This window comes from Caldicoprobacter algeriensis (assembly GCF_023838525.1).
Classification (GTDB): domain Bacteria; phylum Bacillota; class Clostridia; order Caldicoprobacterales; family Caldicoprobacteraceae; genus Caldicoprobacter; species Caldicoprobacter algeriensis.
Window position 1 is genome coordinate 115344 of the sequence record NZ_JAHUQD010000003.1, and the last position, 57671, is coordinate 173014.

General features: G+C 46.7%; 47 protein-coding genes and 1 riboswitch (1 of these 48 only partly in view). Of the genes, 34 read left to right on the plus strand and 13 right to left on the minus strand.

The window, feature by feature from the left end; all coding sequences use genetic code 11:
• Positions 1-145 precede the first annotated feature (145 nt).
• The 4 genes from nifS (at position 146) to KVG29_RS02815 (ending at position 4018) form a co-directional block, all read left to right on the plus strand.
• Positions 146-1333 (plus strand): cysteine desulfurase NifS, encoded by a 1188-nt coding sequence (gene nifS / locus KVG29_RS02800; protein WP_252226339.1) that lies wholly within the window; start codon positions 146-148, stop codon positions 1331-1333.
• Positions 1326-1712 (plus strand): Fe-S cluster assembly scaffold protein NifU, encoded by a 387-nt coding sequence (gene nifU / locus KVG29_RS02805; RefSeq protein ID WP_204487736.1) that lies wholly within the window; start codon positions 1326-1328, stop codon positions 1710-1712. Before nifS ends, nifU begins: the two co-directional genes overlap by 8 nt.
• Positions 1709-2806, plus strand: coding sequence for a tRNA 2-thiouridine(34) synthase MnmA (gene mnmA / locus KVG29_RS02810; protein WP_252226340.1), 1098 nt, complete (start codon positions 1709-1711; stop codon positions 2804-2806). Before nifU ends, mnmA begins: the two co-directional genes overlap by 4 nt.
• 255 nt (positions 2807-3061) lie before the next feature.
• Positions 3062-4018: a carbohydrate kinase family protein gene (locus KVG29_RS02815; protein ID WP_252226341.1), complete on the plus strand. Its 957-nt coding sequence runs from the start codon at positions 3062-3064 to the stop codon at positions 4016-4018.
• Between the two features lie 152 nt (positions 4019-4170).
• On the opposite strand, the gene queF is transcribed toward KVG29_RS02815, so the two are convergent.
• Both queF and KVG29_RS02825 read right to left on the minus strand, forming a co-directional pair.
• On the minus strand, positions 4171-4584 hold the full coding sequence (queF, locus tag KVG29_RS02820) for a preQ(1) synthase (protein WP_252226342.1): 414 nt from the start codon (positions 4582-4584) through the stop codon (positions 4171-4173).
• Between the two features lie 128 nt (positions 4585-4712).
• Positions 4713-5207: a QueT transporter family protein gene (locus KVG29_RS02825; protein WP_252226343.1), complete on the minus strand. Its 495-nt coding sequence runs from the start codon at positions 5205-5207 to the stop codon at positions 4713-4715.
• A 208-nt stretch (positions 5208-5415) separates the two neighbouring features.
• Between KVG29_RS02825 and KVG29_RS02830 the strand changes: the two genes are divergently transcribed.
• The 11 genes from KVG29_RS02830 (at position 5416) to KVG29_RS02880 (ending at position 19736) form a co-directional block, all read left to right on the plus strand.
• Positions 5416-6810 carry a Mur ligase family protein gene (locus KVG29_RS02830; RefSeq protein WP_252226345.1) on the plus strand — a complete coding sequence of 465 codons (1395 nt, stop codon included), beginning with the start codon at positions 5416-5418 and terminating at the stop codon, positions 6808-6810.
• Between the two features lie 30 nt (positions 6811-6840).
• Positions 6841-7893 carry a M42 family metallopeptidase gene (locus KVG29_RS02835; protein WP_252226346.1) on the plus strand — a complete coding sequence of 351 codons (1053 nt, stop codon included), beginning with the start codon at positions 6841-6843 and terminating at the stop codon, positions 7891-7893.
• Entirely contained in the window at positions 7878-8900 is a 1023-nt protein-coding gene (locus tag KVG29_RS02840; RefSeq protein WP_252226348.1) for a M42 family metallopeptidase, read from the plus strand. Before KVG29_RS02835 ends, KVG29_RS02840 begins: the two co-directional genes overlap by 16 nt.
• On the plus strand, positions 8900-9892 hold the full coding sequence (locus KVG29_RS02845) for a M42 family metallopeptidase (RefSeq protein WP_252226350.1): 993 nt from the start codon (positions 8900-8902) through the stop codon (positions 9890-9892). The genes KVG29_RS02840 and KVG29_RS02845 overlap by 1 nt, the downstream gene beginning before the upstream one ends.
• 3 nt (positions 9893-9895) lie before the next feature.
• Positions 9896-13000: a DEAD/DEAH box helicase gene (locus KVG29_RS02850; protein ID WP_252226351.1), complete on the plus strand. Its 3105-nt coding sequence runs from the start codon at positions 9896-9898 to the stop codon at positions 12998-13000.
• A gap of 12 nt (positions 13001-13012) precedes the next feature.
• Positions 13013-13834, plus strand: coding sequence for an SWIM zinc finger family protein (locus tag KVG29_RS02855; protein WP_252226353.1), 822 nt, complete (start codon positions 13013-13015; stop codon positions 13832-13834).
• 128 nt (positions 13835-13962) lie between these two features.
• The gene (locus KVG29_RS02860) at positions 13963-14976 is read left to right on the plus strand and encodes a LacI family DNA-binding transcriptional regulator (RefSeq protein ID WP_252226355.1); all 1014 of its coding nucleotides are present in this window, start codon (positions 13963-13965) and stop codon (positions 14974-14976) included.
• Between the two features lie 274 nt (positions 14977-15250).
• Positions 15251-16189, plus strand: coding sequence for a peptidoglycan-binding protein (locus KVG29_RS02865; protein WP_252226357.1), 939 nt, complete (start codon positions 15251-15253; stop codon positions 16187-16189).
• 274 nt (positions 16190-16463) lie between these two features.
• The gene (locus KVG29_RS02870) at positions 16464-16997 is read left to right on the plus strand and encodes a tryptophan transporter (RefSeq protein WP_252226359.1); all 534 of its coding nucleotides are present in this window, start codon (positions 16464-16466) and stop codon (positions 16995-16997) included.
• A gap of 152 nt (positions 16998-17149) precedes the next feature.
• Positions 17150-18307, plus strand: coding sequence for an N-acetylglucosamine-6-phosphate deacetylase (nagA, locus tag KVG29_RS02875; RefSeq protein ID WP_252226360.1), 1158 nt, complete (start codon positions 17150-17152; stop codon positions 18305-18307).
• A 43-nt stretch (positions 18308-18350) separates the two neighbouring features.
• Entirely contained in the window at positions 18351-19736 is a 1386-nt protein-coding gene (locus KVG29_RS02880; protein ID WP_252226362.1) for an MFS transporter, read from the plus strand.
• A 15-nt stretch (positions 19737-19751) separates the two neighbouring features.
• Here the strand turns inward: KVG29_RS02880 and KVG29_RS02885 are convergent, their stop codons facing one another.
• From KVG29_RS02885 to KVG29_RS02895, 3 genes are read right to left on the minus strand one after another with little or no spacing between them, the layout of a single operon-like run.
• Positions 19752-22115 carry a transglutaminase TgpA family protein gene (locus tag KVG29_RS02885; protein ID WP_252226364.1) on the minus strand — a complete coding sequence of 788 codons (2364 nt, stop codon included), beginning with the start codon at positions 22113-22115 and terminating at the stop codon, positions 19752-19754.
• A complete protein-coding gene (locus KVG29_RS02890; RefSeq protein ID WP_252226365.1) occupies positions 22112-23323 on the minus strand; it encodes a DUF58 domain-containing protein in 1212 nt (403 codons plus the stop codon). The genes KVG29_RS02885 and KVG29_RS02890 overlap by 4 nt, the downstream gene beginning before the upstream one ends.
• Complete coding sequence (locus KVG29_RS02895) at positions 23320-24264, minus strand: AAA family ATPase (protein WP_252226366.1); 945 nt, start codon at positions 24262-24264, stop codon at positions 23320-23322. The genes KVG29_RS02890 and KVG29_RS02895 overlap by 4 nt, the downstream gene beginning before the upstream one ends.
• Before the next feature lie 444 nt (positions 24265-24708).
• On the opposite strand from KVG29_RS02895, the gene KVG29_RS02900 reads away from it, so the two are divergent.
• The 8 genes from KVG29_RS02900 to KVG29_RS02930 all read left to right on the plus strand — a co-directional run bounded on the left by KVG29_RS02900 (position 24709) and on the right by KVG29_RS02930 (position 33881).
• On the plus strand, positions 24709-25698 hold the full coding sequence (locus KVG29_RS02900) for a biotin--[acetyl-CoA-carboxylase] ligase (protein ID WP_252226368.1): 990 nt from the start codon (positions 24709-24711) through the stop codon (positions 25696-25698).
• Entirely contained in the window at positions 25691-26614 is a 924-nt protein-coding gene (locus KVG29_RS02905) for a P1 family peptidase (RefSeq protein WP_252226369.1), read from the plus strand. Before KVG29_RS02900 ends, KVG29_RS02905 begins: the two co-directional genes overlap by 8 nt.
• A gap of 342 nt (positions 26615-26956) precedes the next feature.
• On the plus strand, positions 26957-28708 hold the full coding sequence (locus tag KVG29_RS02910; RefSeq protein WP_252226370.1) for an ABC transporter ATP-binding protein: 1752 nt from the start codon (positions 26957-26959) through the stop codon (positions 28706-28708).
• Between the two features lie 2 nt (positions 28709-28710).
• Complete coding sequence (locus KVG29_RS02915) at positions 28711-30495, plus strand: ABC transporter ATP-binding protein (RefSeq protein ID WP_252226476.1); 1785 nt, start codon at positions 28711-28713, stop codon at positions 30493-30495.
• 703 nt (positions 30496-31198) lie between these two features.
• Positions 31199-31543 (plus strand): VanZ family protein, encoded by a 345-nt coding sequence (locus tag KVG29_RS12580; protein WP_476727266.1) that lies wholly within the window; start codon positions 31199-31201, stop codon positions 31541-31543.
• 340 nt (positions 31544-31883) lie between these two features.
• Positions 31884-32156 carry a putative Se/S carrier protein gene (locus KVG29_RS02920; protein ID WP_252226371.1) on the plus strand — a complete coding sequence of 91 codons (273 nt, stop codon included), beginning with the start codon at positions 31884-31886 and terminating at the stop codon, positions 32154-32156.
• Between the two features lie 155 nt (positions 32157-32311).
• A complete protein-coding gene (locus KVG29_RS02925; protein WP_252226372.1) occupies positions 32312-32908 on the plus strand; it encodes an ECF transporter S component in 597 nt (198 codons plus the stop codon).
• Between the two features lie 205 nt (positions 32909-33113).
• Complete coding sequence (locus KVG29_RS02930) at positions 33114-33881, plus strand: type III pantothenate kinase (RefSeq protein ID WP_252226478.1); 768 nt, start codon at positions 33114-33116, stop codon at positions 33879-33881.
• A 92-nt stretch (positions 33882-33973) separates the two neighbouring features.
• On the opposite strand, the gene thiC is transcribed toward KVG29_RS02930, so the two are convergent.
• The 7 genes from thiC to KVG29_RS02965 all read right to left on the minus strand — a co-directional run bounded on the left by thiC (position 33974) and on the right by KVG29_RS02965 (position 41060).
• Complete coding sequence (gene thiC / locus KVG29_RS02935) at positions 33974-35275, minus strand: phosphomethylpyrimidine synthase ThiC (protein ID WP_252226373.1); 1302 nt, start codon at positions 35273-35275, stop codon at positions 33974-33976.
• A 317-nt stretch (positions 35276-35592) separates the two neighbouring features.
• On the minus strand, positions 35593-36639 hold the full coding sequence (locus KVG29_RS02940; RefSeq protein WP_252226374.1) for a thiamine phosphate synthase: 1047 nt from the start codon (positions 36637-36639) through the stop codon (positions 35593-35595).
• Positions 36636-37253, minus strand: a complete 618-nt coding sequence (gene thiF, locus KVG29_RS02945; protein WP_252226375.1) for a sulfur carrier protein ThiS adenylyltransferase ThiF — start codon at positions 37251-37253, stop codon at positions 36636-36638. Before thiF ends, KVG29_RS02940 begins: the two co-directional genes overlap by 4 nt.
• A 173-nt stretch (positions 37254-37426) precedes the next feature.
• Positions 37427-38530, minus strand: coding sequence for a 2-iminoacetate synthase ThiH (gene thiH, locus KVG29_RS02950; RefSeq protein ID WP_252226377.1), 1104 nt, complete (start codon positions 38528-38530; stop codon positions 37427-37429).
• Positions 38531-38573: 43 nt separating this feature from the next.
• Positions 38574-39341, minus strand: a complete 768-nt coding sequence (locus KVG29_RS02955) for a thiazole synthase (protein ID WP_252226379.1) — start codon at positions 39339-39341, stop codon at positions 38574-38576.
• A gap of 6 nt (positions 39342-39347) precedes the next feature.
• On the minus strand, positions 39348-39548 hold the full coding sequence (gene thiS, locus KVG29_RS02960; protein ID WP_252226380.1) for a sulfur carrier protein ThiS: 201 nt from the start codon (positions 39546-39548) through the stop codon (positions 39348-39350).
• Positions 39549-39861: 313 nt separating this feature from the next.
• Positions 39862-39974: riboswitch (TPP riboswitch) on the minus strand.
• A 438-nt stretch (positions 39975-40412) separates the two neighbouring features.
• The gene (locus tag KVG29_RS02965; protein WP_252226382.1) at positions 40413-41060 is read right to left on the minus strand and encodes a hypothetical protein; all 648 of its coding nucleotides are present in this window, start codon (positions 41058-41060) and stop codon (positions 40413-40415) included.
• A gap of 550 nt (positions 41061-41610) precedes the next feature.
• Here KVG29_RS02965 and KVG29_RS02970 point away from each other — a divergent pair.
• The 8 genes from KVG29_RS02970 (at position 41611) to KVG29_RS03005 (ending at position 52233) form a co-directional block, all read left to right on the plus strand.
• The gene (locus KVG29_RS02970; RefSeq protein WP_252226383.1) at positions 41611-42939 is read left to right on the plus strand and encodes an efflux RND transporter periplasmic adaptor subunit; all 1329 of its coding nucleotides are present in this window, start codon (positions 41611-41613) and stop codon (positions 42937-42939) included.
• Positions 42940-43083: 144 nt separating this feature from the next.
• A complete protein-coding gene (locus KVG29_RS02975; RefSeq protein ID WP_252226385.1) occupies positions 43084-46152 on the plus strand; it encodes an efflux RND transporter permease subunit in 3069 nt (1022 codons plus the stop codon).
• 133 nt (positions 46153-46285) lie between these two features.
• On the plus strand, positions 46286-46786 hold the full coding sequence (locus KVG29_RS02980; RefSeq protein ID WP_252226387.1) for a hypothetical protein: 501 nt from the start codon (positions 46286-46288) through the stop codon (positions 46784-46786).
• Between the two features lie 35 nt (positions 46787-46821).
• Complete coding sequence (locus KVG29_RS02985) at positions 46822-47763, plus strand: AEC family transporter (RefSeq protein ID WP_252226389.1); 942 nt, start codon at positions 46822-46824, stop codon at positions 47761-47763.
• A 106-nt stretch (positions 47764-47869) separates the two neighbouring features.
• Positions 47870-49093, plus strand: coding sequence for a Gfo/Idh/MocA family protein (locus tag KVG29_RS02990; protein WP_252226391.1), 1224 nt, complete (start codon positions 47870-47872; stop codon positions 49091-49093).
• Positions 49090-50079 (plus strand): Gfo/Idh/MocA family protein, encoded by a 990-nt coding sequence (locus KVG29_RS02995; protein ID WP_252226393.1) that lies wholly within the window; start codon positions 49090-49092, stop codon positions 50077-50079. Before KVG29_RS02990 ends, KVG29_RS02995 begins: the two co-directional genes overlap by 4 nt.
• A gap of 254 nt (positions 50080-50333) precedes the next feature.
• Complete coding sequence (locus KVG29_RS03000) at positions 50334-51080, plus strand: acyltransferase (RefSeq protein WP_252226395.1); 747 nt, start codon at positions 50334-50336, stop codon at positions 51078-51080.
• Positions 51081-51306: 226 nt separating this feature from the next.
• Complete coding sequence (locus KVG29_RS03005) at positions 51307-52233, plus strand: AEC family transporter (RefSeq protein WP_252226397.1); 927 nt, start codon at positions 51307-51309, stop codon at positions 52231-52233.
• Positions 52234-52237: 4 nt separating this feature from the next.
• On the opposite strand, the gene KVG29_RS03010 is transcribed toward KVG29_RS03005, so the two are convergent.
• Positions 52238-53065, minus strand: a complete 828-nt coding sequence (locus KVG29_RS03010) for an AraC family transcriptional regulator (RefSeq protein WP_252226399.1) — start codon at positions 53063-53065, stop codon at positions 52238-52240.
• 357 nt (positions 53066-53422) lie between these two features.
• Here KVG29_RS03010 and KVG29_RS03015 point away from each other — a divergent pair, with 357 nt between their 5' ends.
• From KVG29_RS03015 to KVG29_RS03025, 3 genes are all read left to right on the plus strand, one after another.
• Positions 53423-55495, plus strand: a complete 2073-nt coding sequence (locus KVG29_RS03015) for a beta-galactosidase (protein ID WP_420840518.1) — start codon at positions 53423-53425, stop codon at positions 55493-55495.
• A 459-nt stretch (positions 55496-55954) separates the two neighbouring features.
• Complete coding sequence (locus tag KVG29_RS03020; protein WP_276576363.1) at positions 55955-56446, plus strand: DUF6431 domain-containing protein; 492 nt, start codon at positions 55955-55957, stop codon at positions 56444-56446.
• A gap of 154 nt (positions 56447-56600) precedes the next feature.
• On the plus strand, positions 56601-57671 hold the 5' portion of the coding sequence (locus KVG29_RS03025; protein WP_252226405.1) for a DDE-type integrase/transposase/recombinase. It continues 300 nt past the right edge of the window; 1071 of the gene's 1371 nt are visible here — the first part of the coding sequence; the start codon lies at positions 56601-56603; its stop codon lies off the right edge, out of view.

Sequence of the window (57671 nt, forward strand, 5' to 3'; positions counted from 1 at the left end):
TCAAATCATGATGGTAAGGCTTAGTGTTATTATAGGTGAGAGAAATGCATTTTCAAATCAGTTTATTTCTGAATCAATGACGGTTAGTGTATGCAAAAACAAAAAATGCCAATATTAATATATTACCGAAAGGAAGTGCTTGAGTATGCAGAGAAGAGTGTACATGGACCATGCTGCTACGACCTATACCAAGCAAGAAGTGCTTGACGAGATGTTGCCCTATTTTAAGGAGATATATGGCAATCCTTCAAGCGTTCACGGCTTTGGTAGGGAAGCCAGGAAGGCTGTGGACCTCGCCAGAGAAAGGACGGCCGCTGCCCTCAATGTTTCTCCCGAGGAGATATACTTCACCAGCGGAGGTACAGAGGCCGATAACTGGGCTATCAAGGGTGTGGCGTGGGCCAACAAAGAGCGAGGAAACCACATAATCACCACCTCCATTGAACACCATGCCGTGCTTCACACCTGCCAATATTTGGAGAAGATGGGCTTTGAGGTAACCTATCTGCCGGTTGACAGTTACGGCCTGGTCTATCCCGAACAGGTAAAGGAGGCCATTACCGATAAGACCATACTCATAAGCGTGATGTTTGCAAATAACGAGATAGGTACCATTGAGCCCATCAAGGAGATCGGCCAGATAGCCCGGGAGCGGGGCATATACTTCCATACCGATGCGGTGCAAGCGGTGGGCCATATACCGGTTGACGTAAAGGATATGAACATAGACCTTTTGTCTTTATCGGCTCACAAGTTTTACGGTCCCAAGGGTGTGGGGGCGCTTTATATCAGAAAAGGCGTAAAGCTCCATCCGTTTATCCACGGGGGAGCTCAGGAGCGCAACAGAAGAGCCGGTACCGAGAATCTGCCCGGCATTGTGGGTTTGGGCAAGGCGATAGAACTGGCCGTTTCCAACCTCGAGGAGAACAGCAAAAGGCTGACGGCCATGCGAGACCGGCTGATATCCGGCGTATTAAACAGTATAGAAAACGTACGCCTGAATGGCCATCCCACCAAGCGTTTGCCGGGCAATGCCAACTTCAGCTTTGAATTCATTGAAGGGGAATCTCTGCTGCTCAGCCTTGACATGAAAGGCATTGCGGCATCTAGCGGTTCGGCCTGTACATCGGGGTCGCTGGACCCTTCCCATGTGTTGCTGGCCATAGGGCTACCGCATGAGATTGCACATGGGTCGCTCAGATTGACGCTGGGCGATGACAATACCGATGAGGATATAGACTATGTGCTGGAGGTGCTGCCTGGTATTGTAAAGAGGCTGAGGGAGATGTCTCCACTATTTGCACAGCATAAAGGGGGTAAACACTATGTATAGCGAAAAGGTAATGGACCATTTCATGAATCCCAGGAACGTGGGAGAAATAGAAGATGCTGATGGTGTTGGTGAGGTAGGCAATGCCAAGTGTGGCGATATCATGAAGATATACTTAAAGATAAGGGATAATAGAATAGTGGATGTAAAGTTTAAGACCTTTGGTTGCGGTGCTGCCATTGCCAGCAGCAGCATGGCCACCGAACTTATAAAGGGCAAGACCATTGAGGAGGCCCTGGAGCTTACGAACAAAGCCGTGGCCGAGGCCCTTGATGGTCTGCCGCCTATAAAGATGCACTGTTCGGTACTTGCCGAACAGGCCATAAAGGCCGCTATTGAGGATTACAGAAGAAGACAGCAGGAGAAGCAGGTGAATTCATGAACAAGAATCGTGTGGTTGTGGGGATGAGCGGCGGAGTGGACAGCTCTGTAGCCGCTTATCTCTTAAAACAACAGGGCTATGAGGTTATAGGGGTGACCATGCAGATATGGCCCAGCGATGACCCGGAGATGGTTGAAAAGGAGGGAGGATGCTGCTCGCTTTCTGCCGTTGAGGACGCAAGGCGGGTTGCCAATCAGCTGGGCATCCCATTTTATGTGATGAACTTCCAGCAGGTGTTTGACGAGGAGGTCATATGCTATTTTGTGGATGAATACTTGAAGGGCCGCACGCCAAATCCCTGTATAATGTGCAACCGGCGTATCAAATTCGAAGAGCTGCTCAGGCGAGCGATGGCCCTTGATGCCTATTACGTTGCCACCGGACATTACGCGCGCATAGAATACGACCAGGAAAAGGGCCGTTATCTGCTTAAGAAATCGGTCGCCGAGGCAAAGGACCAGACCTATGCCCTGTATACCATGACCCAGTATCAGCTTGAGCACACCCTCATGCCTATTGGAAATTATACCAAGGAGCAGGTAAGGCAGATAGCGCGAGAGCTGGGCTTAAGGACGGCCAATAAGCCTGACAGCCAGGAGATATGCTTTGTAAAGGACAACGATTATGCCCGGTTTGTGAAGGAAAGGGCTTCAAAGCCCATTGCGCCGGGATATTTTGTGGATACCCAGGGAAATATATTGGGCAGGCATAAAGGCATAATCCATTATACCATTGGCCAGAGGCGAGGTTTGGGCATAGCGCTAGGAGAGCCCATGTATGTCGTGGCAATAGACCCGGAAACCAACACGGTGGTCCTGGGCAGGCATGATGAGGTTTTCTCCAGGGCCATGATCGTTGAGGATGTAAACCTGATCTCGGTGCCCACCATTGATGAGCCAATCAGGGCCAACGTCAAGATTAGATACACGGCAAAGGAGGCGCCAGCCACGCTTTATCCGGAGGAGGACGGCAAACTTAAGGTGGTGTTTGATGAGCCGCAAAGGGCTGTAACCCCCGGACAGGCCGCCGTGTTCTATCAGGATGACATAGTGGTGGGAGGAGGAACCATAGCCCAGGTTTTGAAGGAAAATTAAAACTTATTATAAAAAGCTCTTTACGAGCCTTTTATTTTTGTACTTTTATATCCTTTATCAAGATTGAACAATAAGATTTTAGTTTTCTACAATATGGAAGCAAATTGCTCAAAATGTGATAAATATGATAAAATATTTCTTGGAAAGCAGTTGAAATATGAGATTTAAAATAGTGGCACTAACATGTAATTTAGACACTTCAAAAATTCGATGCTCACTTGGTTTTGATTTTTACAAAAGTTAGGAGGAATTATAATGTACGATTATGATGTAGTCGCTTTAGGGGAGCTATTGATAGACTTTACTCCAGCTGGTATTTCTGATAATGGGAATCCGCTTTTTGAGATGAACCCTGGAGGTGCTCCTGCGAATGTACTGGTTGCGGTTGCGAGACTTGGTGGTAGCTGTGCATTTATTGGCAAGGTGGGAGATGACCATTTTGGTCATTTTCTAAAGCAGACGCTTGAGAACAACAATGTAGATACTCAAGGTTTGAAATATACAGGACAGACAAACACCACACTTGCTTTTGTACACCTCGATGAAAGAGGAGAGAGAAGCTTTACGTTTTTGCGTAATCCCGGAGCCGATACTCTGCTGGAGGAGCATGAAATTGAGACAGGCATAATAGACAAAGGAAAAATATTTCATTTTGGATCATTATCCATGACACATCAGCCTGCTGAAAGAGCTACACTGAAGGCGGTCGAGTATGCAAAGCAGAACGGGAAGATCATCTCCTACAACCCAAACTGGAGGCCCTCGCTGTGGAAGGATGTCGATACCGCAAAGCAGAAGATGATATTGGGTTTAAGATATGCTGATATAGTAAAATTATCGGAGGAAGAGCTGAGGCTTTTAACGGGGGAGTCGGATATCGAACGAGCTGCCCAAATCGTATTTGACATGGGTGTCAAGCTTGTTTTGGTGACGCTGGGAGGACAAGGCTGTTATTACATGTACTCAAGCGGACGGGGGCATGTTCACGCCTATCAGGTAAAGGTGGTGGATACCACAGGAGCGGGAGATGCTTTTCTAGGAGGGATGCTTTACAATATCTCGAGAATAGACTGTCCTATAGAAAAGATGGATTGCTACCAGCTAGAAGAGATTATCCGATTTGCCAATGCCACTGCTGCTTTATGCATAACAAAGAGAGGTGGCATACCCGCTATGCCATCCATCGATGAAGTGGAGGAATTGTTGAAATAGAGAATTTGGCTGGGACTTTATTGAACGAAGCCGACTTGGGCTGTGAAATCTTACAAACAAGCTTGCATGTCGTCAATAGCGTAGATGGCAACATACTGCCGGAACAGATATAGGTTCTATTGTTAAAACAAATACAAAGGCTGGAAAGGGGCTTAATTAAGATCAAGCCCCTCTTTCCCATCATATTTGGCCGTTACCCTTGTGGATATGCCTCCCCTTGCCACAAATTCGCCTATCACTTCCATATATTTTGGTTTCAGCAGATTTACCAAGTCATCCAGTATCCTGTTTACCGCATGTTCTTGTAGTATTCCCACATTACGATAGGACGTGAGATAGTACTTCAACGATTTCAATTCCACCAGCTTATTAGAAGGGATATATTTAATAGTCAATTTAGCGTTATCCGGCAGGCCGGTCCAGGGGCATACAGATGAAAATTCCTCAGTATAATACTCCACAAGGGTATCCCTGGCGGGATATTCGTAATCCATTGCTTCTAATACCTCAGTGTCGATTTTGTCATATCCATAAACATCAAATCTTTTATTGCTGTATTTATCCATCTATTTTAAAACCCCCTTTTTTAAAGATTGTACGCTCTCGAAAAGTCTGAGAGCTTTATTTTAGCTTGTTTGCAGGTTCGGTCTGGGGACTTCACCCCATAATTATTCTGCAAGGTTGCCCTACAAAATCAATCGTTGTGCCTATGTTGCTCAGCTACTTTTCGAGAGTGTTCAAAGATTGTCAAAACAATGAAATAACCTATTGCCATTAAAATAGTTTCGGCGATTAAAACGCTGACAAACGTCTGGAAAAATGGGAAGTTTGCCGCAACTTTCAACGTGAGAGCCACACTGGCGGATATATATATTCCAATGAATATTGAGCCCACGAATTTGTTTGTGTATCTACCGACATAATAACCCAATAGACACCCTATGAGGTTGCTTACGGGCATAAAGATGAGTTCCATTGGACCTGCAAAAGGGCTGAAGAGATTTGAGAGAAAGTTTCCAATCATCATGGATACTGCAAACTTTTTGCGGAAAGTTGAAATGGGTTTTACAAGTTCGCCCATTCTAAATTGTGTGGGGAGGTAAGAGATTGAAGAGAAGGCTACTGTGATAACGGCATAAAGGCAGGCAACCAAGGAAACCTCTGTGATATCTTTTGCTTTTTTGAACATATAAAAAACCTCCTTGTTTTTTTAACCGGGGTAGCTGCGACCCGGGCAAGCTTTTGTCCGCTTGCTTTTATACATTATAATACTTTTTCGTGGTGATGGGAAGCCTTTTATTTTGAGTATGCACTTGAGGGAAGATTACAAAATAGTAGTCTTTGAAAAAAAACTATGTTATAATGAATTAATAAAAATATTGAAAAGGTGGAGTTGTATGCTTTTAAAGGAACTTCTGGCGAGTACACCTGTTTATGAACTGATAGGTTTTCGGAAAATTGATATAACAGGGATTACTGTTGATCCTGAAGAAGTAAAAAAAGGCTATCTATTCATCTATGATCCCGAGATGACCCAGTTTCCCTATGAGGAGGCAGTGAAGTGCGCTGTCGAAAGAGGGGCTGTAGCCATATGTATCGGGCAGGATCAGGAGATAATTCCTTTAAACGCAACTTTTATCAAAACTTACCACATCAATCGATTTATATCGGCGGTTGCCAGAAATTTTTATCATAATCCTTCTCAAATCCTAGAGCTTGTGGGTATTACGGGTTCTCATGGCAAAAGCACTGTCGGCTGGATGATCAAGTCGGTGCTGGATGCATCAAAACAGGATGGCGTGATCATCGGCAACACCTATTGCCAGATGGGCGATCAACCTTGCAGGCTCTTTAAGAATGCCATCTTCCCTCTGACATTGAATCCTTTATTGCATGAAGCCATTGAAAAGGGCATTCGCATCGGTGTGGTAGAATGCTCATATACCGCTATTGTTAAGGACTTGCTGAGGCATATATGGTTTGACAGCATAATCTATACCGACCTTTACACATATTTTCAGAATCACAGGGCTGACAGCCATTATCTGGAGATAAGGAAAACTTTGATAGATCACCTGAAGGGCGTAAACTCGCCCATAATTCTGAATGTGGATGATTATTATGCCAATCAGCTTAAAGGGCGTACAGTAGTAGGGTACGGCATTTGCCATAAAAGCTATGTCTATGCGCAGAATATACATTTAACGCCGCATGGCAGCCGTTTTACCGTAAAAACTTCACAGGGTAGCTGGGATATCGTACTCAATGTGCCCGGGATACACAACGTGTATAATGCCTTGGCAACCATTGCCTGGTGCTTAAAGAAAGGCATGGATGTGGAGCTTGTGCGACGGGGGCTTGAGAATTTCGAGAGTGGAGTGCCTGTTGAGATAGGAAATGACGATTACAGGAATGTAGATATATACGTAAGGGATATGGTGGATGTGAATGAGCTTAATGCTTTGTATTCGGAGTTGAAGGCCGAAACGAAAGGCAAAATGGTGACGCTTTTTCCTGTGGGCGGGCGCATTGATGTATCGAAATACAGGGAGATAGGACAAGTAGTCAATCGCCATAGTAATCACTGTATACTGGTGACCGATTATGCTTCCCATAGCTCCATGGACAAGGCTTTTAATATAGCGCAGCAAATGGGAAATACAGTTATAGGACATGAGATGGATTGTTACAAGGCCATTCAAAAGGCTGTGGAGGTAGCTGGGGAAAACGGCTGTGTACTGGTGTTATCTCCACCCGATTTTAACGAGAGATTCAGCACCGTAATTTCTTAAGGCTTGACGCAATTAGTAAGGAGGATAGATATGGAAATCAAGGATTTTCTGGCCAAGCTGGTGGCCGTGCCGGGGATATCGGGCAACGAAGAGGTGGCTGCACAGCTCATATCCCAGGCGTTTGAGCCATACTGCCAGGAGGTCAGGATAGATCGCTTTTATAATGTGTACGGCCGTAAGACCGACGTCATAAGAGATGATATGCCCAAGGTCATGATTACTGCCCACATGGACGAGATAGGCCTTATGGTGACCGATATTGACGAAAGGGGTTTTATAAGGTTCACCACCGTGGGCGGGGTGGATCCACGCATACTGCTGGCTCAGGAAGTGGAGGTCCATGGAAGGCAAAAGCTGTTTGGCGTCATTGGAGCCAGGCCCCCTCATATCCAGCAAAGGGAAGACGCCAAGAAAGCCATAAAGATAAAGGATATGGCCATAGATGTAGGGTTACCTTATGAAAAGGTGAAGGAACTTGTCAACATAGGCGATGCCATCACCTTTGTAAGCCCGTTGACTGATTTGAGGGGACAGATGGTCAGCGGAAAGTCACTGGATGACAGAGCGGGAGTGGCAGTGCTCCTTCAGACCATGAAGGAGCTGGATGCCCTGCGCTTTGCTGCCGATGTGTTCTTTGTAGCCACCGTTCAAGAAGAGGTGGGCGTGCGGGGAGCTACCATAAGCGCATACAAGGTTGAGCCCGATATAGGGATTGCGGTAGATGTCACCCATGGCGATATGCCGGATGCGCCCAGGGACGAGACCTTTTCCTTGAATAAGGGGCCGGTCATTGCGGTAGGGCCAAACATGCACCCCAAGCTGACGCAAAAGCTGATGGACGTGGCCAAGGAATACGGGATGGATTACATGGTAGAGGTGGAACCAAGGCCCACCGGTACCGATGCTCGGGCCATTCAGATATCCCGTCGGGGGGTTCCGACCGTTCTCATCGAGATACCTTTGAGGTACATGCACACGACTGTGGAGACTTTGAATTTGAGCAACATCAAGCAGGCGGCGAGATTGCTGGCGCGTTTTATCGCTTCGCTGAAGGAGGATTGGAAAGAATGGCTGGGTTACTGAAAATGCTAACTGAGGTCGGGGGCGTATCTGGGGATGAAGGCCGGGTTCGCCAGCTTATAAGGCAGGAAGCATCACCTTTTGTCGATGACATATACACTGACAGGATGGGCAACCTTATCGCCTATAAGAAGGGCACAAACAGCGACAAAAAGGTCATGCTGTGCGCTCACATGGATGAAGTGGGGTTTATAATAACCGGAATAGGCGAGGATGGCATGTTGAAGTTCAAGATGGTAGGGGGAATAGACCCTCGCGTTCTGGTGTCCAAAAGGGTGCTGGTGGGCGAAAAAGGATATACTGGGGTGCTGGGGATCAAGGCCATTCACCTTCAAGAGCCCGAGGAACGTGAGCACGCCGTTAAAGTGAAGCAGATGTACATAGACATAGGCGCTACCTCAAAGGAGGATGCCTCTCAGGTAGTAAAGCCGGGAGATTATGCGGTGTTTGACAGCCGATATGTGGAGTTTGGTGACAACAAGGTTAAGGCCAAGGCGCTGGACGATAGAGCAGGCTGTGCAGTGCTCATCGAGCTTATAAAGCAAAAGCAAAGGTATGATTTTGACTTATATGCCTGCTTCAGCGTTCAGGAAGAGGTGGGCTTAAGGGGAGCCGAGGTTTTGGGATACAGCATAAACCCCGATATAGCCATAGTGGTTGAGGCTACCACCTGCTCCGATGTTCCCGGTGTAGAGGAACACCTCTATACTACTTTAATGGGGAAAGGTCCTGCCATCACCATCATGGACAGTGCCTCTTATGCAAACAAGGAATTGGTGGAAATGCTTATAAATACAGCCCAAAAGAAAGGGATACCCTTTCAGCTAAAAAAGGGGGCATCGGGCGGCAATGATGCCGGCAGGATCCATTTGGCCAGGGAAGGCGTAAAGACGGTAACGGTATCCATACCCTGTCGCTACATACACAGTCCATCTTCAGTTATGGATTTAACTGATTACAAGAATACAATACGCTTGATATCAGCTTTTCTGAAAGGATGTGAATTGTAATGAAGGAGCTTCTGAAAAAACTGACAGAGACATACGGCCCTTCAGGCAATGAGGAGATTATTAGGGACGTTATCCGTCAGGAGATTGAGAATTTTGTGGACGAGATAAGGGTAGATGCGCTGGGTAACCTGATAGCGGTCAGAAAGGGCAGCGGCAAAAAGGTCATGCTGGCCGCTCACATGGATCAGATAGGGTTTATGGTAACCCATATCGATGATAAAGGATTTTTGAGGTTTACAAGGGTTGGCGGAGTCTCGGTCAGGGACAGCATACACCGCAGGGTGATTTTCAAAAATGGGGTCACCGGCGTGATAAGCTATGAAGAGGAGATTGACGATATAAGAGACATCAAATTTGAGAGGATGTACATCGATATCGGGGCTTCCAGCCGTGAACAGGCGGAAAGCATGGTATCCATAGGGGATGTGGCGGTCTATCACTCGGCCTTTTCGGAAAATTGCGGCAGATATATCGGAAAGGCCATGGACGACAGGGCGGGATGTGCGCTGCTCATAGAGGCTGCAAAGCGGCTTCAGGCTTCGCCCCATGAGATATACTTCGTGTTTACAGTGCAGGAGGAGCTGGGGGTCAGGGGTGCAAAGACCTCCGCATATGCGTTGAACCCCGATATCGGGATTGCGGTGGATGTCACGCTGACAGGGGATACGCCAAAATCCAGGCCCATGGCTGTAAAGCTGGGGGGTGGGCCTGCTATTAAAATAAAGGATGCTTTGGTGCTGGCACATCCCAGGGTCAGAAGTTTGATGGTGAGCAGGGCACAGGAAGCCGGAATACCTTATCAGATGGAGATACTGGATGCCGGCGGTACCGATGCCGGGGCCATTCACCTTACCAGAGAAGGTATTCCTTCGGGAGTCCTTTCCATACCGTGCCGGCATGTCCACAGTGACAGCGAGATGGTGGATGCATCTGATATGGAAAACGGTGTAAAGCTTATGCTGCATATATTGGAGGGTGAAATAGAAGTTTAAGTTATGATTGTACTTCATGTAGCTTGGACGGGCAGGAGTTTCTTTATATGGGCTGAACAGGAGCCCGATCGTTGTATCCAAAAAAGGAGGGGAAGGCCGCCGAAAAATCCAGGGGGCATGCCTCACACCTTCCAAGCTCCTGTAAGCAAAATCGTTTCATTGCTTTCTCTTTTATACCCCGGTGTCGATTGGGGCAAAGTAGCCAAAGAGGACAAAATATGGATCTTGTTGCCTACCGGAAAGCGTATGCCGCTGCCTTCACCGGGGTTATCTGCGGAATCCGAAAATGGGGAATACAAGTTGGCCGGTTGGGAGATAACCGGCTTGTCTGTTCCTATATCCGCTTTCATTGAAGGTATAGTGGCGTCTAACTACGACGAGCAGTACGGCGATGAGAAAGATAGCGGCGGTGACCGTTTAATTTTTGGAGATGACTGGAATTTTTGGGTGTTGTGTGGACGGTTTGTGCTGCGCATGCTGTGCCGCCAGAAATTCATTCCCTCCTTGGCTCCAGGGGAAGAGGGAGGGGTGGTTGCTGTATGGCAGCCGGTTTTTGAGGACCCAGAGGACCGCGGGATTTTAAAACGGCTTATAAGCGCTATGCCGCCGGTATGCTGTGGCATGATTAAGCAACCGAAGCAACATGCTGAACTGGCAATGCCTTGTGAAGTTATAATGGACTATTTGCGTGTGGCCACCGATGAGCTCATACGTACGTGGCTGGGCGATGTCAGCCCACTTGATCAAAATGCCCCTGTTGAGAGAAAATGGCTGTGTGCTTTGAGGGGGAAGGAGCGGCGCATAGTTGCGCCTAAAAGGCAAATTGAAGAATTGGTGAAAGGGCTTAAAGAGTGGACTGCGGTCTTGAGGGAAAACAGGGGAAGTTTCCGTACCTGCCTGCGCCTTGAAGAGCCCCGGGATGGGAGCGAAAACTGGTATCTGTCATTTCATCTTCAGGCCACCGATGACCCAAGTTTGCTGGTATCGGCGCGAGATGTATGGCAGATGAACAGAAAGGTTGTCACTTTGCTGAATAGGCAGTTTGAGCACCCGCAGGAGAGGTTGCTTGAAGACCTGGGAAAGATACTTAAGATATATCCACCGCTTGAGAGGGGACTTATGGAGCCCCGACCCGAGGGGATGTTCCTTACAACCGATGAGGCGTATTTTTTCTTGAAGGAGATATCGGTATTGCTTCAGGACAGCGGATTTGGAGTGCTTGTCCCTTCATGGTGGCGGGAGAGGAAGAAAAGAACGCCGGGGGTAAGGTTAAAGCTTCGTCCTGCCCAGGATTACTCAGACGTCGATTCGGTTGGACAGTTTGGTCTGGATTCCATTGTAGAGTTTGATTGGAAATTGTCCATTGGTGAAGAGACCATTGATTATGAGGAATTTAAACAGCTGGCTGCACTGAAGAAACCACTGGTGCGCATTCGTGGGCAATGGGTGGAACTCAATCCGAGGGATATGGAAGCCGTGATAAGGTGGCTGGAGAGGCAGAAAGGTGTAAAGGAGGTATCGCTTAAAGAAGCCCTTGGGATGGTGATGTACGTTGAGGACGATGGTCCGGACATCACCGGTATAGATTCTGAGGGATGGCTGCATACTTTTCTGCAGGGATTGGCGGGCAGTGAATCGTATACCATTCTCGATACCCCATCGGGTTTCTGTGGAAAATTGAGACCGTATCAGATTCGTGGGTTTTCCTGGCTGGCTTTTTTAAGAAAGCGAGGCTTTGGTGCCTGCCTGGCTGACGATATGGGGCTGGGCAAGACGGTTCAGGTGATTGCGCTGCTGCTTTATGAGAGGGAATGCCTAGGGGTGAAAGGGCCTACGTTGCTCATATGTCCCACTTCGGTGGTGGGCAACTGGATGCGTGAAGTAGCACGCTTTGCTCCCGGCTTGAAGACGTTTATTCACCACGGCACCGATAGGGCTACGGGTAAGGAGTTCGTTGAAAAGGCATCCCGTCACGACCTGGTTATAAGCACTTATAATCTGGTACACAGGGATTTGGATATCCTGGCTATGGTCAATTGGAAGGGCATAGTGCTGGATGAGGCACAAAACATAAAGAACCCTTCCACCAAGCAGGCTCAGAGCGTACGTAAACTGAAGAGCGAATACAGGATTGCTCTTACGGGAACTCCTATAGAAAACCGACTAATGGAGCTTTGGTCTATTATGGAGTTCTTAAATCCTGGGTATCTAGGCAGCCGTGAAAGCTTTCGCAGGAGGTTCGTCATTCCAATTGAAAAGCATGGGGATGAGAGGCGCGCCTGGCAGCTCAAGCAGCTGATCAAACCTTTTATATTGAGGCGTGTAAAAACCGATCCCGCCATCATTCAAGACCTGCCGCTCAAACAGGAAAACAAGGTTTACTGTACCCTGACCAAAGAGCAGGCCACTTTGTATCAAGCGGTGGTGGAGGAAACAATGGAGCGTATAGCCGCGTCGACGGGTATCGAGCGCAGGGGATTGATTCTGTCCTTGCTCACAAAGCTCAAGCAGATTTGCGATCACCCCGCTCTGTTTTTAGGTGACGGCAGTTTACTTGACAACAGGTCGGGCAAGCTTATGCGCCTAGTTGAGATGCTTGATGAGATATTGAGCGAAGGGGATAAAGCGCTTATATTTACCCAGTATGCCAAAATGGGGAAGATGCTCCAGACGTATCTGCAAAGGGCATTTCGACGGGAAGTGTTGTTTCTCCACGGAGGTGTCCGAAAGGATGAACGGGACCATATGATAGAGCGGTTTCAAACCCAAGAAGGCCCCGATATATTCGTGCTATCCTTGAAAGCAGGAGGGGTGGGGTTGAACCTTACCCAGGCAAACCATGTTTTCCATTTTGACAGGTGGTGGAATCCCGCTGTGGAGAACCAGGCTACTGATCGCGCTTTTAGAATCGGACAGCAGAAAAACGTGCAAGTGCACAAATACATCTGTATAGGCACGCTGGAGGAAAAGATTGACATGCTTATTGAAAAGAAGAGGGATCTGGCCGATAAAGTAGTGGGCACCGGTGAGGCATGGCTTACTGAGCTCAGCGATGATGAGTTGAGAAATTTGTTTGCTCTTGAAAGCGAAGCTGTGCGGAATGAATAGGAGGGGCAGATGATGGCTTTAAGGGGAAAAAAGGGCTTTGGCTCCAGCTGGTGGGCTAAGCAATGGCTGGAGGCTTTGGAGTCCTTTGGCTGGGATAGTCGTTTGACACGCGGTAGAGCCTATGCAAGGAACGGAAATGTGCTTGATGTAGAGATATCTTCTGGAAGGGTAAAAGCCCATGTACAGGGCAGTAGGAAAACTCCCTATAAAGTGGAGATTTCCATGAAAACCCTGTCGCAGTATGAATGGGACCAGGTGTTGGATGCTCTGGCCAGTAAAGCGATATTTTCGGCAAAACTTCTGGCGGGCGAGATGCCTGACAATATCGAGGAAGCCTTTTCTTCGCTGGAGGTTTCCCTGTTCCCCAGGTATGCCATGGATCTGTCTGCCCACTGTACCTGTCCCGACTGGGCCAACCCCTGCAAGCACATAGCAGCAGTTTATTATATCCTCGCCCAGGAGTTTGACCGGGATCCTTTTTTGCTGTTCAAGCTAAGGGGAATGAACAGGGAACAGATTATGGAAGCCGTTCGCAACAGGAGGACAAGTACCGCTAAATCGATGACGGCAAAAAAGGAGGGAGGTTTGCCTCAAGAGATTGAAAGAGAGGGTAGCTCACAGCACGATGCCGTATCGCTTATCAATTACTGGACTGGTAAGATGAAAAACATGGATATAAAAATAGCCGTTGAACCTCCGCTGGTGGAGCAGTCCATTCTAAAGAGGTTGGGTGAACCTCCGTTTTTTGCGGGAAAAATGGATATGATCAGGCAACTGGAGCAGGATTATAAGAAGGTGCTTTTAAGGGCTATCACGGTGGGATATAAGGATTAATGATGCGCTAATTTGTTAAATGTACTTTGTCTTGATAAATTGATCTGCGGTATTTATAATACAAGTAACCGATTACCTCTGTGCAATTTGAATGGTAAATTTATTTAAGCGGAAAGGGGCAATGGAGATTGGCTACCATATACGATATAGCTAAAAAAGCAGGTGTCTCTGTAGCTACTGTATCTCGGGTATTAAACGGCGTGGATCACCCGGTAAGAGAGGAGACGCGCAAGAAAATAATTGATGCTGCCAAAGAGCTGGGATACAGGCCCAACAAAATTGCCAAAAGCCTCGCACATCGCCGCACATATACGGTGGCTCTGCTCATTCCCAGCATTACCAATAATTTTTATACCGAGATTGCGGAAGTAATTGAGCAGAAACTGGGCGAAAAGGGATACAGCACTTATTTATGCAATACCCAGCGCATGATCGAAAAGGAGACGCAATACGTGGACGACCTTATAGCCCGCAGGGTTGACGGAGTAATATTCAGCCCAACGCGGGTGAAGCCCGAGGACAACTTGGTGAATGCGAGGAATTTGGAAGAGCTCAGAAAGAATGGGATAGCGGTTGTAGCCTTTGGTAGCCATTTTAGCAATGTCAGTCAGGTATACATCAATACCTATGAAGGTGCTTTAGAAGCCACTCGCTACCTTTTGGAGTTGGGGCACAGGCGGATAGGCTTTATAGATGGTTTGGAAGCCGGGACTAGGAAGAGCCGGCGCAGGGGTTATATGGATGCACTCAGGATGGCGGGCATTGAGATAGATGCTAATCTCATTGTGTCGGGGAATCTTGAGATGGATGGGGGGTATGAATGCGTCAGGAAGTTGATGCAGATTGAGGAACCTCCCACTGCCATAATAGCCGTGAACAACCTCATGGCCGTAGGGGCTTTGAAAGGCGCTAAAGACATGGGTATCGATGTACCGGGGGAGTTGTCCATCATTGGGTTTGATGACAGCAAGCTTTCAGAAGTTGTGGAGCCGCCGTTGACAGTGGTGAAACAGCCTTTAAAGGAGATCGGCGATGTGGCCGTTGGGCTACTTATGGAGCAGATAGAAGGGGAAAGCATGCCCAGAATGGTCGAACTAAAAACGCAGCTGATAATTAGGGTCTCATGCACCAGAAAGAGATAGAGCACATCATTCGATAAATGCCCGTTTTAAACTAAACGGGCATCATTTATTTTTATTGCCTATTGCAAAAACCCTGTTTTTATGCATTTTTGTATAATGCAGCTATAATATGGTATGCATGTGTTAGAAGGAGAGCGGTGCAAAAAATATTTAATATTCGTGTAATATTTTTTTAACAATTTGTCTTACGGAGATTTACTTATTTGACAGTATATGCAAGCGCACCCTATAATAGTAACCGACATAAAATTCAGGCTATGGGGGTGCAGAGTAAGTGCGGCATATTTTATCCCGGACCGGCATTTATAGGCTGGCTATTGTGGCAACCATCTTGGTGTTTTTATTGTTACCCGCTGGACGAGCATGGGCTGCATATCCTGTACTATCGCTGGGAAGCAGGGGTGAGGCTGTTGCCCGGCTGCAGCAAGAGCTCAAAAATCAGGGATATTATACTTACTGGCGAGTTACGGGGTATTATGGTTCTATTACCAGAGATGCGGTTATGAGATTCCAAAGAGCAAACGGGCTTGTGGTGGATGGAATTGCGGGTCCTGTTACCCAATCGGTCCTTTATGACAGCAAAAACGGGTACCGTACTTTAAAGTTTGGCATGAGAGGTGCTGATGTTTCCCGGCTTCAGAGCGCACTCAAGCAGCAGGGATATTTCTATGCTAATGTCACGGGGTATTACGGCAAGATTACCGAAAATGCTGTGATAGCCTTTGAAAAGGCCAAAGGACTGAGAATCGACGGTATAGCAGATCCCCAGACTCAGAGCGTGCTATATGCAGGCCAGGCCACATCGCAGCAGTATGCCAGCCGTGGGGGTACATCGTCCAAGCAGGTATCGGGTGACCTGTACTGGCTAGCCAGGATCATACACGCCGAGGCTGCGGGTGAGCCATATATAGGCAAGGTGGCGGTTGGCAGCGTCATAATGAATCGTGTGAAGTCTCCTAACTTTCCTAACACCATATATGGAGTTATATTTGAGTATTATAAGGGCATACCGCAGTTTAGCCCTGTACAGGACGGTACCATATACAACACGCCCAGCAGCGAGAGCTACCGAGCGGCTCAGGAGGCTTACTATGGTTCAAAACCCGTGGGAAATGCTTTGTACTTCTTCAATCCCGCCAAGGCAAGCGGTGGCTGGATTGTGAGAAATCGGACTTATATTACTACCATAGGGAACCATGCTTTTTACAGGTAATTTTAGATTCGAGGTGGTTTTAAAGCATGGAGACAATTTGTTTATAATAGCCAATTCTATTTCAACTATTGACAGCGCTCAAACTCCTAACATTAATATAACTGCAAAATTTAGATGGACATTTGACATGTTCTACCTCATTTTTAATTATTGACAACCGTTTAGAGGTTTGATACTATAAGCTTATATAAAAAGGCGTGCCGTAGAACGGCTTTGCAAGAATGGCCTATCGGGCGCGATGAGACGAGAGGAGAAGAGAAAGGGGAGAGGAGATATGAAAAATTTAAGGGATTTTGTTTTAGCGGGATTATTGCTTGCAATTGGGGTGGTGTTGCATTATATCACACCTTCGACAGGCACACCCGTGAAGCCGGATTTTCTGCTGGCGATGCTGTTTTTATGCCTGCTGTGTTTTGAGGACGTCAAAGTGGGATTTGTAGCCGGGCTGGCAGCCGGTGTGCTGTCGGGCCTTACCACCAGCGTGCCGGGGGGATTTTTACCCAACCTCATTGATAAGGTAATTACAACAGCTGTATTGATAGCACTTATATATGCTTTAAAGAGATTGATCAACATGTATATCCTCTCTATTTTGGTGCCGATTGTTGGGACTATAATAAGCGGGCTGGTGTTTCTGGGTGCAGCAATTGCGTTGGAAGTTCTTCCGGCAGAGATGTTTGTAGGCGCTTTTGTAACCGCTGTGCTTCCCGCTATAGTGGGTAACGTGGTGCTGGTGGCATTGCTGTTTGGTGCTTTAAAGCAGACCGGCAGGCTTTATCAGAGGACTACCCGAAAGGTTTCGCCCTAAGAACCATTGTGAAGGGCATTTTGTGAATGGCATTGTGCCAGCGGGTAAAAAGTTAAGCCAAACATTGAAGGCAGTAAACCTCCTTGGGTTGTTGGCGTATTGCTGACCCAAGGGGGCTTTTTTATGAAAAAATTCAGTTGGGGGTGTGGTCAGTGAAAATCCTAACCGGTGGGAAGGTTTATCTTGAGGGAGAATGGAAGTGCGACGTAGACGTGGTGATGGAGGATGGCAAAATTTTGGATGTTGCTCCTAAAGGAAAGTATGCTGAGGGGGAAGTTATAGACGCTAAGGGGAATTATATATGCCCGGGATTTATAGATATCCACGTTCATGGATGCAAAGGCCGGGACGTCATGGATGGCAGCGTGGAGTCTCTTGAAGTTATGGCTGAATTTATGGCCATGCACGGTACCACGGCTTTTTTGGCCACCACTACAACTCATGGGCGGGAAGAGATAAGGAAGAGCTTGAAAGCCGTAAGTGATGCTTTACATAAGAACATTAAAGGGGCTCAGATTCTTGGAGTCCATCTGGAAGGCCCTTTTATCAACTCAGAGGCAAAAGGTGCTCATGATGAAAAATATATACTTGCTCCCAGCCGAGAGAGTTTTAGAGAGCTGGTAGGGGATTACGAGAGCATCATAAAGAGGGTTACGATGGCTCCCGATGTTGAAGGGGCTAAGGAGCTGGTGAATTATTTAACGGGTAGAGGCATAGTGGTGTCTATGGGACACACAGTGGGCAGTTATGAGCAGTGTATGGCCGGGTTCGAGTGGGGAATGACCCACGTCACTCACTTGTATAATGCTATGTCGCCCTTGAAGCACAGGGAACCCGGAGCAGTGGGTGCGGCTTTTGATAGGGATGGGGTGACGGTGGAGCTCATCGCTGATCTGATTCATGTGCATCCTGCTGCCTTGAGGATTGCGGTGGCTGTGAAGGGCAGCGATAGCGTGGCTCTTATTACTGATGCCATGTCAGCTACGGGAATGGGCGATGGTGACTATGTCTTGGGTGGTCTGGAAGTAGTGGTAAAAGAGGGGGTAGCTCGATTAAAGGAAAGAGGTAATCTTGCGGGCAGTACCCTTACCCAGGATCAAGCCCTGCGCAACATGGTTTTAATAGGCATACCGCTGGAGGATGCTGTTAAAATGCTTACTGAGGTACCGGCTTATATCATAGGCATCGGAGATAAAAAGGGCAGGATAAAGAAGGGCTTTGATGCTGATCTGGTCATTTTGGATGAAAAGCTGCATGTCAGTAAAGTATTTATAAAAGGAGAAGGTATTTATAAAAGGAGTGCAGATTGAGCTATACCATTTAGCTGTAACATTTAATGGGGGATATAATGCTGTGAAAGGCAAATTTTTGCTTTTTAAAGAGCTAGATATTACGCAGGAGCTCAGGGAAGACCTCAATAGAATTGCATGGGGGGTTAGTTTGGGCATAGTGTTTTTTGTATGCCTGAACGGTGCCCCCTTTGCTGGCTTTGTACGTGCTCTTGGCGTCAGCGAGCTGATGTATGGCATTCTGATGTCGCTTCCGGTGGTGAGCGGCGTATTTCAGGTGCTGGCGGCTTATGTGCTGGAGTCCACAGGGGCCAGGAAAAAGCTGTTCTTGATAGGCGGCATGTTTCAGCGCCTTTCCATAATTCCCGTGGTACTCCTTCCACTTGTAATTCCTGAAGAGCTGAAAGGGTTGACCATAAGCCTAATAGTGTTCTTTTTGCTGGTTTCTGCAGTGGGCGGTGCCTTCAACGGCGTGACCTTTATATCCTGGATGGCGGCACTTGTCCCATTGAAAATACGCGGTCGATTTTTCAGCCAGCGGCAGATGATGTTCACCTTTACCGGTATGGTGGGGGGAGTGCTGGCAAGCTGGGCACTGGATCGCATAGGCGGTTTTGTTGGCTTTGCGGTGGTATTCAGCCTGGTAACGGTATTTGCTATAATGGATATCCTTTGTTTCATCCGGGTGTATGACCCGCCCATGGTGAAGCCGCAGCATCGGCTGTCCCTGAAAAAGATGTGGAGCGCTGCGTTGCGGCACTCAAATTTCAGGCGGTATTTGATTTTCTGGGCGGTATGGGTGTTTGGCGTCAATATTGCCGGGCCATTTTTTAGTGCTTACATGATCGATTATTTGAAGATGAGCTACCTGGAAATTACCATCTATACTCAGGTAGTTAGCAATATCCTCACTATACTTGTCATACGAAAATGGGGCATGCTGGTTGATATGTTTGGCAATAAGCCGGTATTGCGCGTTTGCGGTACCGGGGTGTCTGCTCTTCCTTTTCTATGGCTGCTGGCCACTCCGGAGAATTATATGATCATTCCTTTTATACACGTTTTTACCGGCATATTCTGGAGTGGGATTGATTTGACCTCCAATAACCTGGTAATGAGCCTTTCACCTGACGAAAACCGCTCGTTTTATGTGGCTAGCTTTTCAATGGTGACATCGGTGGTGGGCAGTATAGTGGCTTATGCCCTTGGTGGCTTGTTTATGGAGGTTACGGCTGAACTGGCCAGAAATTTGAATATTGTAATTTTTGGGCATCAACTCACCAATTATCATATGCTGTTCATACTTTCTGCTGTCATACGGTTTATAGCCATAACCTTCCTGGTGTCTCCCATACATGAAGACGAATCGGTTGAACCCAAGGAGATGATTCGCCGTTCCATCCACATGATAGCGGACAAAAGGGAGAAGCTGCAAAAGGTACGGGGATAAAAAACAGGTATACGTTCATAATTTTCCTTGTTTTGAAATTTTTGAAGAGAGCTGTTTGGATATCAGCTTGAAAGTATAAGGGTAGAAGCCCAGCAGGCTTTTTATGTTTTCCTCTAAATTGCGGTAAAATTTGAGTATCTTTTCCATTTCATGTTCTGTCAGCTGGTAGTTGCCAAATCGGTTTTTAACTACCAGCTGGCATATGTCCATCATAGAGCCGGCGGAATTTGTAAGCCAGGCATCTACCCTCTGCGCATAAGAATAGGGGGTTTCTCCTTTGCGCATAGGGAATCCGTAAAGGGTAAGAAGCCACAGTATTTGCTGATAACAATAGCTGAGCTGCTTTTCATAGGGCAGCTTTTTTATTTTTTTCCAGCGGAGGATGTCCCATACCCTGAGCCCTGCCATGCCTGTTCCTATTAAGATAAGTGTTATCAGCAAAACCACTACAAGCCAGGGAATTTTGTTTGACGAGGAGGAATCGGGGAGGCTGCCTACTTCGGCATTTATGTCGGGTTGGTAAATATTTGTCTGTTCACCTTGCATCCATGGGTAGGTAAGCTCATCCCAATAGTAGCCGGGATACTGAACCTGGTGTTGGCCTGTTAAGCCCTGCTGATGTTGAGCTTGGGGAGTGGGATCAAACGTCAGCCATCCCACCTTCGGGAAATATATCTCAATCCATGCGTGGCCGTTGAGCTTTCTAACCTCGTAAATATTTCCCTCGTTGGGTTGGGACGGCATCTTGAAGCCTTCTATGTAGCGGGTGGGCAACCCTACAATTCTGCCCATCACTGCCATTGCTGTGGCAAAGTAGGTGCAATAGCCTCTTTTGAGCTCGAATAAGAAGTAATCCACGAAGTCTACGTCTGGAGGAGTATAAGGGGGTTGAAGAGTATAATCGTAATTTTGTTGCAGGTAGGCCTGAAGGGTTAGCGCCTTGGCCAAAGGCGTCTTTATTCCCCGCGTAATGCTGTAGGCCAGTTCAACAACCCTTGAAGAAACGCTGTCGGGTACCGACATATAGTGCTCTTGTATGTGAAGCAGCTTTTCGCGGTTGGCGCCCTCCCACAAAGGTTGCTGGGAGATGGGCTTGTGCCAGTCGATGATGGGAATATAACCTTCAAGGAAGTTTTGGAATGCTCGATCTTCAATAGCCGGCACGCTGACGTGCAGTATATAGTTATCTGATGCCGAGATGTCTCTTGAGGTAAAGGTTTCCCCCTTGCCGTTGAAATAGGGAGTGAAGCCTCCCCATCTTTTCTGTACGGTGATGCCTTCCAGGCGCTGGGCGTTGAATATGACCGATGTTTCAATACCGGTATGGGTCACCGAAGCTTTTATGGGAATAAAAAAGCGATCCTTAAGCTCGCGGCTTAGGTCTTCCCATATGGGCTCATCCCAGTCGAATGCTTGGCGATATGCATTTTCCCGGCTTATGCTGCTCAGCTTATATCGCTTATCGTCTATCGAGTCTTGCCAGCCACTGCCTGTGTACTCGTTGAGTATGGTGCCCCTTAAGTACAGGGGGGCAGTAGCCGTTACTCTCAACACCACGTCGTCGCTTATTTTTACAGGCCCGCCCAGTTGTTCAGATGAAGACGGGAAGCCGGTCTGAGAAAGGCGGAATGGCTGCCTAGGGCTTGAAAAAACTGACCATTCGGACCACCTGTCGCTTATGTTCTGAACCGTCCGTTCGAGGAAATCCCATTTGAGGTGCTGTGTATCATGGGGTAGAAATATTGACGAGGTCAAAACTATGGCGATGGCTAGGGGTAGTGTTGAGACTTGCCATACTCCAAAATCAGGCATGCTGTAATGATGGGAAAGTCTCCTATACTGTTTTGCGCTCAGCATCATAATCCACGCTAAAACCAGGGGCCACAGCCATGGAAGTATCTGGGTATGGCCCAAAGTCCATTCTATGGTTATAATCCCAGTACACAGGATAGATGATATAACCAGCCATTCAAGCTTTGTGACCAACAGGTATATGATAAGCGATAGGATGAACACTATGAGCCAGGTGCTTGGATGAACGTACTGCGATTCAAAGGAAGCTATGCCAAGGGTATAATCAACTAACCACTTAAAAAGGTTTAAGACTTCGTTCAACCGGCCTTTAGCCGCAAAATATTTCAGATATATACCCATACCCGTAGCCGTGGTCACCGTCAGAGTTATTAAGGTCAGGCGGCTGGAGAAATAAATGGAAAGGGCTGTATAAAATGCCGTTGCCATGAGCAGTATGGTCCAATATGGCATGGGAAAGCCCAGGGATACCAGTATGGACTTCGCCAGCCCGCTCACCATGAGGGTGAATATCAGCCATTTCATTATGTAGTTGAGCATGTGATTGGATGTGAGTTTTTGGCTCATAGCGCTCTCTCCAGTACCCTGTCTATTCGTTCGTCGGTGTGAAGTAGGAAACAAGGTATTTCACGCCTGTTTAGCTCGTCAATCATGCGCTTTATATCCTCGTTCAGCTCCGGACCGTGGTATACCAAAAACACCAGTGGGTGTATATCCGACTGCTTTAGCAGGCACAAATGGTTGAACAGGCGGTAGCTCATGTCGTGGACGATGAGCACTATGCTTTCGCCCTTGCTAAATCCGGGAGATTCCATGGAAAGTATCTCGTCCATGCGGAAAGGGCTGTTAAACGGCAGCGCTGCCAGGTAGTCGAAAAAACGGTTGAAATCGCCGGGATTCCTTCCGCTGAGCTGTTGGCGTTCCCTGTGATAGACGATCAGCTGCAGCGAAAGCCATTTTGAGAGCACAAAGTGTATGACAGCCACAGCGCATTCTATCATCTGGTCCTCCACCTTGTAACGGGCCATCCCTTCAGACGGATAGGGGAAGGTTTCCAGAAACATGAGTATTTGCGGCTGGGTGTTGGTTTCGTAGTTTTTGACGTACAGGTCCTGTAGCTTGGCGGATATTTTCCAGTGAATTTTTTTAAGCGGGTCCCCGTATTGATACTGGCGTATATCGCTTAAAGATGCGGGCTCTTCGGTGGCTAAAAATTCCTGTCTGGTAGTGCCTTCGACTTGAATTTGGGGCAGGGGAAGGCTGATCAGCCTGACGACTCTCGGTGCTACGCTTAGCTCAAGGGGTTTGTGGTATGAACGTTTGAGCAGATTCATGGAAAAGGTAAACAGGCCGAAGGGGTCGCCAACTTCTACGCCGGTGATGCCCACCGTGTAGTGGCCTCTCAAATCACATATGAAATCCTCTTTGATCTCACCGTAACGGAATGGAAGGATGCACAGGACCTTTTCTTTGACCTCGTTTGTCAGAACCAACTGCGGTATTTGATAGAACACCTTGATGTAGGGGTATATGAATGGCTTGTCGTTGTGTATCTGTATGACCAGCGAAGCCATGTCTCCTTTTGTCGCCTGCTCAGGAGTTATCCTCTGCAGATACCGGAAATCCACAAGCACCCACAGGTTGGTGATGAGGGCATAGAATATCAGCGATGCAACCACCGTAAAGCCCATGAAAAATATCTTTTCCCCGCTATAAAGCCCTAGTCCCAGGGAAAGCACTCCAACCCCAATCATAAGGGCACGCAGATGCTTCATGGCCCGATCACTGGCACGTACACCGAATTCAGGATTGACCTCAGTATCCGCTCGGCGGTCATTTCTTTAAGCCGCGCTTCGGGTTTGAGTATCAGGCGGTGAGACAGGACCGGGACGACCATCTTCTGCACATCATCGGGTATGACGTAGTCCCTGCCCTCCAAAAGGGCGTATGCCTGTGAGGCCCGCATGAGTGCAATGGCTCCCCGGGGGCTTGCGCCTAGCGTCAGGTCCTTGTGTTCACGGGTACAGGCAACCAGTTCAGCTATGTATTCCTTTATGGCCTCGGCCACATTTATGTGTCTAACCTGCTGCTGAAGCTCCAGGATTTGCTGTGCGTCGGCTACCGGCTTTAAATCCTTCATGGGGTTCTGAGTTTGAAAGCGGGAGAGTATGAACATCTCTTCGCGCTTGGTCGGGTAACCTATTGAGACTTTAATGAAAAAGCGATCCAGTTGGGCTTCAGGCAGAGGAAACGTACCTATATATTCAATCGGATTCTGGGTAGCCAGCACAATGAAGGGCTGCGGTACGGGATAGGTTTTCCCATCCACAGTTACCTGGTGCTCTTCCATGACCTCAAGAAGGCTGGCCTGGGTTTTGGGCGAGGTACGGTTGATCTCGTCGGCCAGTATGACCTGGCTCATTATCATCCCTGGCTTGAATTCCATTTCGCCGGTTTTTAAGTTGTACATGGAAAAGCCGGTTATATCCGAGGGCAGGATGTCGGGCGTGAACTGTATGCGTTTGAAGGACAGGTTAAGCGACCTGGCAAGGCACGATACGAGGGTGGTCTTGCCCACACCGGGGACATCTTCGATGAGCACATGCCCTCCCGCCAGAAGAGCGATGAGGATAAGGCGTATGACTTCGCTCTTCCCTACTATTACCTTTTCTATGTTTTCCTGAATATCCTTGACGAGCTTTTGAGGATTGTTCATGTTTTTACCTACCTTCTTGCTTTATCTTTTTACCAATTTTGCATAATGACCCCTTCTGTTTTGCTTATAAGAATAATCTGCGGGAATTTAATCGATGATTAAATGCGACGCCATAAGTTTTAAAGGCTTCAGCAATTTGCGTTTAACTGCTGTGCGCTTGTATTTGGTTGGATCAAATTGGTGGAGCGACTGAAGCAGTTGATTATGCGTTTTTAAATTATTCAGGATGTTTAAAAATATTATACCATATATGTGCGCTGAAACGGATTACTGCGTTTTTTATTTTTTAATCTCATTTTGCGCTTTTTGGCAAGGTTTCGTGATATAATGAATCTGATAGTGCTGGTACATAGTTTAAGGGAGTTTCTGGTGCCTAAAAGATATATAACCTTAAAATCTGAATGTTTAACACAGTTTTTTGTACAAGGAAGGGTGCTGATTCTTATGCGGGATGCGGTACTTAATATGTTGCTTGATAATTTGGGCAACTTCGTTTCAGGTGAGGACATAAGCAGACAGCTGGGCATAACCCGGGCCGCCGTGTGGAAGTACATAAGGCTTTTGCAGAATCAAGGGTATGTGATAGAATCGTCTACCAAAAAGGGATACTGCTTAAGGCAGGTTCCGGATATTCTCGACGAGGCGTTGCTTTTTCGCGGGCTCAATACGTCCCTTTTGGGAAAAAATGTAGAGATATATTCCTCTATAGGCTCTACCAATGCGCGGGCCAAGGAGCTGGCATTGAATGGTGCACCCGAGGGGACGGTGGTCATTGCCGATGAACAGGTACAGGGGAGGGGGCGATTGGGGCGCAGCTGGGTATCGCCGTCCGGCAAAGGCATATGGATGTCGGTGATATTGAGGCCTCATCTGTTCCCACAACAGGTCCCGAAAATAACGATCGTGACGGCTGTTGCGGTGGCAAATGCCTTAAAGCGATCGGCTCAGATTGAGGTGGGCATCAAATGGCCCAATGACATAGTATGCGGTGGGAAGAAGCTGTGCGGCATTTTGACCGAGGTGCATGCCGAACCTGAGGTTATACACTATGCCGTTGTTGGGATAGGGCTAAATGTTAATCTTTCGCTTGAGGATTTCCCTGAGGATATAAAGGATTTAGCCACCTCTTTGAGAATAGAGAAAGGCAAAGAGTTTCACCGTGTAGACATAATAAAGGCTATACTGCAAGAGATGGAAAAAGGTTATTTGCAAAAGCTGAACGATGATGGCTTTGCTGAGCTTTTAGAAGAGTACGAGAGGCGTTCGGTGATATTGGGAAGGCGAGTACGGGTAATTGGCGTTGGCGGTGAATTTTCCGGGTATGCCGAAGGGTTTGGTGAGGATGGCTCTTTGATGCTTAGGCTGGATGACGGCCGCCTGGAAAGAATACTGGCGGGAGATGTATCCATAAGGGGTGAGAGGGGCTATGTATGATGGGAAAATTACCGACGTGCCCGGCATTGAGGTGGGGCATGCGCAGGACTTTCATGCCAAGACGGGCTGTACGGTGGTCATAAGCAGGGAAGGGGCGGTGGGCGGCGTGGACGTACGGGGTTCAGCGCCGGGCACCAGGGAGACCGACCTTATGCGCCCTATGAATCTGGTAGAGAGGGTCCATGCTGTGGTGCTGTGCGGCGGGAGCGCTTTTGGCCTGGCTGCAGCCAGCGGCGTGATGAGATACCTGGAAAAGCAGGGAATAGGGTTTGACACCGGCGTGGCCAAGGTGCCCATTGTGGCCGGCGCCGTAATTTTTGATTTGGGGTACGGTGACTGGCGCGTTCGTCCGGACGAAAGGATGGGCTATGAGGCGTGTTTGAATGCCAGTACTGGCGATGTGCCTCAGGGCAGCGTAGGCGCAGGGACAGGAGCTACTGTCGGCAAAATACTAGGGATGGAAGGGTGCATGAAGGGAGGAGTTGGCACCTCGAGCATCAGATTGCCTGGAGGCATTGTGGTGGGGGCCATAGTGGTGGTAAATGCTTTGGGAGATGTAGTGGAGCCGGGAACCGGGAGAATACTGGCAGGTGCCCGAGACCCCAAAACGGGAAAATTCATAAATACATGGAAATTTATACTGGAAGGCAATGCCATAAAAGATGCAGAGGCCTGTAACACCACCATTGGCGTTGTGGCCACCAACGCTTACCTTACCAAGGAGCAGGCCAACAAGGTGGCTGCCATGGCGCATGATGGCCTGGCGTTGACCATAAGGCCTGTACATACCATGCTAGACGGCGATACTCTCTTTGTTCTGTCGACCGGCCAAATCGAGTGTGATGTAAACGTCATTGGTACGGCGGCTGCTGAGGCCATTGCCAGGGCTGTGGTCAATGCCGTGGAAAATGCTTAGACATCATTTTGGGCATGTTAATTTTTTGAAGGAAAAGTGAGAAAATGGCCACAACTTAGGGTTAAAATACGTGAAATGGCAGTGAATGGAGGTACAAAATGGTATACGATGGATTACTGTGGTTCCTGTTTGTTGACGGCTGTGAAAAAGTCATTTAATATAATATAGACTTTTGATAAATTCATCTTTTCAAGCACTTCGCTTTTCAGGCTCTTGTTCACGTCGCAACATTTGAGGTCCCCTCTTGAAGAAAAGATAATAGCAAAAGTTAGCGTTAAAATGGCTGAGGAGCCTTGAAGGGTGAGTGCTTTTAAATCATGAATAGGAGTGGGGGTAGTTTTATTGGATATCTTACAGCGAATAATGGGCTATGCCTGGAGGTATAAGTGGCGGCTTATTGCTGCTACCGTTTTTTTATTGCTGGTTATCGGTTTAAACATGGTGACGCCGTACCTTTCCAAAATACTGGTTGACGATGTAATACGAGGCGGCAGACGTTCACTTTTGCTGCCAATTTTGTTGGCAATTCTTGGGTGTGCGGTGTGCAGGGGAATATTCTTGTATATTAGGTCCTATTTATTTGAGGACGTATCGCAAAGGTGCTTGTATGACCTGCGCAATACCATGTATACCCATCTTCAGGAGCTGTCTTTTTCATTTTACGATGACAACCGCATAGGTGAGCTCATGTCCAGGATGACCGGAGATATTGAGGGTATAAGGATGTTACTGGTAGTCGGGTTGCCCATTTTGTTGGAAAATGCCATCTACTTCATCGGTACCTCAATTGTACTATTCTCCATGAACGTTAAACTGGCACTGGTTACTTTGGCTATTTTGCCTTTCATCGGGTGGACGGCTTTTAAGCTGAACAAAGATATCGGACCTGCTTACAGCGAGATACGGGAACAGCAAGCAAATCTCAGTACGGCAGCTCAAGAGAACATCGCGGGAGTGCGCGTTGTAAGGGCTTTTGCACGGGAAGACTATGAAATAGCAAAGTTTAAAAAGGAAAATCGGCTTAATATGGAAAAAAACATCAATGCCGGCTTTATATGGTCCAAGTATTTCCCGCTCATTGAGTTTTTGAGCGGCTTTTGTGCGGTAGCATTAATAGGTTACGGTGGATGGATGGTTGCCGCAGGGAAGATTTCACTGGGAACCGTTGTGGCTTTTAACGGATATCTGTGGATGCTGATTATGCCGGTTAGGATGCTGGGCTGGATTGTCAACGTGATAAGTCAAGCCATTATTTCTGGCAAAAGGGTATTTAACGTGCTGGACACCGGATCATCCATCAAGGAAAAGGAAAACGCTTATTGCCCAAGCGAGTTCCATGGGGATGTGGTGTTTGAGAACGTCTCGTTTTGCTATAAGGAACAGCCTGTGCTCTTCAACATAAACATAAACGCTCCGGCAGGGAAGACCATAGGCATCATGGGTGCCACAGGAGCGGGCAAAACGTCTATTATAAACTTGATAGCCAGGTTTTACGACGTGACGGCAGGCAGGGTACTGGTGGACGGAGTGGACGTGCGGGATTGGAAGCTGAGCGCCTTAAGGAGCCAGATAGGCATCGTGATGCAGGACGTATTTCTGTTTTCCGATACCGTTGAGGGGAATATACTTTACGGCAACCCCAATGCCACCAGGGAGGAAGTGATTGAAGCTGCCAAGATTGCCGGTGCTCATGACTTCATCATGGAGATGCCTCAGGGTTATGACACCATCATCGGCGAGCGCGGCGTGGGGCTGTCGGGCGGCCAAAAGCAGAGGATTGCCATTGCCAGGGCTATTCTCAAGAACCCCAAAATCCTTATTATGGACGACTGTACTTCGGCTGTGGATATGGAGACTGAATACCAGATACAGCAGGCCCTGCAGAAGGTCATGAAGGGGCGCACCACCTTTATCATAGCCCATCGCATTTCTTCGGTGCGCAACGCTGATGAGATAATATTCTTGGAAAATGGCAAGATTGTCGAGCGGGGTACGCACGAAGAGTTGCTGGTCAAAAAAGGCAGATATTACGAACTTTACAGACAGCAGTACAAGGACCTTGAGGAATTTCAGCCAAAAAGGCAGGTGATGTGACAATGCTGAGGCAGAGGATAATTGAAGACGAGGCGCTCGAAAAACCGTTTAATATGGGGCAGTTCAAGCGGCTGTTGAGCTATATGAAGCCTTATACGAGGCAGATGATGATTACATTTTTGCTGATGATTGTAGCATCGGTATGCGGCCTTCTGGGACCGCTCATCCTTCAGATTGCCATTGACGATTATATGGTGCAGGGCAACTACGTTGGCCTGGTTTTCATTACGCTTATCTTTCTTGGGGTCAACTTCATAAGCATGGTATGCGTGCGCAAACGGGTCAGGATTATGGTAGTGGTGGGGCAGGAGGTGCTTTTCAAGCTGCGCCAGGACTTGTTCAACCACATTCAGAAGCTGTCGTTTACCTTTTATGACAGCAGGCCGGCCGGTAAGATACTGGTGCGCATCATCAATGACGTGAACTCGTTGAGCGACCTTTTAACCAACGGGATTATAAACGTTGTGACAGATGCCTTCACTCTGATTGTGGCGCTCATCTTTATGTTTTCCATACATCTCAGGTTGGCCTTGATATCGCTGGTTACGGTGCCGCTGATGGCTTTGGTCATAGTGCTGCTCAAAAAGGTGATAAGGCTCAGGTGGCAGACGGTGCGCAGGAAGGTGTCCAACATGAACGCCTATCTGCACGAGAGCCTTGCGGGCATGCGGGTGACCCAGGCCTTTGTACGGGAACCCGAGACGCGGCAGGTTTACCGCCAGCTAAGCGGGGATATATATTCCGCCTGGATGAACGCCATAAGGGTAAACAACCTGTTTTGGCCTTCGGTTGAGTGGATAGCCGCCATAGGTACATTCGTGATTTACTGGTTTGGTATGAAATTCCTGGATCAAGGTACGGTAACGGTTGGTATCCTGGTGGCCTTTACAGGGTATGTGTGGCGGTTCTGGCAGCCGCTTAACAACCTGTGCAATTTCTACAACTCGCTGCTTATGGCCATGGCTTCAACCGAGCGCATATTTGAGATGCTGGATATACAGCCCGATATCACTGATAAGGAGGGTGCGATAGAGCTTCCGCCTATCAAGGGTGAGGTGCGTTTTGACCACGTCACATTCTATTATGAGCCCGAAAAGCCGGTACTTCAAGATGTGAGCTTTACTGTAAGGCCAGGTGAGACCATTGCGCTGGTAGGGCCTACGGGGGCGGGAAAGACTACCATCGTCAGCCTGATCAGCCGGTTCTATGACCCTGTGGAGGGCCGCGTCCTTATAGACGGAGTGGACATTCGCGATGTGACGCTGTATTCGCTGCGCAAACAAATGGGGATAATGCTTCAGGACCCATTTATCTTCTCGGGGACTATAATGGACAATATACGATACGGGCGGCTGGATGCTACTGATGAAGAGGTCATAGAGGCGGCCAAGATAGTTCATGCCCATGAGTTTATAAAGGACATGGAGGACGGGTATTATACGCAGGTGCAGGAGAGGGGTTCGCGCCTGTCGCAGGGGCAGAAGCAGCTTATCTCCTTTGCCCGGGCGCTCCTGGCAGACCCCAAGATACTCATCCTCGATGAGGCCACATCCAGCATAGATACGCGCACCGAGATGCTGATTCAGGAGGGGCTTAAGGAGCTTCTTAAAGGAAGGACTTCGTTTGTAATAGCCCATAGGCTGTCCACCATACGAAATGCCGATCGCATCATGGTGATTGACCACGGTAAGATAATAGAGTGCGGCAGTCACGAAGAGCTGCTTAAAAAGCGCGGGGTTTACTACAACCTGTATAAGGCACAATATAAGTTTTTACAGGCTATTTGATATCAAAGTGCAGTGTTAAGCAATTTGGCAAAGGATGCAATTATAATCTACTATGCAAGAGATCGAGCAGGACGCTGAATTTATAATTTGGCTCCTGCTTGACTTATGCATTCGATTTTATCAGAAAACTCATGTTATCTATAATTGCGAGAAGGTGTTTACATTATAATTTTTTAGCAATATCCTACAAAAAACAAAGATATTCAGAGAAAATGAAAGATAGATGGATAAAAAACATGTGAAAACAAAAAACAGATAAAAAAAGAGTTTGACGGTGAGAATTGTTTAGAATTATTCTATATACAGGTTTGTATGGTAAATTTTACACTTTTGGGCCAGGTAGGTAGAATTGTTTCAAATCTTATACATGATGAAACGATAAACATACTGAAAGAATACACTAAATTGGCAAACATAAAACTTTTTGAAAGAGAGAAGATATAGAATGAATAGGGAGAAGGGAAATGCTGAAAGTTAATATTTTTGTTTTAATTGGGTTCGTGGTATATTTTTTTATATTTTTATAAATTTTAAAAAGTTCTCATTAAGTTATCATATAATTTTGTTTGCTTTTATAGTTTACACATTTACGTTAATTGGAATCACCCTTTTTCCAATACCCATACAACCTCAAGCAATAGAAATGTTAAGAGAAATTCAAATTACAAATAATTACATACCCTTTAAATAGATAATTAGTAATATAGTTGAAGCTACCCATTGGATTGTATGGTTTAAAATAATAATTGGAAACATACTGCTGTTTATGCCTCTAGGTTTTTATTTGCCTCTTATTGTAAAAAAACATGTCGTCAATAGTCGAAAGATGATTATTATTGGGTTTTGTGTTTCACTTTGTATTGAAGTAATGCAGATGTTTATATCTTTATTAGTTAATTGTAGATATAAATCGTTTGATGTTGATGATTTGTTTTTGAACACTACAGGGACTGTTCTCGGTTTTATAATTTTTAAATTTCTATACTATGTATTGCAAAACTGTCTGAAATGGGATATAAATAGGTACATTGAATCGAAAAAGAGTTAGTGGTATTATTACGATGTAATAGGTTCAAGAGGTCTATCGTCCCCATTTTTTATATTTTCTCTCTACTCCATTAGAAAACTTTTTATCCACTTGTAAATATGCATTGGGATTGATTTGCAAACATTGTACCGGAACACATCGGCTATCAGAGAATATATTAATAATAATGGAACGTTTTATTGAGCCTGTGCGCCTGTATGACTTTGGCACGGGCTTTTATTGTCTGTCTTAAATGAGACAGAGTTATAAAAATAGAGAGCATATGACAAAGAGCAGTAATAGGTTTGAGGTTTATTAGAGGTTCTGCCAATTGCGATAGTGAAAGAATGGGGTGAGTATTATGAACTATGTGGAGGAATACGGACTTATTGCCTTTAGCTCAAGGCAGCATGCCATTCATTTCAGTGATATACTGAAATTGGCTGGCTGCCCGGTTCAACTGGTATCAACTCCCAGGGAGATATCGTTGGGTTGTGGTTTATCTATAAAGTTTCCGATATCCTTAACTTCTGAGGTTATGCAAGTATACAACAGGTACCAATATCCGGTTACGGGATTTTATCACATCAAACGAAGAGGGAACAGACATCAGATTACGAGAATACCGTGTTGAAAGCAATAAATTTTTTCTTGCGCTTTATGCGTTATACTGCTAAAATATTACTTATAAAAAGCCGGTATCTCTCGTAGAGCCGGACTGAGGTTCAACTCTATGAGACAAGATACCGTCAGGTATCCAAATCTGGAACTTGAACGGAGGTGTCGTTTATGAGGCTTACTACCAGGAGGTTAGTGGTCACAGGAATGCTGGCCGCCATCTCCATCATTCTGGGACTTACCCCCATAGGTTTTATTCCCCTGCCGTTCAGCCCTACCAGGGCTACCATCATGCACATCCCTGTCATCATCGGCTCAATTGTGGAAGGGCCCATCGTTGGTCTTATAATAGGCTTAATATTCGGCGGTTTTAGCATGTACCAGGCTGCCACTATGGCTGCCAATCCCGCACAGTTCGTGTTTTTGGATCCCATGGTGGCCATCCTGCCGCGTATGCTGATTGCTATCACTTCCTATTATGCCTACAGGGGTGTAAAGGCCGTGCTGAAGAGAGATTCTTCGGCGGTAGTAGCAGGCATGGTGGCAGCAGCGGTGGGGACATTAACCAATACGGTGGGGGTGTTGCTCACTATCTATTTAAGGCATGGGGTGGAATATGCCAAAAAGCTAGGGGTAGCGGCCGAGGCGGTTGGGGGAGTGATAGTGGGGATTGCGGTGACCCACGGCATTCCAGAGGTTATTGTGGCCATATTCATCGTAACTGCGGTGCTGCAGGCTTTGCAGCGAATTTACAGGAAGGCGTTTTGATTTTCCCGGGCAGGAAAGTCCTGTCCGTATTTATGTTTCTAATGTTTTTATTTTTGGGCTTTTTAATATTTAAGGTCTCCCAGGGAATTGCCTATACCAAAGAGATCTGATAAGAGGGACTTGACTGACGGATTCGAAAATGGAGTCTCCTGCGCTCATATATGATGAAAGTTTTTGGATGTGTAAAAAGGAGTGTGAGCGATATATGCTGCTGGTAATGGATATTGGGAATACCAACATCGTTGCAGGGGTGTACAATGGCAAGAAGCTGCTCAGCCATTGGAGGTTGGCATCGGACAGGGATAAATCTGCCGATGAATTCGCCATGGTCATACTCGGCTTGTTCAAATATAATGGTCTTTCGCCGAAGGACGTCGACGCCATCGCCATTTCTTCGGTGGTGCCTCCCATGATGAACGCTATAGAGGAGATGTGCCGTAAGTACTTCAACGTTAAGCCGTTGATAGTGGGGCCGGGGATAAAGACGGGTATAAACATCCGCTACGAGAATCCCAAGGAGGTTGGGGCCGACAGGATAGTCAACGCCGTGGCGGCATACGAGATATATGGTGGGCCCATCATAGTGGTAGATTTCGGCACAGCCACCACGTTTTGTGCCATTTCCGATAAAGGGGAATACTTGGGTGGATGCATCGCGCCGGGTATCACCATCTCCACCGAGGCTTTATACCAGAGAACGGCCAAACTGCCCAAAGTCGAGCTTGTCAAGCCTCCGCAGGTCATATGCAAGAACACTATAAGCAGCATCCAAGCCGGCATAATATACGGCTATGTAGGGCAGGTGGACTATATCGTGAGGCGGATGAAAAAGGAGCTGGGCAGAGAGGATGCAAAAGTCATCGCCACCGGAGGCCTGGCTCACATGATAGCCGAGGAGTCCGAGACCATAGAGGAGATCAACCCGCTGCTCACGCTGGAAGGATTGAGGATAATATACGAGAGAAATTTATGATGTTTTTCTGCGGGGTATATACTACTATATGTTCAAGATAGGGATAATGTATTTGCCTGACTTTCAATGTACAAAATAGAGAGGAGAAGACGCTATATCAAGCTTACGTTCTCTCCTTTTAATATCCTGTTCATGTTTCGTACTGCACACATCCTGCCGCACATGGTACAGGTATCTTCCTGTTCAGGTGTCGATTCCATGCGGTATTGCCTGGGCTTTTCGCTATCAATTGCTAGCCTGAACATCTCTTCCCAGTCGAGGTTTCGCCGTGCCTGGCTCATTCTGTCGTCCCATTCCTTTGCGCCCTTTATGCCCTTGGCGATGTCGGCAGCATGGGCGGCTATCTTTGCGGCTATGATGCCCTCTTTCATATCCTCCAGTGTTGGGAGCCTTAAGTGTTCTGCGGGTGTTACGTAACACAGGAAGTCGGCACCGCTGGCTGCTGCTACGGCTCCACCTATGGCGCTGGTTATGTGGTCGTATCCCGGCGCTATGTCGGTCACGATGGGACCGAGCACATAGAATGGGGCGCCGTGGCATAGCTTTTTGGCCAGCAGGACATTGGCGGCAATCTCGTTGATAGGCATGTGACCGGGTCCCTCGATCATGACCTGTACGTTCTTTTTCCATGCCCTTTTTGTCAGCTCACCAAGGATGATCAGCTCTTCTATCTGCGATGCGTCGGTGGAATCGTGTATGCTCCCGGGCCGAAAGGCATCCCCCAGGCTTATTGTCACGTCGTATTTTGCGAATATATCGAGTATGTCGTCAAAGTATTCATAGAAAGGATTTTCATTCCCGGTAAGCTGCATCCAGGAGAATATGATGGATCCGCCCCGGGAGACGATGTTGGTGAGGCGGGGATTGTTTTTAAAGCGGCGTACGGTTTCCTTGTTTACCCCTGCGTGTATGGTCATGAAATCCACTCCGTCACGGGCGTGCATTTCCACTATATCTATAAACTCACGCGCTGTTATCTCTCCTATGTCCTTGTCATAATGTCCTACGGCACTGTATATGGGCACCGTGCCTATCATGGCAGGGGATATCTCGATGAGCTTTTGCCTGAACTGGCGGGTTTTGCCGTAGGAGCTTAAATCCATGATGGAATCAGCTTTAAGCTCTATAGCCTTTTTTGCCTTTTCAATTTCGGCATCGAAGTTGAAACAGTCGCGGGAAATGCCGATATTCACGTTTATCTTTGTGCGCAGGCCTTGACCTATGCCTTCGGGGTCAAGGCTTTTATGGTTTTTATTGGCGGGTATTACCACCTTGCCGCAGGCTACCAGGTCCATTATTTCCCTGGCCGTCTTTCCTTCTTTTTGTGCCACTATTTCCATCTCTCTTGTTATGATGCCTTTCCTTGCGGCATCCATCTGCGTGGTGTATTCCATCGTAAACCCTCTCCTTTTTTATTTGTATTAAAAGGTGTTGTTAATGTGCCATATTGGTTTTTATCAACACATTTATTAGCTAAAGTGTGTAAGAAGCATAATTACGTTTTGGCGTTTTAGCTTATTTTGGCGGCGTTTAATGAGCTGAAACACAAGGATGAAAGCTTTGCATATAGTACCTCAGCTTTACTATAATTTGCTTGCAGATACCTCTTACTTTATTGGGAGAAGAGCATCACGGCTTTTTAGTGGTTTTACACTGTTTGCGATTTTTAAGGCGATTGAAGGCTCTTTTAAAAACCATGCACTTTGGGTATTTATTGTGCCAGCCGTTTTCTTATGGATTCAATCTTAGCTTTTATATCATCTGCCCCCACGATATCGGTCACCATGGCTATGCATTTTGCACCTGCTTTTCTTACTTCAAGGACGTTGTGCTCCTTTATACCGCCAATGGCCACAAAGGGTATATCGATGTTTTTTACGACGTATTCAAGGTATTCAAGCCCTACCGGCTGGCATACGTCTTTTTTGGTAAAGGTCCTGTATATTGGGCCGACGCCTATGTAATCGGCTCCGCCGGCCACCGCTTTTTGGGCTTGCTCCGGCGAATGGGTGGATACCCCTATTATCATCCTTTCCCCCACCAACTCCCTCACCTTTTCAACCGGCAGGTCATCCTGGCCTATGTGTATCCCGTCTGCCCCAACCATCATGGCCAGATCAACGTGGTCATTGACTATAAAGGTGACACCGGCTTTTTGTGTCATCTCGCGGATTTGGACGCATTCCCTGTATTTGTCGATAAGCTTTTTATCCTTTTCGCGGTACTGGATTATCTTTATCCCTGCTTCTATCATCTGAGTTACCACTTCTATGTTGGTCCTGCCTTTGGAATATTCCTCGGCTGTGATGCAGTATATATCGGTATCCAGTTTCTTCCTCTTTTCCAGTGCCCAGTCGGCACTTATGTATTCCTTTTCAAGGGTATAGCATTCAAACCTTAATCTTTCGTACAGCTTTGCAAGCTGGTATTTGCCCAGCAGCTTTAAATTTTCCTCTATGACCCTTAGGGCTTCCTGACACCTCTTAAAGTTAGCGGTGACCATATCAAACATGTTGCTTCTGCTATCGAGGTTAAGGCTGGCTGAGATTGGCAGGCCAACGTCGGCTAGCGCGTCCCGTTGTGAAATGCACTGGGGCAGATATTCCATTATATTTTTTCTTATCTCATGCCTTAACTTTTTTAGCTTTTCTGTCAAGCTGGCGTTGTTGTAGTAAAACCGGGCTATGTCTTCCAGAACCCTTATCCCCTCGGACGCCCTGTTTATGTTGGCGTCGATTATCCTGAAGAGCTCGTTCACGGATTTCTCCCCCCTAAGATAAACTCCAGTACCGTGTCCGCCTGTTTGGCGGCAGCTATGTTGACTCTGGGTGATAGGGGTGGAGTGTCTTTATCCACTTCGGAGCGCATGTCTCCTATTATGTAGAGCAGGGAATGGACCTTTTTTACTTTGATGTTATCGCTGTTGCCCCAGCCGCCCAGGCCCGAGACCGCTACCACCAGTTTGCCGCTTGAACCGTAATGCTCCACTATCATCTTTTTACAGGAGGGATTGTCAAAGGCCTCGATGATGATATTGCAGTCATCGAATATTTCATGGATGTTTTCCTGCGTAATCTTTTCTTGAAGGGCCTCTATCTCTACGTCCGGGTTAATCCTCCGCAAGTTTAATTTGAGGGCTTCCACCTTGGGCATCCCTACCTGGTCGTAAAAATAAAACTGTCTGTTCAAGTTGGAGAGCTCCACCCTGTCGAAGTCCACTATCTTGAGCCTTTTTATCCCGCTTCTTACCAGGTTTAAAGCGCAGTTGGAGCCCAGGCCGCCCGCGCCGGCTATGCCCACCTTGACTTGTTGCAGCTTTTGAAGGTTTGCATTGCCAATATATTTCACCAGCGTTTCTTCAAATCGATTCATGGCTGTACGACCATCCTTTCATGATGTTCTTGCCTGTTTGCCTTTACAGGGTTGCTGAACTTAAGGTCAATATCGGATAATGTAAAGCTTAACAAGTTATCCTTTCCTCTGTCTCGTTAACGTTACAAGTCTTGCCATATTAGATTATGGAACTTTGCAAGATAATGCGTGTTTTATATCGCCTGCCAGTCTTTGAAGACCGGCTGAAACCCCTTGCTGTACAGCATATCCCTTATCTGTGCCACGCTCCTGGTATCGGCTATGTCAAACTGGCCGTCGCCTCTATCCTCGAGGGCATGGCTGCCTACTTGAGTGGAAGACCCCGCTGAAAGCTTGGTGACCCCCAGGCCTATCAGGTTATCCCTGAGCTGGGGCCTTTCCCTTGTGGAGATAGTAATGCCCGCCCTCGGCATGAACAGCCTTATGGCCAGCATGATCTGGACCAGGTCCTTGTCGCTGACAGGGGATCTGGGTGCAAAGTTCCCCAAATGTGGTCTTAAGCGCGGTAGGGATACGCTTATCTCTACATCGGGATATTTATCCTGTAGATAACTGGCATGCAGCCCGGTAAAAAAAGCCTCCTTTTGCCAGTCGTTCAGTCCCAAAAGTGCGCCTATGTTGACACAGCGCATGGAGGCCATGCACGCCCTTTCGGGAGCGTCAAGCCTGTACCTGTAATTCCTCTTGGGGCCTTTGAGGTGCACTTCCATGTACACTTTCTCGTCGTATGTCTCCTGGTACAAGGTGAGGCCATCGACTCCTGCTTCTATGAGCTCGGCGTATTCCTCGGTATCCAGGGGATACACCTCTATCGAGATGGAGCTGAAGTAATCCTTTAAAACCTCCACGCAGCTCTTTATGTATGAGACCGGCGTATGCTTTCGGGACTCGCCGGTTAAAATGAGTATGTGTTTGAGCCCTGTGGAGGCTATGGCCTCGGCCTCCTTTCTCACCTCATCCAGTGAAAGCTTTTTCCGGGCTATCTTATTTTTGCAGTTGAAGCCGCAGTAGGCACACTGGTTGACACAGTAATTGGAAAGGTAAAGGGGAGTATAGAGCAGGATCGCCCTCCCAAAGTTTTTGAAGGTAAGCTGCCTTGCTTTGATGGCCATGGGTTCCAGGTATTCTTTGGCCTTGTCGGATAACAGGGCCAAAAAGTCAAGGTCATTAAGCTTTTCCTTGCTGAGTATTTTCATTATTTGGTTGTCGGTTACGCTGTTTAAAAAGCCCTCAAAATCAAAGTTTTTGTATTTGAGATACACGTCGTAAAAGCTCATATCTCTACACCTCGAATTTAACACAATGGTTGTGTGTAAGGTTTTATCGCAGGAATCCGGTTAAAGGCGAAGAAGCTTCGGCATATTCCTTGACTACCCCCATGCCTGCCAGATAAGCCATTCTACCGGCTTTGACTGCCAGTGCAAACGCCTCTGCCATGGTCACGGGGTCATCGGCAGTGGCTATGGCGGTGTTGACCAGCACCGCAGCGGCGCCCATCTCCATTGCTTCGGCGGCATGGGAGGGCCTTCCCAGCCCGGCATCGACTATCACGGGAAGGTCGATCTCGTCGATCATGATCTTTATGAGCTCCCGGGCTTTCAATCCCTTGTTTGTACCAATTGGAGCGCCGAGGGGCATGACTGCGGCGGCACCTGCATCCCTCAACCTCCGTGCGGCTATTAAATCAGGGCTCATATAGGGGAGGACTATGAAGCCTTCCTTTGCCAGTATTTCGGTGGCCTTTATGGTCTCGTAGTTGTCGGGAAGCAGGTATTTGTTGTCATTAATTACCTCGATCTTTATCCAGTTGCTGCCGCAGGCTGCCCTTGCTATTCTTGCTATGCGCACCGCTTCTTCGGCGTTTCTTGCTCCCGAGGTATTGGGCATTATTATGCACCCTTCAGGTATGTAGTTGAGCATGTTTTCCTCTGGATAATCCAGGTTTACCCTCCTCAATGCAACGGTAACCACCTGTGCTCCCGAGCGGTTTATCACCTCGGGGATGACCCTATGTGAGGGAAATTTTCCAGTGCCTATGAAAAGCCGGCTTGAGAGCTCCTGACCGGCTATGACCAGTTTGTCATCCATGGAATATCAGCCTCCTCCAACAAATTTCAAGATTTCCAGGTTGTCGTTCTCTTGCAGCACTATGTTTGGCCATTCTTCTAATCTGACTATCCTGTAGTTGTGTTCAACCACCACCTTTTGAGGGTCAAGCCCTTTGTGCTTTAAAAAATCATGCAGTGTAATTCCCTCGTTTACCGTAGTTTTTTCGCCATTCACTATTATTTGCATTTTATTCCTCCTCTCTCAAAAATTGGCTATAATGTGTGACAAAACTACACAACCCCACCTTATGCCTTTGGAACTTTATAGCAATTATGTTTATATCTGAACTATCTGGTTTGCAGGCACTTACGCCTACCTTGTTGACGGCTTAAACGTGTTGGCTTGACGATGCTGCACCTAAAACCACCTTGCTTATCAGGAGTTTTTATGGATACTCACTTGGGATTTTAAAAGATGCATGTTACCAAGGGTGAAAGGAGAGAGGGGCATTGAACTGAAAAAGGCCTACCCCCATAGGGTAGACCTTTTTGTCGTGGCGACATGTCCCACAACGCTTCCCTACGGTGGTACTAACCACATCAGGTTCAAAGGGTTAAGAGCAGCCTTCTCAGCATGCCCTTTCTCAGCCTTTCGGCACCCCTAGCGTTGGTATCCATCTATTCGGTTTTATATAATTATACATCGAATGCTGGGGTATGTAAAGAACTTTTTTGGCTTGGGCGCATTTTCAATATATGAGGTAACATTTGCCAATACACTAAAATTAAGCACTTTGTGGTTGTCTAAAAAGTAAAAATGTTTTGCCTAGAAGTACAAGTGGTTTTAAAACGTTTGATATAACCTCGTTTGGTAATCATTTCTTCAAAAATATTAAATGCGCCCGTTCAGATAGTTCATGCTGGCCCAGCTATACGGTGAAAAAAATAATAGATTTTAGGCAGCACCTACGACATCGGCATATTCGGAAAGTCCTGATGAACACCAAAGGCCAAAGGCGATAATTACTGCAGCAATGGTGTGAATGCGGGGGGGGGGGTTACCAGCCACTTAAAGAAATTAACCCTGGTACACAACAGTATCGTTTTAAGATCAGTCATTTTGTATCCTCCTCCGTATCTGTCCCACCGTTCCATATCCCATCATCAGGCATAAAATTAAAACGATTCCCAGATTTAGCAGCAGCGATGTATGGGGAGAGCCTGTGGGATACATACCTTCTATCAGTACAACTATCCTCAGATATTGAGGAATACCTCGTCCGGTGGTAGCACGGTGAGCCACAAAATACAATACAAGCGGCGCTGTCACTGCTGTAAACTTATTTGGGATAAAAGTTGATACCCACATCGCCGCCACCGCAAACAGTACTGCAGAAAGAGAATAGTTGGTAATATAATAACACAGGTACTGTACCGGCTTACCTGCAAGCAATAAAGGTTCATAAGGGTCACCGGTAGTGCTTTCAACAAAGAGCGGCAGCCTGGTTCGCAAAGCAAACACGAACACGAGCATACCGACGGCCGCAGTCAAAAAGCCGGATATAGCGCTCACCAGAACTTTGGACACTGAATAGCTCCGTATGCCCGTCCGCACAATCCAGAATCTGACGGCACGCTCCTGCCATTCGGTGGCAAAGGTTGTCGCAAAGGGGAACAGCGGTAAAATACCTGCTATCAGAAACAGGCTTGCGGTTCCACGCAAATCTCCTTTCTTCCCTATTTGTTTAGGTAATAACAAATTTTTGACTGAAGTTTTACTACAAAATCCTCCTACCCTCTTATTTGTTAACACATATGTCACACCGTTAACAGCAAGAACGGCTATCCGGCTCAGGTCAAGTTCCTATCCTCTCTTTTTGGGTTCAAACCAAATAGCTTAAATAGATATGTATCTTGTTCGTATATATCGTTCTATTATAATAGAATGTATACAATACTGTTCTATTATAATAGAAAATAGTTGTCAATGGCAGGTTTGGTTAAACTCTCGAAATATTGTTTTTGTTTTTCAATTGAGTAAAGCCAATGTTTGATGGTATAATAAATAGCGTGGTTTTGGCTTGCTGGCTGACTTCTTAATTGAATATAGCTTAAAGAAAAAAACGGACAAAAGTCAAAAAACAAATTAAACTTCTTACGAGGCCACCACATCATAGGTGGATAGTAGTTCGTATGGAAATAATAGTATGATTTGCCTTTGAGGTGCCAAGGATGGATATAATAGATATAGTTCATCAACGAAAGGGGTATAAGGTGTGAAGATTAGGGTTAGTAAATTAATGCCATATATGGTGGTGCTGATTCTTTTAGCAGGGCTTGTATCGGACTGTACAGCGCTTGGAGGCCTGGGCAAAAAGCCGCAGGATGATCACCAAGAGGTTGACAGCCAAAAAGTGCCTGTCGAAGTGGCAACTGCTCGCGTGGATACCATCCAGAATATCAGGGAGTTTTCGGGCGTGCTTAAGCCCATAAATGAAGTAATGGTCATCCCCCAGATGCCCGGGAAGGTATCAAAGGTGCATGTGAAAGTGGGACAGCAGGTGAAAGAGGGAGATGTGCTTATAGAGCTGGAAGCCGGCGATGTTGAACAGCAGATCGCTCAGGCTCAGGCGGCATATGAGGCATCCAAAGCCTCGGTGGAACTGTCAAGAAGGAAGTTGCAGGACCTTGAATCTCAAAAGAATAGGCTTCAAGCTGAAATTGATAAGTTAGATAAGCAAATTGAGGAGATTAATAAGTCAATTAATGAGGCCAGGCAGGCCATTGAACCTGAGATTGCCAGGCTTGAAGAGATGCGCCAAAAAGGTGCAATTACTGATGAACAATTCAACGAGCAGAAGAGCAGGCTGGAGGAACATCTAAAACAGCTGCAGGATGGTCTAGAAAAACTGCTTCAGCAAAAATCGGCTTTAGAGAAGAGCAAACTAGAGATAGAGAGCGCCATAAAGTCCCTGCCTTATGACAGCAAGACGCTGGATGCTCAGCTCAATCAAGCCAAAATGGCTTTGGACGTCGCAAAAGGGGCAGCCGACAAGCTAAAGCTCCTCTCGCCGATCGATGGGGTGGTAAGCAGCTTAAGCGTACAGCCAGGGCAGATGGCGACACAGGCATCGCCGCCCGTTACCGTCATAGATATGACTGCCCTGATTCTTGATATACGCCTGTCCGAATTTGATGTGATGAAAGTTCAACCTAGTCAAAAGGTTGACGTGTATGTTGATGCGGCGGGTTCTCAGCAGGTGGAAGGCGTAGTTGAGTGGGTGAGCCCTTCTACCGATTCCAGGAGCCAGGCCTATGGAGTGAGGATAAAGATCGATAATTCGCATTCGCCTGGAAAGTTGCGTCCCGGCATGTTTGCACGGGTTAGCTTGATACTTGACAAAAAAGAGAATGCTATTGCGGTGCCCAAAAGGGCGATTGTACGGCAAGGGGATAAGACTTATGTGTTCGTCATTAAAGGTGGCTCGGTGGAGAGAAGAGAGGTAGAGGTTGGCATGGATGATGGTGAGAGGATAGAGGTCATTTCGGGATTGAAGAGCGGTGAGCAGGTTGTCATAAAGGGGCAGGCCTATCTCAAGGAAGGGGATGAGGTTAATATAGTGAAGGAGGAAAGTTGAAGGATGCTGTAGATAAGCAAAGTAAGCAAAAGCGCAGTTATAGCGTCATTTATTCAGGGCAAATATATCACGGGTGCAAAATGTGACCTCTGCAATAGATGCAATCAGACATAAAGAGTTAAAAATTCAGGAGGATGGCGTATTATGAACATTGCAGGATTGAGCATTCGCAGGCCTGTTACCACCGTCATGGTAGTGCTGATCGTGTTGATTTTAGGGTTTGTTTCGCTGACGCGGCTTAATGTGGACTTGTTGCCCAGCATAAATCTGCCCGTCATGGTGGTGTCGGTGCAGTACAGCGGTGCAGGCCCTGAAGAGGTTGAGAGCATAGTTACCCGGAACATCGAAAGCGTTTTGGCAACAGTCAGCAACCTTGAGTCCATGCGCTCGACTTCTTCCGAGGGCAGTTCGCTGGTGATCTTGGAATTTACGCAGGGCACCGATATGGACGTGGCGGCACTTGAGGTACGCGAAAAGCTGGACATGATAAGGAGTATGCTGCCGGATGGGGTGTCTGACCCCATAGTGCTCAAGCTTGATCCTAACATGCTGCCCATAATGAGCTTTGCCGTATCACAGGAGGGCAAGACCGACGAAGAGCTGCAGGTGTGGGTGGAGGATATGCTGAAGCCGCGCATTGAGCGCATTGAAGGCGTTGCATCGGTTTCAATTTTGGGTGCAAAGCAAACCGAGGTGAAGGTTATAGTTGACCCGGAAAAGCTAATAACCTATGGCCTGTCGATGGATCGCGTTGTGAGCGCCCTAAGGGCAGAAAATTTGAACATGCCAGGCGGAGTTGTACAGGATGGGCAGTATGACTTGCTGGTCAGGGTTTCGGGCCAATTTGAGAGCCTTGATGAACTCCTAAATGTACCTGTCGTGAGCTCTACTGGTACCACCTATCTGCTGAGGGACCTGGCACGGGTTGAAAAGGGTGTAAGGGATGGCAGACAGTATTCAAGGGTCAATCAACACGACAGCCTATCCATATCGGTTTACAAGGAGAGCACTGCAAATACCGTTCGCGTGGCTGAAAAGGTAAATCAGGAGATGGAGAGTATAAAGAAGTCCTATCCCGATATATCCGTTATGACCATAGTGGATCAATCGAAATTTATCAAAAGTTCCATTTCGGCTGTAATCAGCAATGCCTATATAGGTGCTATACTGGCCATTGCCATATTATTCATCTTATTAAAAAATATTACGCCTACCCTGGTTATCGCCGTGTCCATCCCCTTTTCGGTGATATCCACTTTTGTCTTGCTGTATTTCAGCGGTATCACCTTGAACATCATATCGCTGGGCGGATTGGCCTTGGGCGTGGGCATGATTGTGGATAACTCCATAGTGGCGTTGGAGAACATCTATCGAATGAGAGAGAAAGGCTTAAGTCCCATTGATGCCGCCGAAAAGGGTACTAACGAGATATCCATGGCCATAATTGCCTCCACTTTGACGACGGTATGCGTCTTTTTGCCCATCGTTTTTACCCAAGGTATGACGGCCGAGATATTCGGGGAGCTGTCCATCACCGTTACATTTTCGCTGCTGGCATCCTTGGTGGTGGCGCTTACCCTGGTGCCCATGCTGGCGTCCAAGCTGGTGACCCGCCAGGGCTTTAACAAGAAAAATGTTACTGTGGAGCGCGTGACAGAAAAATACAGGCGCATGCTGGAATGGGCCCTGGAGCACAGAAAAACGGTTGTGCTTATCACTGCCGTGGTTTTTGGTATGAGTATTGTACTGCTGCCTCTGGTAGGAGTAGAGTACTTCCCGGCGGTGGATCAGGGCCAGATAGAGATTGAGGTCAGGTTGCCTAGAGGAAGCAGTTTTGGTGAAACCCTGGAAGCCGTTCAGAGGGTTGAAAAGATGGTAAGCGAAATTCCAGAGGTTGAGATGGTATGGGCCAGTATAGGAGGGCAGCAGCTGAACGTAGGAATGGGGGTATCTGCTAGGGATCAAGGCAGCATTACGGCCGTATTAAAACCCGTTGGGCAAAGGGACAGGACCACGCAGCAGGTGGGCGAGGAAATAAGGCAAAAGGTCAAGGATATAGCAGGATGCCAGATACAGGTAAACACTGGTGGCGGGTTTGCTGGATTGGGATCGGGCATGATGGGGCCGCCTATATCCATCAGCATAAAAGGCCAGGACCTGGATGTGCTCCGAAAAATATCGGATGATATTGTGAGGGTAGTATCAAGCGTGCCGGGAACCCGTGAAGTGCGTTCAAGCTTCGAGGAAGGTCGTCCGGAGCTCCGCATAATCATAGACAGACAGAGGGCTTCGCAGTATGGGCTCAATGTCGCCCTGGTTTCGTCGGCTGTCCAAAGCCACCTGCAGGGAGTGGTGGCTACCAGATATAAGGAGGAGAGTACAGAGATCGATGTGCGCGTACAGCTCCCAGATGATGGCGTTTTTAAGGTGCAGGATGTCGAGAATGTAATGGTTACTTCACCTTTAGGGATATCGGTCCCCTTAAAGAGCGTGGCCAGGTTTGAGTATGCACAAGGGCCAGTAAGGATTGAAAGGCATGATCAGTCTCGCATGGTCACTGTAAGCGGCGATTATGAAGGTAGAAACTTCGGTGAGGTCATAGAGGACATTCAGGAGCGTCTGGACGATTATCCGCTTCCCGAAGGGTATTTTATAGAGTACGGTGGCGAACAGGAGCAGCTATCGGAGGCATTTGGCGATCTAAGGCTGGTACTGGTGCTAGGAGTGACCCTTGTATACATGATAATGGCTTCACAGTTTGAATCGCTGGTCCATCCGTTTACCGTTATGTTTACTGTGCCGCTGGCCTTCACGGGGGGTCTAGTGGGGTTGCTGATAGCTGGAAAGCCTTTGAGCGTGCCAGCCTTTCTTGGGTTTATTATGCTGGTAGGAATTGTGGTCAACAACGGTATCGTACTGGTGGACTATATAAACAGGCTTCGTGAAGGTAATGCCGATCTTAAGCGGGCAATAGTGCAGGCTGGGGCTACGAGATTGAGGCCGGTGCTCATGACCAGCTTGACTACTATACTTGGGCTTTTACCGCTTGCGCTGGGGTTTGGGGAAAGCTCCGAACTTCAGGTGCCTCTTGCTGTTACGGTTATGAGCGGACTGACGCTTTCTACATTTCTGACCTTGGTGGTAGTGCCTGTTATATATTCGCTTATTGACGATTTTGGCAGGTGGTTTGGCAGAAAATTGAGGTCGTTATAACATTAAAGGGGGTGGATGGAAGACAAGTTTCAAATTTACAAACCCCCTTTTTTATGTTATTATGGTGTTAAATTAGAATAATTTTAGGATGACTATTGGGTGAAAGTGTGTACTTTGCGCAGGGGGCGGGTGTTTGTTTTTGAATATAATGCTCAAGTTTATACAATATCTTGCAAAGAAATTTATCGCCATAGCGATTCTGATATGGTTGGCCGTGTTGGTTACCTTTACTGCATATGATTGTGCTAATATATATATTGTGGTTACTGAAGGGATGACTCAGAGGGCTACCGCAGTATTAGACGGTCGGGAAAATGTTGCCTTGAATAAGTTCTTCACTTCCTCTTATTTGAACTCTGATCCCTTATTAAACAACAATCAGTATGAGGATTTCATCATACAGGATTACAATTTCAAACTTCGTATTAAATGGTTGTGGGCATGGCCGTGGAGTGATTCAGCCAGGGTTGTCATTGAAGAAGAAATTCCTAGAATAGTTGTAAAGCCCAGAAGCCAGGACCAGGAGATCAAAACTCCCCCTCCGTGGCAGAATGGGGAGAAGATAATCTTGCTTCAAAAGCGAGCTGGGCTGTGGAAGATAGATGGAATAATATTTAAAAAGCCTCTAGAATAGAATGATTATGATAACTGAAAAGGAGCCTTACAGTTATGGTGGTTTTTGATGCTATACAGTGCGTTCTCAGCATTTTAGCTATGATCTCGATAGGTTATGTGCTCAGCCGTCGGGGTTGGTTTGATGAGCGCGCTTCCGAGCTATTCTCCAAGATGGTGGTCAAGGTGTCTTTGCCCGCTCTGATGATTTCAAATTTACTAACTACCTTCGATAGAGACACGTTATTTGAAGCGGGGATGGGCATATTCATACCCATGGCATGCATGCTACTGCTGTATGGGGCGGGGTTGGCGGTAGTAAAATTAATTGGTATACCACCTCAAAAACGCGGCGTTTTTTTGGCCATGTTTGCCTTTTCAAATACTGTGTTTATAGGGTTGCCGGTCAATATTGCGCTTTTCGGGGAGGAAAGCACTTCTTTTGTGTTACTGTATTATGTTGCCAATACGGTCTTGTTTTGGACCATTGGAATCAGCGGGATTCAACGCGATGGGATGAATGGCGATGCGCCTCCTATATCAAGCAGGTTCAGGAACTTTTTGTCTCCACCTTTGATGGGCTTTTTATTGGCCGTTTTATTGATACTGTTGGATGTCAAGCTCCCAAGGTTTGTTATGGACACATGCAAGTACATGGGCAACCTTACCACTCCTCTATCCATGTTATACATAGGCATTGTCATAAACTCCATAACGATGCAGGATGTAAAGTTTGATAAGGACATGTTTACCATATTATTGGGCAGATTTTTGCTGGCTCCATTGTTGATACTGGCTTTTATGTATTATTTGCCTTTGCCTGTTCTTATGAAAAAGGTGTTTGTCATACAGGCGGCAATGCCCACCATGACTCAGATAGCCATTGTGTCTCAGGCTTACAAGGCAGATTACAAGTATGCAGCGGCTATGGTTACGGTTACTACAACAGCTAGCCTTGTTTTTATTCCCCTATACATGTTTGCGCTGAGCAAGATTTAAATTAACGGTGTAGTTAAAATGTGTTGAAGAATAGCTAAATTATTTTATATATTGTGCAATCGTTTGCAAAAGTTTAAATATATGCTTTTGTGGAGGGATGATGAAAATGTATAACGATAATCAGGTTTCTATTGTGCTAGTGGGCATCGGGGGATACGGAAATATATACGTCGATGCACTGCTTAGTAATCTTGATCGAGGTGACTTTAAAATTGTAGGGGCGGTTGACCCTAGGCCGGAAGGATGCCGCAATCTGTACAGGATTAAAGAGATGGGGACCCCCATTTTTTCCTCAATGGAAGAGTTTTATGCCAGCTTTAAAGCCGATTTGGCCATTATATCAACCCCTATTCATTTTCATTGCAGTCAAACATGTTATGCTCTATCCCAGGGGAGCAATGTATTGTGCGAAAAGCCGGTGAGTGCAACCATTCAGGAAGCTCGACAGATGATGGAGGCCAGGGATCGTGCCGGGAAAATCGTTGCAATCGGCTATCAATGGTCATACACCGATGCCATACGCGCCCTTAAAAAGGATATTAAATCGGGTTTGTTCGGCAGGCCCAAGAGGTTCAAAACGATCGTGTTGTGGCCCAGAAATCGGGATTATTACCGTCGTGGTTGGGCTGGTAAACTGCGGGATGCGGAGGGAAGATGGATACTGGACAGCGTCGCCAACAATGCGACAGCTCATCATCTGCACAACATGTTTTACGTATTGGGCAGGGAAGAGGATGAGAGTGCGAAGCCCGCCCAGCTTACGGCGGAGCTCTATCGCGCCAATGAAATTGAAAACTTCGATACCGCTGCCGTCAGGATTTTTACTGAAGAAGGCGTAGAATTGCTTTTTTACGTCACACATGCCGTTGTTGAGACCGTGAATCCCACTTTTTGCTTCGAGTTTGAAAATGCAAGGGTGGTATATGGGCCATTAGAGGGCAAAGGCGACAATATATTAGCTGTATTTAATGATGGCACCTGCAAAGTTTACGGCAATCCCGAAAAAGAAAAGATAAAGAAGCTGTGGATGACTATAGAGGCGGTTAAGGGTGTACAGCATGTGGTGTGCGGCATAGAAGCGGCTACTTCTCAGACCCTGTGCATCAACGGCATGCAGGAGGCTGTGCCGCGTATACCTTATTTCCCTGGAAATTTGATCAAGTATGACGAAGACACAAAAGTAACCTGGGTGGAAGGGTTAAACGACGTTTTGAAGAGATGCTATCAGGAATGGAAGCTGCCGCATGAAATTGGCGTAGAATGGGCTAAAGCCGGAAAGACAATGGATTTAAGGGTATATCAGTATTTTAAGGGGGATGATATAGGATGAAAGTCGTCATTATAGGCTCAAGCGGACATTATAACTATGCAATTGAAGGAATAAGGGAGGATAGGGATGTTACTATTGTGGGAGTAGCCCCGGGCTCGGAAGGGGAAGACGTAAGCCCTGCTTATCGAGCGGCGTGTAAGATAGGGCATGCACCCAAGGTATATGATAATTACAGGATCATGCTTGATGAGGTAAAGCCCGACATAGCAGTGGTCAACTGCTTTTTCGGTCACCACGCCAGAGTCACAATGCAGGTGCTTGAACGGGGAATACACGCCTTTGTGGAGAAGCCGGTTGCCATTACCTTCGAGGACCTAGAGCAGCTTAAGAAGGCCCATTCTCGTTCAGGTGTGCACCTTGCAGCCATGTTTGGAATACGGTATTCTGCCCATTTTATTACGGCGTGGAACCTGGTGAAAGATGGTGTGGTGGGAGAGATACGGCTGATGAATGCTCAAAAATCGTATAAACTCGGCCAGAGAAGCGATTTTTACAAATACCGCTCAACTTACGGGGGCACCATTCCATGGGTAGGGAGCCATGCCATTGACTGGCTTTACTGGTTCAGCGGCCAAAAATTCGAATCGGTTTTTGCTTCGCATTCTACCAGGTATAATCGGGAGCATGGGGACCTTGAAGTGGCGGCGCTGTGCCACTTTACCTTTTCCAATGAGGTGTTTGGTTCGGTAAGCATAGATTATCTACGTCCCAAACAGGCGCCTACCCACGACGATGACCGTTTGCGCCTTGTGGGCACCCGCGGCGTCCTTGAGGTAAGAAACGGCAAGGTGTACCTGATAAACGATGACATAGACGGAGTCAGGGAAGTTCCGCTTCTGCCCAAGCAGAACATATTTATCGATTTTTTGAAGCAAATAAGGGGAGAAGGCGAGTGCCTGGTTACTGCTAACGATTCCTTCTATGTGACCGAGGCGTGCTTGAAAGCTAGGCAGTCGGCAGACGAGGGGAGAGTGGTATATTTCTGAATACAACGTTTTTTATGTTAATTTTCTAAAGTCTATGCGTTATATGCTTGTACAAAAGGTAAAAGGATGTTAAAATAGAGTTAGTTGATAAGCGCATTGTTGTTGAGATTATATGGTTTACAAATCAAAGTAGGGTTAGTAGTAGGAATAGTATTAGCAGTAGAAGTTTGCTAGTATCTTAACTTTATTTGTGTTCAGCGGAGCCCACCTATCTAGCTGAGAGAGCCGGTACATAAGGTAGGAAGGGTGAAATTATGTACGATAATGGAATGGAAACTGGAGCTCGGCATAGGTATAGTCCATGGTGGGAGTTCCGCTGGTTTAAAGAGTCGAAAATAGGAAAAATATGGAGGATTATTTGGAATAATCCAAAGCTCATTTTCAATGCCATTTATAGCTTTTTTGTGGGCCTGAGGCTTTTTGGGATCAAATTCTATAAGTTTCCGATTATCGTTGATGTGGGAAGCAAGATCAGGAAATCACGTAAGTCCAGGTTGCAGATAAATGGGCGGCTATATTTAGGTGGAAGATACATTGGCGAGCAGAGCGGTAATGCCGCTTATTTGAAGTTAGCTAGAAATTCAACTTGTCACATAGAAGGCAGAGTGAAGCTGGGGCCAGGAGTGCGAGTGATTGTGGAGCCGGGTGCCAGCTTGACTATAGGAGACAACACCTATATAACCGCATCATCGGTTATACACTGTGCAACCAACATTAGCATTGGAAAGGACTGCGCCATTGCGTGGGGTACAACCATCCTGGACACCGATTTCCATACCATTATCTACGAGGATGGAGAGCAGAATTCCATAAGCAAACCTATAAAGATAGGGGACAAGGTTTGGATAGGGTGCAATTGTACTATTTTAAAAGGGGTAACAATAGGCGATAACTGTGTGATTGCCGCCAACTCGCTAATAAATAAGGATGTTCCGCCAAATTCTCTGGTGGCAGGCAATCCTGCAAGGGTGATTAGGACGGGCATCAGCTGGCGCGCGTAAGTTGAGGCAGATAGATACGAGCGATCCATTTAATTGACGATTCTGATATTTGACGCATAATCAGCCTTGGCTGTGTAAGATATATACAAGATTTTGCAAGGAGTGACATTATATTCGTCACTCCGTTTTTTGTTAAATTTAAGGTTGGTTGAATGCCATGTTGTTTTGATGCTACAATGGTAACTGTTGAACGGCTGTAAGTGGATAGGAAAGGGGTTGTAAACAGATGCTGCTACATATACTGCTTCACAATATTGCTCCTGTGTTTTTTTTAATCAGCCTGGGCTATATATTGGGAAAGGGGTTTCGGTTGGATATCCGTTCCCTCAGCAAGATAAGCGTATATGTGCTGGTCCCCTCTACAATGATCGTAAAGATGTACGAGACGGATGTTGATATTAAGCTTTTGATGCCGGCGTTTTTCACTGTTGCGTTTGTCTTAATCCTTTCTGTTGTAAGCATAATCCCGGCCAGGTTAAGAGGCTATTGCGATTCAAGAAAAAACGCCTTTAAAAATGCAATAATGTTTTACAACTCAGGCAATTTTGGTTTGCCTTTGATAAGCCTGGTGTTTGCCAATACGCCTATGCTGGAATACGCGGTATCGAATCAGATCATGGTCATGATGAGCCAGAATTTGCTAAATTACACTCTGGGGTTTTATAATGCGGCAAGGGGGAAGATGGATTTAAAATCCGCTGTTAAGGCGGTTTTTAAAATGCCTACAGTCTATACTATTTTGCTGGTGTTGTTGCTAAAAATAATCCCCTATGATGTGCGAAAGTTTTTCCTGTGGCCGGCTGTGGTGTATGCAAGCGACGCTATGATTGCGGTTAATCTGCTGATATTGGGCATTCAGCTATCTTCGGTGAGCTTCAATTTTAAGGACTTTGACGTCTATCTGGCGGCTTTTATGCGGCTGTGCGTGGCGCCTTTACTGGCCTATTTGTTAATTGTAGCTTTCAGAATTAGCGGCGTGATGGCTAAGACGCTTCTTATAGCCGGGGGGCTGCCCACCGCTGTAAATACGGTATTGATCGCGGTGGAGTTTGAAAATGAGCACCAGTTTGCCACCCAGACGGTGGTTGTAACGACGCTGCTTTGCCTTTTCACGCTGCCCTTGGTGATATTCTTTGCCCAAAGGGCTTTCTGATGCTTCAGGTTGCACCGTGGATCTTTTTAAATTCCATGGGCGTGACTCCCTCGTATTTTTTAAACACGGCACAGAAATAGCTGGTATCGCTATAACCCACCTTCTGTGCGATCTCCTTTATGGTGACACCAGGAACCTGTATCAGGTGTTCCTTGGCTTTTTGAATTCTAAGCCTTGTCAAATATTGGAACGGTGTCATGTGAAAGGTGCGCTTAAAAAGGCGGCACAGGTGATGTGGGCTGACCTTTATTATAGACGCCATGTCGTTTAGGCAGGGGCTCAAAAAATAGTTTTGTTCCATGTAATTGATGATTGGCTGGAGCTGCCTGTATGGTGCGGAAGTATTTGATGATGACTCCGTATGAGTGCAGGCCCTGAGTTTTACCAGGAACTGGTAGAGCAGCGAAGAACATTCTACTAGCTTAAGCGGGCTTTCAGAGCATATCGAGAGATATATCTCATCCAGCAGTCTGTCGAGGGTTTGCAGGGATGATATGTGGAAAACGTTCCATTTGCCCATGTTTAGCAGGTCGAGTAATGGGTCAAGGGCTGGTCCATCGAATGTGAGCCAGTGGGTGGTCCAGGGTTCTGTGATGGCAAAATACTCATGAGGTATATTGGGATACAAGAAGAAACCCATTTCCTCGGAGATTCGGTATTCATTTCCTGCGATGATCAGCTTTCCGCTTCCTTTGGTGGAGTGAAGCCATTGGTAATATGGAAGCCCTGATGGCCTTATGATGTGTTCTTGATGGTGCTGTATTCCCACGCCTTTAACGTGAAATGGGAGTTTGTCTTCTTCTCCTGTAACCATTGTAAACACTGTTCTCATGAGGAATTACCCCCTATAGATCAATATAGCCATATATGCATCAATATATTGAGATTGAATTTGGGCTTTGGGCAATGTACACTATCAATATAGTTATATTATAAGGGTTTTACCACAATTTACAATATACATTTAATTTGCACTTGTTGACATTAAACTTTAGGGTATTTGCTGGTGTGGCAAGTGGACTATCTACTGCCTAAAAAGCGGGACTTATGAAAAGCCGGGGTTGACTGAACTTACTCACCAACATAAAGCTGACGTAGTTACGCTAGGCATGTAATGGTATTCTGCGGTACGGGGATAACAAATTGGGTGGGAACGATTTGCCAGCGATAAAAATTTTTTTGAGAGGTGATGTTTATGAAACCGATGAAGTATCCCCCTATAAACCCAAAGTTTCCGCATTTTCTCCATGGCGGTGACTACAATCCTGATCAATGGAAAGACACGCCCGAGGTATGGGATGAAGACATGCGCCTTATGAAGTTAGCCCATTGCAATGTGATGTCGGTGGGGATCTTTTCCTGGGCCAGCTTAGAGCCTGAAGAAGGCAAGTTCGAGTTTGGGTGGCTAGATACCATTATGGACAAGCTGGCTGAGAACGGAGTATATGCCATTTTAGCTACTCCCAGCGGGGCAAGGCCGGCCTGGTTGGCTCAGAAATATCCAGAGGTGCTCAGGGTTTTACCAAATCGTCAAAGAATACTGTTTGGAGGGCGACACAACCACTGCTATACCTCGCCTGTGTATCGTGAAAAGACGCGCCTTATAAATCAAAAGCTTGCCGAGCGCTACAAGGATCACCCTGCCCTTCTGGCATGGCACGTATCCAATGAATATGGGGGTGAATGCCACTGTGAGCTGTGCCAGCAGGCTTTCAGGGAGTGGCTGAAGAAGAAGTATGACAACGATCTGGATAAGCTCAACCGTGCGTGGTGGACGGGTTTCTGGAGCCATACATACACCGATTGGGACCAAATACAGTCTCCCGCACCTCATGGGGAAGGGTCTATCCATGGACTCAATTTGGATTGGAAGAGGTTTGTAACCCATCAGACCATTGAGTTCATGAAAAACGAGATTGCTCCATTGCGCGAAATTACGCCAAATGTTCCTGTTACTACCAATTTTATGGGGACGTATACTGGGCTGAATTATTGGAAATTTGCTCCTGAGCTCGACGTGATTTCATGGGATAACTATCCAAGATGGCACGGCGAGGAGCCTGACTGGGAACTTGCATACAAAGTGGCCTTTGTGCACGATATAAACCGCTCGCTAAAGGGTGGAAAGCCTTTTATGCTCATGGAAAGCACGCCCAGTATGACCAACTGGATGCAGGTAGCTAAATTAAAACGGCCGGGTATGCACCTCCTGTCGTCTATACAGGCGGTGGCTCACGGTTCGGATACGGTGCAATACTTCCAGTGGCGCAAAAGTAGGGGATGTGTGGAAAAATTCCACGGTGCGGTGGTTGACCACTGCGGTCATGAGAATACGCGCGTCTTCGGGGATGTTGCAGAAGTGGGCAGGGTGCTTGAGAAGCTGGATCCTATCATAGGTACGACGGTAAGGCCAGAGGTTGCGATAATCTATGACTGGGAAAACCGTTGGGCAATAGACGATGCGCAGGGGCCACGGCGGGAGAAAAAGGACTATCTGTTGACCTGCCAGTCCCATTACAGGCCATTTTGGGAAAATGGTGTGCCCGTGGATGTTATAGATATGGACTGCGATTTTTCGGGTTATAAGCTGCTTATTGCTCCTATGCTGTACATGGTACGTCCAGGAGTGGCTGAGAGGATAGAGAAATTTGTGGAAGAAGGAGGTACATTTGTAACCACATACTGGAGCGGCATTGTGGACGAAAATGATCTGTGCTTCCTTGGAGGGTTCCCCGGGCCTTTGAGAAAGGTGACCGGAATATGGTCTGAGGAGATAGATGCGCTGTACGACCACGATGTAAACCATGTGGTGCTGAAGGATGATAATCTACTGGGGCTTAAAGGCGAGTATGAGGCCAGGGAACTGTGCGATTTGATACACGCAGAATCTGCTGAAGTGCTGGCCACTTACAAGAGCGATTTCTATGCCGGCAGGCCGGCTCTGACGGTAAATTCCTTTGGTAAGGGCAAGGCGTATTATATTGCATTTAGGAACAACGGGGATTTCCTCACCGATTTTTATGGAGCGCTCATTAGGGAGCTGAATCTTAAGAGGGCAGTTGATACTGAGTTGCCGCAGGGAGTAACAGCACAGATGCGCACAGATGGGGAAAGGGTTTTCGTTTTCATACTCAATTTTGTGCCCGAAGAGAGGCAAGTTGATCTCAAAGAGATGCGGTTTAAGGATATGATAACTGGTGAAGATATTACAGGCCGTATATCACTTCCGCCGTATGGGGTGAAGATTTTAGAGAGGTTGTAATCAAAGAGAGAGGATGGCGTTTTAAAACCATCCTCTTTGTTTTTTTGGGTGTATGTCGTATACTTAATTAAGTTTTGTTTAAAATATGCTTTTTAGCATAAAAAGCAAGGAGGAGAGTGATTTTATATAATTTTTATTAAGGACCCTTAAAAGCCTGTTGAACAGCGCGCTAAAGACCTCATTTCTCGCATGACCCTTGATATAAATTCTCAAATTAATTTAGCCCCAATCCAGGTAAAATTGTCAGATTAAATAATCTGACAACAAAATGAATGCTAAAACAATTCGACAAAAATTTTCGATTTATTTTAGCATTCTTTTTTTGTACAATCATGGTGGAGGTGGTCCACCATGCAAATTATGTTTGAAGCACATTGCACGGTAGAGGAATACGTTAAACAAGGTAAAAACTTTCCTTTCCCTAAAGCACCTGGCCGCTGTACAAACCCCAAATGCAGGATGCCTGTTCAAATGAAAAAACACGGATTCTATGACAGGTACTATATCAAAGCCGGTTTTGGTGGAAAAATACTCATTCGTAGGTATTACTGCCCTTATTGTGGCAAAACAGTATCCTTCATTCCCCACTTCTGCTTGCCTCGTTTCCAGTACTGCAGTGAAATTATCCTAAAGTGTATAGAGAAAGCATTGAACCGAAAATGCAGCTTAAACTTGTGCCTCTATGAGCTTCAAAAGCAGTATCCGGGTTTTTCAATCAGCAGGCAGCACATGTACTTTTATACAAAACGATTTAAAGATAACCTCAATTTTATCGAATATGGTCTAAGACAGATAAGCAGCAGCATAACCCTGCCTCCTGCAGGCCTAGAAAAAAGGGAGAGGGCAAGGAAGATTCTCGGCATCGTCAAAACCCGATTCCCCTCAATCCACACCTTCTCCCAAAGGTTCTTCGACACATGCCGCAAATCATTCCTCACCCTTCTCAAATAATTTTAGCATCAAAAGAAGGTAATAGGAAGAAGGATTTAAAAAAAGCCCAGCAACACTTGATTTTCCTTTATTTAAGCGACCTGGCGGTTTAAAATACTATCATAAAACACAGCCTGATTTCGAGCAGGCATACCAGTTTAAGGAGGTATGAAAGATGTTGGATGATAGTATCCGGGAAGCTATTGCCTTAAAGAAGTTTTCACTCATAAGCCCGGTTCTCAACGGGCAGGTAGAAAATCAGAAGGCGTACTTCAAGGAGCTTTGTCAGGACCCGATTGAGATGCCGTATTATGGGCCGCGTAAGTATTCATACAAAACCCTGCAGCATTGGCTTAGCGAATACATGCGTGGAGGTATTGATGCCTTAAAGCCGGGCTATAGGACTGACAAAGGTAAAAGCCGCAAGATAAATGCCGAACTGGCTGAAAAAATTATACAGAAAAAAGCAGACAATCCCCGAATGCCGATCACGGTGCTTTATGAGACTCTGGTGGGTGAAGGATTAATTCTCCCTAAACAGGTATCTTTATCTACATTTTACCGGTTTTTAGAGGATTTAAATTTAAAAACAGCAGAAGGGTGCAGCATTCCCAGGGAAGAGGAAAAGGAACTTAAACGATTTTCACATGAATATATCAACGAGCTGTGGCAAACCGATGTTATGTACGGCCCATATATACAGGATGGCAAAACGAAGAGACAAACCTATCTTTTTGCTTTCATTGATGATGCTTCTCGATTTTGTGTTCATTCCCAGTTCTATCTAAGTCAGAATTTTGAAGCCATGCGCTTAGCATTCAAAGAGGCGGTAGCCAAAAGGGGTATACCCAAGATGCTTTACACTGACAACGGCCGCATTTACCGTTCTCAACAGCTGGAATACATATGTGCAGCGTTAGGTTGTTCGCTCATTCATTCTCAACCTTTTATGCCGCAGGGCCGCGGGCAAATCGAAAGGTTCTTTAATACGGTCAGGATGCGTTTCTTAAGCAGGCTTGACCCTAAGTCCATTAAAAGCCTTGAAGACTTAAATGAACAATATTTTAAGTGGCTCAATGAGGATTACCAGCACAAACACCACAGCGCTATCGGTATGAGCCCCTTCGATTTCTTTATGTCACAGGTATCGCGGATTAGACAAGTTAACGACTTGAACCAGCTGGATGAAATCTTCCTTGTGCGGGTCAGCCGTAAAGTATATCACGACGCTACACTGCAGGTGGGG

Excerpts from the sequence above, each read along its gene's own strand:
- nifS (WP_252226339.1), top strand. The coding sequence starts at position 146 with ATGCAGAGAAGAGTGTACATGGACCATGCTGCTACGACCTATACCAAG.
- nifU (WP_204487736.1), top strand. The coding sequence starts at position 1,326 with ATGTATAGCGAAAAGGTAATGGACCATTTCATGAATCCCAGGAACGTG.
- mnmA (WP_252226340.1), top strand. The coding sequence starts at position 1,709 with ATGAACAAGAATCGTGTGGTTGTGGGGATGAGCGGCGGAGTGGACAGC.
- KVG29_RS02815 (WP_252226341.1), top strand. The coding sequence starts at position 3,062 with ATGTACGATTATGATGTAGTCGCTTTAGGGGAGCTATTGATAGACTTT.
- queF (WP_252226342.1), bottom strand. The coding sequence starts at position 4,584 with ATGGATAAATACAGCAATAAAAGATTTGATGTTTATGGATATGACAAA.
- KVG29_RS02825 (WP_252226343.1), bottom strand. The coding sequence starts at position 5,207 with ATGTTCAAAAAAGCAAAAGATATCACAGAGGTTTCCTTGGTTGCCTGC.
- KVG29_RS02830 (WP_252226345.1), top strand. The coding sequence starts at position 5,416 with ATGCTTTTAAAGGAACTTCTGGCGAGTACACCTGTTTATGAACTGATA.
- KVG29_RS02835 (WP_252226346.1), top strand. The coding sequence starts at position 6,841 with ATGGAAATCAAGGATTTTCTGGCCAAGCTGGTGGCCGTGCCGGGGATA.
- KVG29_RS02840 (WP_252226348.1), top strand. The coding sequence starts at position 7,878 with ATGGCTGGGTTACTGAAAATGCTAACTGAGGTCGGGGGCGTATCTGGG.
- KVG29_RS02845 (WP_252226350.1), top strand. The coding sequence starts at position 8,900 with ATGAAGGAGCTTCTGAAAAAACTGACAGAGACATACGGCCCTTCAGGC.
- KVG29_RS02850 (WP_252226351.1), top strand. The coding sequence starts at position 9,896 with ATGATTGTACTTCATGTAGCTTGGACGGGCAGGAGTTTCTTTATATGG.
- KVG29_RS02855 (WP_252226353.1), top strand. The coding sequence starts at position 13,013 with ATGGCTTTAAGGGGAAAAAAGGGCTTTGGCTCCAGCTGGTGGGCTAAG.
- KVG29_RS02870 (WP_252226359.1), top strand. The coding sequence starts at position 16,464 with ATGAAAAATTTAAGGGATTTTGTTTTAGCGGGATTATTGCTTGCAATT.
- KVG29_RS02885 (WP_252226364.1), bottom strand. The coding sequence starts at position 22,115 with ATGAGCCAAAAACTCACATCCAATCACATGCTCAACTACATAATGAAA.
- KVG29_RS02890 (WP_252226365.1), bottom strand. The coding sequence starts at position 23,323 with ATGAAGCATCTGCGTGCCCTTATGATTGGGGTTGGAGTGCTTTCCCTG.
- KVG29_RS02895 (WP_252226366.1), bottom strand. The coding sequence starts at position 24,264 with ATGAACAATCCTCAAAAGCTCGTCAAGGATATTCAGGAAAACATAGAA.
- KVG29_RS02900 (WP_252226368.1), top strand. The coding sequence starts at position 24,709 with ATGCGGGATGCGGTACTTAATATGTTGCTTGATAATTTGGGCAACTTC.
- KVG29_RS02905 (WP_252226369.1), top strand. The coding sequence starts at position 25,691 with ATGTATGATGGGAAAATTACCGACGTGCCCGGCATTGAGGTGGGGCAT.
- KVG29_RS02915 (WP_252226476.1), top strand. The coding sequence starts at position 28,711 with ATGCTGAGGCAGAGGATAATTGAAGACGAGGCGCTCGAAAAACCGTTT.
- KVG29_RS02920 (WP_252226371.1), top strand. The coding sequence starts at position 31,884 with ATGAACTATGTGGAGGAATACGGACTTATTGCCTTTAGCTCAAGGCAG.
- KVG29_RS02925 (WP_252226372.1), top strand. The coding sequence starts at position 32,312 with ATGAGGCTTACTACCAGGAGGTTAGTGGTCACAGGAATGCTGGCCGCC.
- KVG29_RS02930 (WP_252226478.1), top strand. The coding sequence starts at position 33,114 with ATGCTGCTGGTAATGGATATTGGGAATACCAACATCGTTGCAGGGGTG.
- thiC (WP_252226373.1), bottom strand. The coding sequence starts at position 35,275 with ATGGAATACACCACGCAGATGGATGCCGCAAGGAAAGGCATCATAACA.
- thiF (WP_252226375.1), bottom strand. The coding sequence starts at position 37,253 with ATGAATCGATTTGAAGAAACGCTGGTGAAATATATTGGCAATGCAAAC.
- thiH (WP_252226377.1), bottom strand. The coding sequence starts at position 38,530 with ATGAGCTTTTACGACGTGTATCTCAAATACAAAAACTTTGATTTTGAG.
- KVG29_RS02955 (WP_252226379.1), bottom strand. The coding sequence starts at position 39,341 with ATGGATGACAAACTGGTCATAGCCGGTCAGGAGCTCTCAAGCCGGCTT.
- thiS (WP_252226380.1), bottom strand. The coding sequence starts at position 39,548 with ATGCAAATAATAGTGAATGGCGAAAAAACTACGGTAAACGAGGGAATT.
- KVG29_RS02970 (WP_252226383.1), top strand. The coding sequence starts at position 41,611 with ATGGTGGTGCTGATTCTTTTAGCAGGGCTTGTATCGGACTGTACAGCG.
- KVG29_RS02975 (WP_252226385.1), top strand. The coding sequence starts at position 43,084 with ATGAACATTGCAGGATTGAGCATTCGCAGGCCTGTTACCACCGTCATG.
- KVG29_RS02985 (WP_252226389.1), top strand. The coding sequence starts at position 46,822 with ATGGTGGTTTTTGATGCTATACAGTGCGTTCTCAGCATTTTAGCTATG.
- KVG29_RS02990 (WP_252226391.1), top strand. The coding sequence starts at position 47,870 with ATGTATAACGATAATCAGGTTTCTATTGTGCTAGTGGGCATCGGGGGA.
- KVG29_RS02995 (WP_252226393.1), top strand. The coding sequence starts at position 49,090 with ATGAAAGTCGTCATTATAGGCTCAAGCGGACATTATAACTATGCAATT.
- KVG29_RS03000 (WP_252226395.1), top strand. The coding sequence starts at position 50,334 with ATGTACGATAATGGAATGGAAACTGGAGCTCGGCATAGGTATAGTCCA.
- KVG29_RS03005 (WP_252226397.1), top strand. The coding sequence starts at position 51,307 with ATGCTGCTACATATACTGCTTCACAATATTGCTCCTGTGTTTTTTTTA.
- KVG29_RS03010 (WP_252226399.1), bottom strand. The coding sequence starts at position 53,065 with ATGAGAACAGTGTTTACAATGGTTACAGGAGAAGAAGACAAACTCCCA.
- KVG29_RS03015 (WP_420840518.1), top strand. The coding sequence starts at position 53,423 with ATGTTTATGAAACCGATGAAGTATCCCCCTATAAACCCAAAGTTTCCG.
- KVG29_RS03020 (WP_276576363.1), top strand. The coding sequence starts at position 55,955 with ATGCCTGTTCAAATGAAAAAACACGGATTCTATGACAGGTACTATATC.